We start from the raw sequence: 56,741 nt of genomic DNA on the forward strand, positions 1-56,741 counted from the left end.
AAGGACGGCACACCCCCCGTCATCGACTACGCGGGAATCCGGCTGGACCCGTTCCGGCGTGAGGTCTTCCGCGACGGGAGGTACGTGGCGCTCACCAGGAAGCAGTTCGCCGTCCTGGAAGTCCTCATGACCGCGCGAGGCGGCGTCGTCAGCGCGGAGACGCTGCTGGAGCGGGCCTGGGACGAGAACGCCGACCCGTTCACCAACGCGGTCCGCATCACCATGTCCACGCTCCGCAAACGGCTCGGTGATCCGTCGGCCATCCACACCGTGCCCGGCGTCGGATACCGTCTCGACGAGCCGGCGGGGCAGGACGAGCGGACGGGGCACGCGCAGTGAACCGCCGGACGGCACCCCACCGGGACGGCGACGCGGACACGGCCGGGGCCCCGGCACGGTCCGGGCGGCCGCGGCGGCTGACCGCCCGCATGAAGCTCACCCTCACCTACGCCCTGTTCGTCGTCGTCGCCGGGGCGTTCAGCCTGGTCGTGGTGTACCTGGCCATGCGCTTCGTGCCCAATTACCCGCTGGGCGACGTGAACCCGCAGGCCGCGGCCGTCGCCACCCGGCCGGACATCCTCCAGGCCCTGGCCAAGGCCTCCGGCGTCACCCTGCTGCTCCTCGCGCTGATCGGGCTCAGCGGCGGCTGGCTCATCGCGGGCCGCGTCCTGCGCCCCCTGCAGGACATCACCTCGGCGGCCCGCCGGGCCGCCGACGGCTCCCTGGACCACCGCATCGGACTCACCGGCCCGCGGGACGAGTTCACCGACCTCTCCGACACCTTCGACGACATGCTCGCCCGCCTGCAGCGGTCCTTCGACGCCCAGCAGCGCTTCGCCGCCAACGCCTCGCACGAACTGCGCACACCGCTCGCCGTCAGCCGCACCATGCTCGACGTGGCCGTCGCCGATCCGGACGGCCAGAACTACCGCCGGCTCGTCTCCCGGCTCCGCGAGACCAACCAGCGCGGCATCGACATCACCGATGCCCTGCTGCAACTCTCCGCCCTCGATCACACCCCACCCACCACGGAGCACCTCGACCTCGCCGACACCGCCCGAGCAGCCGTCGACGCCGTCCGCGAGGAAGTCAGGACACGGGACATCTCCGTCTCCGCCGACACCCGCCCGGCCCCGGCCACCGGCAACGACGTACTGCTGCGCCAGCTCGTCCTGAACCTGCTCCACAACGCCGTACGACACAACCTGCCCACGGGCGGTTCGCTCTCCCTGACCACCGGCCCCGACCCGGCCCGTCCCGGCCGCGCCCTCCTGACCGTCACCAACACCGGACCGCCCCTGTCCGGCACGGTCGACCGCCTCACCGAACCGTTCCTGCGCGGCAGCGGGCGTCTGGCCGAGCAGGACCCCACGCGCCGCGGCCACGGCCTCGGTCTGGCGATCGTCTCCAGCATCGTCCGCGCCCACCACGCGGACCTGAACCTGACCCCCAACCCCGGCGGGGGACTCACCGTGCGGGTATCACTGCCCGGCGCACCGCAGGGCGGTGCACCTCCGTCACGCTGAGCGCGGGAACTAAACCGCACAGTGGTGACGTCATGGGTGTTCGGTGCCGATTCGTAAGAGCGGTCGGGCGGATGTGGAGGCAAAGCTGCAGTACAAGGTCCCCGGCGGCAAGCTCGTCGTGGTGGATCTCGATGTCGAGGGCGGGGCGCTGCGCAACGTACGGGTCGCCGGGGACTTCTTCCCCGAACCGGACGAGGCGGTCCTCGCGATCGACGCGGCGCTGGAGGGCGCACCGGCCAACACCGACACCGCCGGTCTCGCCGCCCGGATCGACGCGGCCCTGCCCGCCTCGACGGTGACGCTCGGCCTCGGCTCCCAGGGCGTCGCCGTCGCCGTACGCCGAGCCCTCGCGCACGCCACCGAGTGGAGCGACTACGACTGGCAGCTCATCCACGAGGCTCCGCAGTCGCCCGCGCTCCACATGGCCCTCGACGAGGCCATCACCGCCGAGGTCGCCGCGGGGCGCCGCCCGCCCACGCTCCGGGTCTGGGAGTGGGACTCCCCCGCCGTGATCATCGGCAGCTTCCAGTCCCTGCGCAACGAGGTCGACCCCCAGGGCACCGAACGCCATGGCGTCACGGTCGTGCGCCGGGTGTCCGGCGGCGGGGCCATGTTCATCGCAACGCTCAGACACTACAAACTCGCCCTTAGCCATCCCGCGGCACCTAATAACCGCAAAGTGCGGCAATCGTGACAAAGGTCGACCGAAGAACGACCTACTCTGCGCGATTGTGAGCACCGTCGTGACAACCGCACCACTCCGGCTATGCCCCGTCGAAGAGCAGTCCGCCACCGTCGGCCGCCGCAAGCGCGGCCTGATCCATGTCCGGGTCTCCAGGGCCCGGGACGACATGATCAGTCCCGAACTGCAGGTCGGTCACGCCTTGACCCTCGCCAGGTCCGAGACCATCGATGTCATCGCCGACCCCATCATGGATCTCGGCGAATCGGAGCGCGGGTTCGAGGAGCGCCGGATCGAAGAAGTCAAACAGATGGCGCACGACAAGCAGTTCGATGTGCTCATCCTGTGGATCCGGTCGAGGTTCGGCCGCAACCTCCGCGAGTCTCTCCAGCACCTCGACGCGCTCATGGACTACGGGGTCGAAGTCCGAACCGCCAAGGAGGACTTCGACGGCAAGGCGACCATCGGCCGCTTCGCCATCGCCCAGATGCTCAGCGTCGCCGAGCTGGAGTCGAAACCAGAAGTCTGATTCCTGGCGTGACACCTTCGAGCGCCGGCGGAACAAGGGACTCCCCCCACTCCAACCGCGGCCGGTTCGGGTACTACCGCTGCGAGAGCTGCCCCAAGTGGAGTTCGGCAAGAAGCTGGATACCTGCCCCAAGTGCCGCAACGGGATCCTGGAGATCGACCCGGTGACCGGTCCCGATCTGGCCCAGCTGTACCGCGACCACGCCGCCGGCATATCGGTCCGCAGGCTGCTGGTCGGCCTCAACCGGCGGGGGATCAAGACCTTCACGGGCAAGCCCTTCACTTCCGGCGACCTCCACGCCGTCCTCGACAGCGGCTTCGGCCTGGACTACGTCCGCTACCTCACACCCGAGCTGTCCCACCAGGTCGTCACGAACGACGACGGCAGCACAAAGAAGAAGCGGGTGAACCGGCAGCGCAACGTCACGGCGTTCCTGTACTACGGCAACGCCCACGACGCGGTCATCGACGACCCGGCCGAATGCGAGCGCATCTGGGACGCGTACACCAAGCGCCGCATGGCACAGAACGGCCAGAGCTTCTTCTCTGACCGCCCTCGCTACTCCCTCTCCCGACACCTCCGCTGCTCGGGCTGCGGAGGCCGGATGCAGACCGCCCTGCCTAAGCCTCGATCCACCGACCCGTGCCTTGTGGATAACGTCTCGGAAAACGAAGAAGTGCCTTGTGACCTGCGATGATGGGAGTTCTTCAGGCTCCATCACGCACAATCAGCAAGGCACTTCCGAGATGCAAGTTTCCCACACGCGGGCGGCGGTCTCCGCTGCCTTCGATGACGCGAACCTGATCGCGCATGCCGGGCTGGTTCCGGTGATGCGGCTGGCCGAGCGGTGCGGTCTGCCCCGGCTGGTGAGGGAGAAGGTGAGGCTGACCGGGACGAAGAACGGCGCGGGTGCCTCGGCGGACGCCAAGGTCACCGGCATCGTGGGCGGCATGGCCGCAGGGGCGGACAGCATCGACGACCTCGACGTTCTGCGCCACGGTGCGATGTCGGCCGTGTTCGAAGGGGTCCGTGCCCCGTCCACCCTGGGCACCTTCCTCCGCTCCTTCACCCACGGTCACGCCCTCCAACTGCACGCGGTACACCGCAGGTTCCTCGGCGAACTGGCCGCGCACACCCCGTTGCTGCCCGGCTCCGGCGAGAAGGCGTTCATCGACGTCGACTCCACCCACAAACGCGTCTACGGCCGCACCAAGCAGGGTGGCGAGTACGGCCGGTTCAAGGGCATCCGCACCCTGCACCCTCTGCTCGCCACGATCTGCACCCCCACCTCCCGCCCGGTGATCGCCACCGTGCGGATGCGCCGCGGCAAAGCAGCCGACTCCCGGGGCGCCCCGAAATTCGTCAGCGAGGCGCTGGCCACCGCCGTCGAGGCCGGCTGCACCGGCATGCGCATCTTGCGCGCGGACTCGCAGTTCTACAACGCCGGTGTCATCGCCGCCTGCCGCCGGTCCGGCGCCCGCTTCTCCCTCACCACCGGGATGAACCCCTCCATCGAACGAGCCATCCACAGCATCCCCGACACCGCGTGGCAGCAGATCACCTACCCGACCGCGGTGCCCGACCCTGAGACCGGCGAGCTCATCTCGGACGCCGAGGTCGCCGAGATGCCCGCCTACACCGCCTTCGCCAGCCGCAAGAAAGGCGAGCGGGTCACGGCCCGGCTGATCGTGCGCCGAGTCCGTGACCTGGCCAAACCCGCCGTCGTCGGCGAGCAGGGCGAGTTGTTCCCGGTCTGGCGCTACCACCCGTTCTTCACCGACACCCCCGCGCCGACGCTCGAGGCCGAGCGGGAGCACCGCCACCACGCCGTCGTCGAGCAGGTCATCGCCGACAGCAAAGCCTCCGCCCTGGCCCACCTGCCGTCGGGACACTTCCACGCCAATGCCGCCTGGCTGATCCAGTGGGCGATGGCCTACAACCTGCTGCGGGCCGCCGGGGCACTGACCTCCGCCTTCCACGCCAAGGCCACCACCGCCACCCTCCGCGCCCACCTGGTCCAGGTCCCGGCCCGGATCGCCCGCTCCGCACGGCGCGTCACCCTGCACCTACCGCACAACTGGCCCTGGCAAAAAGCCTGGACGCACCTGTTCGACACCGTCCACCGCCCACCCGAACCCGCCTGACAGTCTCTGCCCACCCCGCCCGCCAGGGCCCCACCGACTCTGCTGCGCAATTCCTGGGTCAGGCTGTGAGTCGGTAGGCGAGGCGTTCGAGCCGGCTGCTGCGGGTGTGATGCTGGTCGTGTCCGGTCCAGTGGGCGTCGAGTCTGATCACGTTGAGTGCGGTGGCGGAGAAGGCGTGTTGGAGGCGGACTTTCGGTAGCCCGCGGTAGCGGGCCCGGCGTATGCCGGTGATGTCGAGGGCTTGATTGATAGTGCCTTCCACACCCGCTCGCAGGGCGTACTTGGCCTTCCACGTCTCGGTCTTCTGCTCGGCGCGGGCCTGGGTGAGGGCTTCTTCTGGCTCTCTGGGGCGCAGGGTGAGCATGCGGCGGCCTTTCGCGGAGCTGGTGCATTGGTCGCGGAAGGGGCAGGGGCGGCAGGTGCGGACGCCGAAGGTGATGACGATCGCGTCCGTTCCGTGCTGTTTCACGGGGTTCCAGTGCGCGCTGGTCTTGCCGGCGGGGCAGCGGACCTGGCGGGCCCTCCAGTCGATGATGAAGGCGCTCTTGTCGAAGCCGGCGTGGGCCTTGGCCTGGGCGGAATGATCCAGCAGAACCGGGGTGACCATACGGGTGCCCTGTTTCAGCGCGGCGGCGATGAGGTCGGCGGATGGATAGCCGGAGTCGAGGTAGTGCTCGGCGGGCCTGATGCCGTGCTCGGCCAGGCGCTGTTGGACCGGGGCGGTCGCTTTCACATCGGGCACGGTGGCATCGGTGGTGCACACGTCCGTGATCAGATTCGGTGCCGCCCGGACACCGGCTTCGGCTTCGGCTTCGGCTTCGGCTTCGGCTTCGGTGGGAGTGTCGCAGGTCTCGGTGAGATGGACCTTGTAGCCCATCCAGAACAGGCCCTCGCCCTTGGCCGCCCAGCGTGCGTCCGCGTCGTAGGGGAGGCGAGGCGGCGATGACCGGGCGGGACACCCTCGTCGTCGGCGGCCCGCTTCTTGATCACCTCCCGTCCCCTGGTGTCGGTGCTCAGGTAGTACGTCTGGACGAGGATCTGCCGCAGGATCTGTACGGACTCGATCTCACGGATCCATGGGGGTGTGCCGGGTGACCAGGCCGCCCGGCACAACGCCAGCGCGTCCTGGCCGAAGACCTGCGCGAGCCGGTCGCGTTTCGTCTGCGAGGCGGGCATGCGCCAGCCGTCCACCCGCGGCCCGTACCGGTGAGCGAACTCGGCGACATCGACCTGCCCGGCCAGCCACGACGGCGCCGCGACAGCCAGGGCCTCCAGCGCCGCCCGCACACTCTCCCCGGCCAGCTCGAGGCGGTTCAAGTCCCGCACCGCACTGATCACATGGGTGGAATCGGTCCGCTGCCTGCCCCCGGCCGCGACCAGCCCCTCCTCCACGCAGTACTCAAGGAGACGGTCGAAGACCACCCGTTCCATGCCGTTGTCGGACAGGCGGGAACGGAACCGGCTCAGCACACTGGCATCGAAGCCGGTGTCCGTCAGCTCCGCCCCGAGCGCGTACTTCCAGTCGATCGCCCGCACCGCCATCGCCGCGGCCTGCCGATCGGTCAGATCCTCGGCGAACTGCAACACCGTGACCAGGCACAACACCCCCGGAGACAAACCCGGAGCCCCACGCACCCCGAACGCCGACGCGAACGGCTCGTCCGCGAAAACCTCCGCGAGCCGGTCTCGCACCCGTATCGCCAGGCTCCCCTGCGGGAACGCCGCCCGCGCCACCATCACGGTCTGCTCCGGGACTTCCGGCAGCCCCTCCGGCCGCATCGACATCCACACCACCCCCACGGCCGCACGACAGGACAACGACCGTACAGACGATCATCCCGTGCCCACCTTCACCCCCGCACGGAATTGCGCAGCAGAGTCCCCACCGGAACCAAAACCGTGGAAAAGCTGGGCAGACCAGCGGATGCAGCACGCCCATGCCCATCGGTCGACCCAAAACCGGCTCAGAAGCCCGTCAGAAGATCACTTCCAGACCACGTCGGCGGATCGAGGCTAAGGGCTGTCCCGTAATCCCTGGCGGGCGTGCGACGACAGCTACGGCACCTCGCCGCGTTGTCGGAACGCCCGAATACATCCAGTATTCGGGCGTCCCTCCGCCTTGCGATGCACCGCATCTGGCGCCGCACGCTGATCCACCAGGGATTACGGGACAGCCCTTAACAAGAAGTACCGACGCCCTCTGATCGACAGCCTCCCCAACCCTCTATGTGGCCCCCTTGGAACCTACGCCAGGCCATATGTCAAGCAGCGACTTGCCGACACTTCCCGGCGACCCACCGCCACAGCGGGTGAGTAGACGTCAGAAGATCACCTGCAAGGGCTAATTGTCTTTCAATCTCCCAAGCTCAAAGCAATTTTGACGGTCAGTCAGTTCTTCTTCGGGGCGCCGAAAAGGGGCTCTGCATACCCGATCAGCCCATGAAAACGGGGATCCCGATTTGCTCGATATGACAGGAATGGGGGGTGTTAGTACGTTCGATCACGCACCGGCTGTCACAGCGGGACTGTCTCTGAGTCCGAGAAGGAGAACAAGCGACATGATCATGACCCGTTCCCACGCGATCGCCACGGCCGTCGCGGCCGCCGCAGCACTGACCGCGATCGGCATCACCTACGCCTCCGCCGTCCCCGCCCCCCAGGTGGCCCCGGCCGCCGTCCTCGCCCAGGCCCCCATGGGCGGGGAGGGCGGCAACACGGGCAAGGGCAACGAAGGCAACGAGCGCCGGGGCAACGAGCGCGAGGGCAAGCGCCATCACGAGGAGGGCCGGATCCACATCAACGAGCGCGAATACTCCGGCCGCCCCGACGGCTGCATGACCGTCGTCAGCGGCCTGGGCGCCAAGAGCTTCAACATCCGCAACGACAGCCGCAACGAGGTCGAGGTCTTCCGCGGAGCCGTGTGCGACAACGGCGCCCCCATCGCCACCGTCGGCCCCCGCAGCTCCGCCAACAACGTCCGTCCGGGCAAGGACGAGGACGAGAACTGCGAGGAGGGCGAGCACCACGAGAAGATGGATGGCGGCGTGAAGGTCAAGCACGGAGTCGTCGCCAGCTTCCGCGTCATCAAGCGCCACCACGGCGAGAGGGGCGAGGGCGGCGAATTCGGCGATTACTAAAACCAGCGACCGCCTGATGCGCATGCCAAAGAATCCCGGCCCGCCGTAATCGGGCCGGGGCCCTCCGGCCAGGCGCACAACACAGAATCCCGGCCCGCCGTAATCGGGCCGGGATTCTAGTCTGGCCCCGGCCCGAGGATATCCCTTCTCGGAACATCCAGCTCGGAACCCCGGAGGTGCGTGGAAGCGCCGACAAGGGCGGTGTACAGCCGTACGGGCATGGAACCGATCCACGCTCAGCACCTCAGCGAGCCCGAGTTTGGGCCACATCAGGGATCGGGCCCGTACGGAAAGTGCCCGGTGAACAAGGAGTCAAAGCACGCATGTACGCGGACACCCGGCGACTCCATGCCGAGTAGACCGACCACCTTCACCGGGCACCAAGCCGGAGCCCGGACCAGTCAGCCGCCGGGTGCGTGGCGGGTGAGGTGGGAGCAGGCGCAGCTCCGCTCTCTCATTGCCCTCATGGATGCCTCCCTCCCCGGCTCGCGGAAGCTCTACGGAGACCGGGCGCGCGAGATCCGCAACTCCGAAGGCTGGCACTACGCGGACGAGCTGTCCTTCCAAGGCCCCGCCCTCGTCCGGGCTGCCGACTATCTGGCCAGCCGGCTCGATACCGATCGGCCTTCGCAGACCGAACGCGTGCACGTGGCTCTCGCCCGCTCAACGTCCGACAACCGCCGGACACCACCCGCTTCACCTCCCGCACCGCAGGTGTCGAACCCGGCACCCCCGCACCGTTCCCGATGACCGGTAGCCGAACCCTCATGGAACACCTCAACGGCTACCAGCCCCACGTGCCACCGCCGGTCGCTGACGCACCCGGCCACGGAGAAGGTCCATGCGGACAGGAGTACGGGTACGGCCATCTCACCGGCCCCCTCCGGCAGCGCGGCCTGGAGTGCACTGTCGAGTACGGCCTCAGCGACTACACCGTCCGCGCCGTACCGGCGTGTCCCGGACGGGCTGACTCGCGAAGGTTCAAGCCGCGCCGAGCGACGTGGGTGCCCGGTGAGTCCTGCGCAACCAGTCGTCGAGGGTGACGAAGTCCGATTCGGTGAGGCCCAGGCAGGGGTCGACCCGATGGAGCAGAGCATGTCCTGGATGGTGAGTGGATACCCAGGCGCGATCGGTGTCGGTGATCTCGTCGTCGACCCATGTGAATGAGCGTCCGGCAGCCCAGTCGACGAGGGCGCGGGTTTTCCAGTGCAGTCCGTCTCGCTCGTCCTGCTCTTCTTGGTCGAACGACTCCGGCCAAAGCACAACTGCCAACTGCGGCAGGCCGATCCGCGGGGCTATGTGTTCGTTCGCATCCGCCATCCATGTCGTGGCCCAGATCAGATCGCACGGCAGCGCCGCCAACCGGGGACCGTGCGCCGGATTGATCCTGGCCAGCAACGGATTCGCATTGGCCCCCTGCGGTTCGGGGGCCGGGTAGGTCGGATAGCCGTTTGGGTACTGCTGCGGCGTCGCTCCGAAGGGAATGAGGGGTCCGTCGACATCGAGGAAGAGCAGTGGAGGCTGTGCAGAACCGGTCACCTCCGCACGATAGCGGCTTGACCTGATAGTCCCGAGTCGATGAGCAGGTTCGCCAAGCGGCAGTGGACCCGACCTTCGCGTGCCGAAGATCGGGCTCCTATCGGCGATCATTCCGCGGTTCCGCCGCCGGCAGGCTCCTGAGCAGCAGGACCACCCTGCTTACGGAGGACTCACAGCTACCACTCCACCTGGCCGCTCAATTCTGCCCAGGTATAGCTGTCCATACTGTCGTGAGGGCCGATCCTGGAGAGTTCCGAGCCCGTCACCCCCCACAGCCACGAGGAGCGGTCGTATCCCCCCGTGGCCCGTGGACGGGGACTTCCAGACCACGATGAGCCATCCCTGCCCAGGCACCTCGATCCGTCGGTCACCGAGGAGGAGGTGATTCACCTCGGCCGCCACCCGGAGTTCGCTGGACCCGACCCACGAGCCCATCCCGATGAAGTCCGGATGACGATGCCGCAGGCGACAGGCATAACTCAGGCAACCTGCGCCTCCGCCGAGCTCGATCATGCCGACCTGCCCCGGCTGGCCCACCGCCAGCCTCTCGGCTGGCAGGTCACCGCCCGACGCACTCCCACGAGCTGTGCACTGCCACTTCTCGCCGCAACGCTCAATCAGTGCGGTATGCGTCTCTGCTCTCGCGGATCCGGGACGCCAGACGAGCCAGACTGCGCCGACGCCTGCATCCAGGTCGACGTCACCCGACACCAGGGTCACCCAGCGGCGAGGCAACCAACCGGGCTGCGACGCCTCACCGTTGACCACCCGCCGGACCTCCCTCGGCAGAATGATCTCCATCCAGCGGTCGATACGGCGTATCCGACGCAACTCCGCGCGAGTGGACATGTACACACGGTACCCAGAGGCGAAGCCCGCGACGACTGTCGGTGGCCGGTTGGATCTCCCCGCCCACGGCCGCCTGACGGGGAATCAAGTGGCCGTGGCTAGACGCACTGTCAGTGACGAACGGGGTCCCCTCATCTGGGTGAGCCACCGATGTCCACGGTTCTTGTGGTGGCGTCGTCGGCCAAGAGGCCAACTTGGGTTTGGGTGCTCTGCCATGCGGCGGACGGACGCTCGGACGTACTTCAGCGGCCGTCGCACGGGTCGTGGCCCTCAGTGGGCGGTTCGTGACTCTATGAGTGGTTCTGCTGTCGCCCGATGGTGTGGGCGAAGCCGGAACGTTCCGGTCCGGTGCCGGTGGCCTGCTGGGATCGGTGGGATGAGTGAACGCAAGCCATACCAGAGTGACTTGTCCGACGAGCAGTGGGCGTTGATCGAGCCGGTGCTCACGGCCTGGAAGAACCGGCACCGTTCCGTGAGCGGCCACCAGGGCCGCTATCCGATGCGGGAGATCGTGAACTCGATCCTCTACCAGTCCCGGACCGGCTGTCAGTGGGCCCTGTTGCCGAACGACCTGCCGCCGAAGAGCGCGACGTACTACTACTTCGCCGCCTGGCGGGACGACGGCACCGACCAGCAGATCCATGAACTCCTGTGCTGCCAGGTGCGGGAGAGAAACCGGCGATTAGAGGACCCGACCCTGGTGATCCTGGACACCCAGAGTGTCCGGGCGGCCACCGGGGTCCCCGCGGTCACGACGGGCAAAGACGCCGCGAAACGGGTGCCTGGCCGCAAACGGGGACTGGCCGTGGACGTCCTCGGCCTGGTCATCGCCGTCACCGTGGTGGCCGCCAGTGTCCACGACAACGCCGCCGGCATCGCTCTGCTCGACCAGGTCGCCGTCGCGGCCGGCGGCTCGGTCAGCAAGGCCCTGGTCGACCAGGGCTTCAAGAACCAGGTCGTCATGCATGGGACCGCCCTCGGCATCGACGTCGAGATCGTCCGGCGCAACCCTGAGGAGCGGGGATTCGTTCCGCAGCCGAAACGGTGGCGGGTGGAGCAGACGTTCGGGACCCTGATACTGCACCGGCGCCTGGTCCGCGACTACGAACACCGCCCAGCCTCCTCCACCTCACGCGTCTACTGGGCCATGACCCACGTCATGGCCCGTCGGCTCACCGACGCGAGCACGCCCACCTGGCGCGATCCGCAGGTGATCGGCGCGTGAACCTCAACCCCCTCCTCCAGGCGCTCGACCTTCAGGAAGACGCAGTCCGGGCCCTGACCAACGATCTCCGTACCCAGATCGACACCCTTCAGACCCAGCTCTGCGAGGCCGAACTGCGTCTGGAACACCTCGCCATCACCCGCACGACCATCACCGGCCTCGCCGACCGAATCCCGGTCCAGAGTGCCGACCCATCAGGGAGTCTGGAGCTGCCCGAGCACCCGGACTACCCGCGCATCCTCACCGTCTTCAACGACACCACCGGCCCACTGAGGGCCCGCGACATCTGCCAGGCCCTCGACTTCGAACTCCTGCCGAAACACATAGAACGCACCCGCGCCAAAATGAAACGCCTGGTCACACTAGGAATCCTCACCGAGGTCGAGCCAGGAACCTTCAGCAAGAAGCAGTAACCAAGTCCGGAACGGACATCAACTCACGAACCGCCCACTCAGACACCGGCTTGGTGTCTGCCGCCAGGCAGGATGAGTACACCCGCGGCGGCCTGGGCCGCGGCTTCGGTTCCGACGTGGCGCCCACGGCAATGATTGCCCCGGCACAGACGAAGGTTAGCCCTGCCATCGCGGCGAGCCAGGTAGCGCGGCTCACTGATCGCCACGGAAGTGGTTACGGAGATCGTCACGGCAGTCGTCCTCGGTGCCGACCTGTACTCGCGAGAAGACCAGCATTCCGTCTCCCTTGCCTTCCTGCTTGGCCTTGGCCAGCTGCGTCTCGATGTCCGCGATGCGCTCGGCGCACTCGGCGCTGACGGACTTCTCGGGCTGCGGGGCCGGTGCCGAGGAGGCGTTCAGTTTGGCGGTGGCGGCGAGGCCAGCCGCGCACAGCACCGCCCACGCGGCAACCCACGAGCGGCGGCTCATCCGTATCGGCTTAGGCATCCAGGCATCCTACGAGCGCCACGGCGGGCTGTCGCCGAATCGGGACTTCCTCGTCGACGAGACCAACGGCGGAGCCAGCTGGCGTCGCCGACGAGGGCGGCGGTGTCTGACCGATCGCGCGTCAACTTTGGCCGGCTGTTGTTCAGCCTCGACTGCTCGCCGAAGTCGGCGCGGGCAGTCTCGCCTTTCACGTTCCGGCCGCAGCTCGGGGCGTCTCCTGCAGGCCGCCGTCGCCTACCGCCCGACACGGCCGCTGGCCTCGCCGCGGCTCGGTCACGCACCGTATCAGGCGGCGCGAAACCGGGGAGCGGAACCTGGCCACCAGCGGGGACCGCCTGTGGGGAGTTACTGGCCGTACGCGGGGAAAAGATCGGCTCTGAGAGCCAAAAGATCTTGGCCGCCGTCAGACGACGGATCACAACCTTGGATTGCCGTGGGGAACGTCGTCGAGCAGCTTGCGGGCCCGGAATGCCTTGGCCATGTCCTCGGCAACTGGCCCGGCTGGTCCCGAGCGTGGATGTGGTGTGGTGGTGTCACGGAGGCCCCCTGCGAGCGAGACGGACGTGGCTGGGGGCGCCCGAGTTCATGAGGTCGGTGACTGGCACGGATATCAGCAGGTGCTCCGCCACGTCACCGCCCAGGGCGAGGACCGGCCCGCCGTCGCAGTAGCGGTGGAGGCTGTGGGACCTCACACAGCGCCAAACGCAGCCATCGCCCCGCGCCTGCTCCAGGGACTTTTCAGGGACTTTCAACGCTGTGAGAGGGACATAGGAAAGACTTTCAGCCGCCTGAAGCAACAGGCTGTTGAAAGATCAGAAAGGGCCTCCGACGCAGGTCAGAGGTCCTTCTTGGTGCAAAACTGCAGGTTGCGGCAGACGAGTCGGGCTGTACGCCGGGTCCTGTTCGGCCCGCAGGCGTATGACAGGCCTGACGGTTGCACTTCCGATGCCGCTCCAGCGGCATCGAGGCTGTGCAGCCGCTCGTCATGAACAAGCATTAAAGTGCGATGCGAGGTATGTGCGCGTCTATGCCATGTCGGAGCAACAGGCTCAGGGTCCATGCCGCGCACTGGAAGGGAACGAAGCCGTGCATGGCGAATACAAGGTGCCCGGCGGCAAGCTTGTCGTCGTAGACCTGGACGTCGAGGAAGGCGTACTACGCAACGTGCGCGTCGCCGGGGACTTCTTCCTGGAGCCCGACGAGGCAATCCTCTCGATCAACAGGGCCCTGGAGGGTGCCCCGTCCTCAACGGACGCCGCAGGCCTGGCGGCCCGGATCACGGCGGGGCTGCCGGAGTCGGCCGTCATGCTCGGGCTGACCGCGGAGGGCGTCGGCATCGCTGTTCGGCGAGCGCTGGCCCATGCAACCGAGTGGAGCGACTACGACTGGCAGTTGGTGCACACGGAAGCGCAGGCCCCGGCCCTGCACATGGCACTGGACGAGGTCCTCACCGCCGAGGTGGCCGCCGGGCGGCGGGCTCCCACGCTGCGGGTCTGGGAATGGGCCTCGCCTGCTGTGGTCATCGGCAGCTTCCAGTCGTTGCGCAATGAGGTGGACCCCGAGGGGGCGGCAAAGCACGGAATGACCGTGGTGCGCCGCATTTCTGGTGGTGGGGCCATGTTCGTAGAGCCCATGAGTACCATCACGTACTCCCTGTCCGTGCCGGAGTCGCTGGTCTCCGGCCTCTCCTTCGCCGACAGCTACGCCTACCTCGACGACTGGGTGCTGGGCGCCCTCGGCGACATGGGTATCAAGGCCTGGTACCAGCCGCTCAACGACATCGCCACCGATGCCGGAAAGATCGCCGGCGCCGCTCAGAAGCGGATCGTCGGTTCTGATGGTGGCCCTGGAGCCGTCCTGCATCACGTGACGATGTCGTATGACATCGACGCGGACAAGATGCTGGAAGTCCTGCGTATCGGCAAGGAGAAGATGTCCGACAAGGGCACCAAGAGCGCCAAGAAGCGCGTCGACCCGCTCCGCCGCCAGACGGGCCTCGCCCGGGAACAGGTGATCGAGAACATGATCGCCTCCTTCCGCAACCGCTACGGGCTGACCACCGGCGAAGTCACAGCGGAAGAGATGACCCAGGCGGAGGAGCTGGTGCGGACGAAGTTCGCCACCGAGGAGTGGATCGCCCGGGTGCCGTGAGGGAGTCGTGGGGAGAGGAGTGGTGAGGGGCGGCCCGGCCCGAAATCTCAGGTTCCCGTCGCCGGGAGCTCCTGCTCGGTCCAGATGATCTTGCCTTCGGCCGTGTAGCGGGTGCCCCAGCGGCGGGTGAGCTGGGCGACGAGGAAGAGACCGCGGCCGCCCTCGTCCGTGGTGCGGGCGTGCCTGAGCCGCGGCGAGGTGCTGCTGGTGTCGGAGACCTCGCAGATCAGTACGGACTGGCGCAGCAGCCGGAGCCGGATCGGCCCGGTGGCGTAGCGCACCGCGTTGGTGACCAGCTCGCTGACGATCAGCTCGGTCGTCATCTCCAACTCCTCCAGGCCCCAGGTCCGCAGCAGCTGGGCGGTCCGGGCCCGGACCCCGGCGACGGCGGCCGGGTCGTCGGGGACTTCCCACGAGGCGACGTGGTCGGCGCTCAGCTCGTGGGTGCGGGCGAGCAGCAGGGCGACGTCATCGGGCTGGGGCACCGAAACCAGCTGCTCCACGACCGACGCGCACAGGGCGTCGAGCGGTAGTCCGCGCTGGGCCAGGGCGCCGCCGAGCCGGGACATGCCGAGATCGGGGTCCCAGTCCCTTCCCTCGATGAGTCCGTCGGTGTAGAGGCCGATCAGGCTCCCTTCCGGCAGGATGATCTCCGCCGTCTCGAACGGCATTCCGCCCAGGCCCAGCGGGGGTCCCGCGGGCAGTTCGGGAAAGCTGACGCGCCCGTCCGGGGCGACGACGACGGGCGGCGGGTGGCCGGCGCGTGCCATGGTGCACTGCTGGGTGACCGGGTCGTACACGGCGTACAGGCAGGTGGCGCCGAGCACGGGGGTGCCGCCGCCCTCCTCACCCTCGGGTTCCGCGTCGCTCAGGCGGAGCACGAGGTCGTCGAGGTGGGCGAGGAGCTCGTCGGGCGGCAGGTCCATGTCGGCGAGGGTGTGGACCGCGGTGCGGAGCCGACCCATGGTGGCCGCGGCGCCGATGCCGTGGCCGACGACGTCGCCTACGACCAGGGCGACCCGGGCGCCGGACAGCGGGATCACGTCGAACCAGTCGCCGCCGACACCGTCCTTGGCATCCGCCGGGAGGTAGGAGGAGGCCACGTCCAGGGCCATTCCGCCGGGCAGTGAGTGCGGGAGCAGACTGCGCTGCAGGGTCAGCGCCGCGATGTGCTCGTGGGTGTAGCGGCGGGCGTTGTCCACGCACACGGCCGCCCGTGCCACCATCTCGCGGGCCGGAAGTACGTCGTCCGGTTCGAAGGGGGCGGGATTCACCGACCGGATGAAGGTGGTCAGGCCGAGCACTGTGTCCCGGGCCCGCATCGGTACGGAGATGAGCGAATGGAGTCCGTATTCGCGGATGCGCGCCGCCCTGTCGGGCTGTTCGGCCGACCACGCGTGGTTGTCGGCGTCGAGGACCGGGATGAGGACGGGTTCGCCGTCGATCAGGAACCGCATGTCGTGGGGCGGGGGCACGAAGTCCACGGGTTCCCCTACCCGGTTGACCGCCTCCGGGCAGCCCTCGTGCACCGAACTCATCCCTGCGCGGCGCATCCTCGGCCGGGAGGAGCCGGTGAGGGCACCGGAACGGGCGAGCTCCGGCCCGGACAGCCCCGTGCCCGGCGGGGGCCACGGGCCGGGCTCATCGGGCCTGGCGACCGTCTCCAGCAGGTCGACGACGACGAAGTCGGCGAACCGCGGCACCGCGAAGTCGGCCAGCTCCTGAGCCGTACGCATCACGTCCAGGGTGGAGCCGATACTGGCTCCGGCATCGTTGACCATGGCCAGGCGCTGCTGGGCATTCCACCGGTCGGTGACGTCCATCACCATGTAGCAGACGCCGGTGACACTGCCATCGCTGTCGGTCAGCGGGAGGTACGACGTGGAGTAGGCGCGCTTGCGGCGCGGATCGGCCCAGGTCCAGCCCAGGTACTCGTAGTCGATGACGGGGACCCCGGTGTCCAGCACACCGCGCATCAGCGTCTCGATGGCCTCGGCCTCCAGCCCCGGGAGCACTTCGCTCAGCCGGCGGCCCATGCGGTCCTCGCGCGGAACGCCGCCGAGGCGTTCCAGGGTGTCGTTCATCCAGGTGTAGCGAAGGGCCGGGCTCAACACCGCCATGCCGATCGGCGAGCCGGTCAGGAAGGCGTCCAGCACGGACTGCCCGACCGTCCACTCCGGCCGCCGTTCGCGTCCGGAGACCAGGAAGCACTCCCGGCCGTCCAGGTGAAAGGAGGCCGAGACCCGGAGGTCCAGCTCGACCTGGCCGCCGTCGCGCCGCCGCACGTCGGCGACGCCCCGCCACCCCACACCCGCGCGGCAGCGCTCGGCGATCCCGGCCACCCGGACCGGGTCCTCGGGCATGGCGAGCAGGAAACCGGCGGACCGCCCGACCACCTCAGCGGCGCGGTACCCCAGCAGGTCCTGCGCGCTGTGCGTCCAGCCCACGACCGCTCCGGTGTCGGCGACCACCGCGGTCGCGTCGGTCGCCGTGTCGTAGGAGTGCCGGGATGTGCTGGGCGGCGAGGGCTCGGCGCCGGGCGCCGACTGCGGACCTGCACACGCCATACTGGCCACCACCCATCCACTCCTTGTCCATGATCCCGCCTCCCGCGCTCAGGTGCGAGCGACCGCGGGCGGGCACGGGGTGGTCAGTCCCCGGCCCCACCCGGCGCCGGCCCGACCGGCGGCGGGGCCGGGGGCCGGTGCTCGTACCAGCGCCGGTCGGCCTCCAGCTGGGCGGCGAGCGAGATCAGCCGCTCCTCGCTGCGGGACGGGCCGAGCAGCTGCGCCCCGACGGGCAGCCCGTCGGCGGTGAACCCTGCCGGTACGTTGATGCCGGGCCAGCCCAGTACGTTCCAGGGCCAGGCGTACGGGCAGGCCTCGGTCATCGCCAGATCGGTGCGCCAGGCGCTCAGCCCGTCGAACCGGCCGATCGGGGGCGGCGGCAGGGCGGTCGTCGGGGTCAGCAGTACGTCGTACCCGGCGCGGCCCCGGGACGGACGGAAGAACGCGCCGATCCTGCGGTGCTGACGCACCTCCCGCTCCCTGGCCGCCCGCACCACCCGGCCGCCGAGCCGGGTGCCGGTGCGCAGCGCGCTGCGGGTACGCGGGTCGAGGAGGGCGGGGTCGGGGTGGCGGGCGGCGAGTTCGGCGATCCCGGCGGTGGCGCGGGGGACGAAACCGAGGCCGATCAGCCCGTACTGGGGTCTCGCCTCCTCGACGTCGTGGCCCAGTCGGGTGAGGGTCTCGGCCAGGGCGAGGACGGCCCGCCGCACCTCGGGGTGGGGCGCGGAGCCGGTGAGGGTGAGCGGGGGCCGCCAGGCGAGGGCGATGCGCAGTCGGCCGGGGTCGCGGCGGGCGGCGGTCGCGGCGGCGACGGGGGGCGGCCGGTGCGGGTCGTCGGGATGGGACCCGGCGACCACGTCGAGCAGCAGTGCGGCGTCGGCGACGGTCCTGGCGAGCGGCCCGTTGACGGTCAGGCCCTGGAAGGCATCGATGTGCGGGTGGCCGGAGATCCGGCCGCGCTGGGGCTTGATGCCGACGAGATGGGTCCAGGCCGCCGGGATACGGACGGACCCGGCGCCGTCCGAGCCGAGCGCGGCGGGTACGAGACCGGCCGCGACGGCCGCCGCGGAGCCGCCGGACGAGCCGCCGGGAGTGTGGCCGGTGTGCCACGGGTTGCGGGTGGCGCCGAAGGCGGGGCCCTCGGTGAACGGCCACTGGCCGAGTTCGCAGGAGTTGGTCTTCCCGACGATCACGGCCCCGGCCGCCCGCAGCCGGCGTACGGCCTCGCTGTCCGCGGTCGCGGCGGGCAGATCGCCGTCGCAGCCGAAGTAGGTCGGCATCCCGAGGACGTCCGTGTCGTCCTTGACGGCCACCGGAACGCCGAGCAGGGGCAGCCGCTCCCCCGCCGCGAGCCGCCGGTCGGCCTCGGCGGCCTCGGCGAGCGCGGCCTCGGCGCGCAGATGCCTGAAGGCGTTGAGGGTGCCCTGGCTCGCTTCGATACGGCGCAGCGCGGCGGACACCTGCCCGACCGAGGTGGTGCGGCCCTCGGCCAGCTCCCGTGCGCTGTCGGCCAGCCCCGTCGGGCCGGCCGGTCCGGTGGTTTCCACGGCTTCCGTTGAGGACATGGGCGGACTGCCTTCCTCGTATCGGCAGAGGCGCGCAATGCGTCTGTGGGCCCGAAGCACCTGTGTGCCTGAAGCATCTGTATGCCCGAACGAACTTACCGGAGGGTAACGAGTAGCGAGCGGTCCACTCAACCGTTCGGTGGAATGTGGCCGGGCATCGCTCCGGAGAGTGTCAGTGCCGCTTGCTACGTTCCCCGGTGGGAACGGGCGGCGAAAGCACTGCTGGAGGGGTACGTGGAAGCGCAGTTCGAGGGCGAATTCGAGACTCACCTGACGGTGCGGTTCGATCCCCGGGCCGACGGGGCGGCGGAGGGCGAGCGGCTGGCGCGCTGGGCGGAGCGGCACGGCCTGAAGCTCACCCGCATCGTCCTGGACCGCGGTGCCGTGCCCGACCAGCCCATGCTGACCGAGCAGGGGCGGGGTTCGCTCTCCCGGCAGCGGGCCGCCGCGGGGCTCCGGGCGGAGGCGCTGCGCGCGGCGGGGTTCCCCGTCGTGCGCGTGAAGATCGAGGCCGCGCCGTGGAACGAGGACATACCCCGGACGGCCGACGAGGCCGCCGCACTGTCCCCCGACTGCCACTTCGAGCACCACGTCAAGCTGCTGCTCTCCGGCGACCCCGACCTCGCCGCCGCACGGGCCGCGGCCGAGCGGCACAGCGCGCACCTGTCGCACAACGCCCGCCGCACCGACGGGCAGGGGCGCCACGAACGGTTCGTCACGCAGCGCTGCCGCGCGACCGGCCGGTCCGGGGCGCGGGCCCGGCTCGACGCGCTCCTGCGCGCGCTGGACGACGCGGGGCTCGAAGTCCTGGAGACCGAGGAGGAGTTCGTGGTCCACGACGACCATCCGGCGGTGGACGCGGGCTGGATCGACGAGCGGGCCGGGGCGGCGCTGTGAGCACGGGCGACCGCCCCGTTCCCGGGGAGCCGGTCTTCGACGACCCGGCGCTCGCGCCGCGCTGGCGGGCCGCCCGGCGCGCCGTCCAGGACCATCTGCTGCGCGTGATCGCCGGGTCGTCGTGGGGCGACCAGCTGGTCCTGCGCGGCAGCCTCCCCCTCCAGGCGTGGGTGGGCGCGGCGGCACGGGAGCCGGGCGATCTGGACTGGGTCGTGTTCGGGCCGTCGGCGGAGGAGTTCGTGGACCGCCTCGCCCCCTACCCGCACGTCGACGGGATCGAGACGGTCCAGCACTGGCCGGAAGCCGCGCACGGCGCGGCCGCTCCCGAGCTGTGGACGGACGAGGAGAGCCACGAGACCGCCGGCGCCCGGCCCGTGCTCGCCCCCGAGGGGCTGCGCTGGGTCGAGATCGACGGCCCCGACGACATCGATCCGCCCTCCTCCGCCACCGAGGAGGTCGTCGCCGCCCTGACGGCCGGGCCGCTGCCGCCCGAGGGGATACGCATCGAGCCGAGCCGGGTGACGTCGGACGGGGTGTGGATGTACCGGGAGTACGAGACGCCCGGCGTGCGGGTCGTCGTGCCCTGGCAGGCCGACGGCCTGCCGCCGGGCGAGCTGCGGATGGACTTCGCCCAGGACGAGCGGCTGCCCCGGGCCCCGGTGTGGACGGCCTGTCCGCGTGGTGACGGCGGGCCGCCGACGCCGGTCCGCACCGCGGACCCGGGGCTCTCGCTCGCCTGGAAGCTGTTGTGGCTCGCCGAGGACCAGGAGGCGGAGGGCCGGTCGGCGGCCAAGGACCTGTACGACGCGGTGCTGCTCGCGGAGTACCGCAGGGCGCGGCTCTCGCCCCGCCTGCTGCACACCGTGCTCGGCCCGCACGCGGAGGGCTTCACGCCCCGGACGGTGCTGGACTGGCCGGTGGACTGGGCCCGGTTCCACGCCGCGCACCCGTGGGTGGACGGCGGCCCGGACCGGCTGCGGGAGCGGCTGGCCGCCGCGCTGCCACGGCTGCTGGAGCGGAACGCCCCGCAGCCATGACGGCCGGACCGGACCGGCCACCGGGCACGGCGGCCGGTCCGGCGGAGGTGCGGACGCGGCCTACGGCTGGACGGTGATCTCGCCGATGCCGGTGCCGAGGCCGGCACAGTGCGCGGTGGACTGACCGGACTGCCCGGGGGCGAGTGTGACGTGCTCACCGTCCACGTCCGGGGACCAGCCGCAGACCAGGTGCACCCAGAAGGTCTGCGTCGTACTGCCGTCGTTGCGGCACAACGCGTAGCCCGTGTAGTCGTCGATCTCGTGCTTTCCGGTGTCGCAGGACAGACCGGGCGGCGTCGCCGCGGCTGTCACGGCGGTGGCGACGGTGGCGGGAACGGCGAGCGCGGCTGCCGTCCCCGCCACGACGGCGCCCCGGAGCACGGCCCTGGACACACTCCCCATCGACAGCTTCATGTCTCCCTGTTCCTCCTCGCTGGTGATGAACTCGGTGCGCCGACAACCGTCCCCCACCGCCCATAACACAAAACGAGGCAAAACATCACACTGTGTATGCGCCGTGGTGGTGTTCTCCGCCGCGCGACCGAACCGCCCCCGGCGTACGCTCGGAGCAATCGGATGCACCTGAACAGGCCCGAGGGGTTCCGCACCCCGCGGGTTCTACGAGGGAGGCGACGTGACCGGTCGACACAGCGGCACACGCCCTGCCGTCTGGGCGGCGGTCGTCGTGCTGGGACTCACCGGCGGCAGCGCCCTGGGCGGCGGTGCGGCACGGGCGGACGGCGGCATCGACAACCTTTCCGCGCAGCAGATCGCGGACCGTTCGCGCGACGCCCTCCTGAGCGCCCGTTCCCTGCACCTCAGCATGCGCGGCGACCTCGGCGACAGCGCCCCGCCGATGACTCTGGAGCTCACCCTGGACCGGGACGGGAACTGCAACGGGTCGGTGGATCTCGGCCACAGCCAGGGTTCGGTCCGGATCGTGAAGCGTGGCGACCAAATCTGGGTCAAACCTGACGCGAACTTCTGGAAGAACCAGGTTCCGGGCGGTGGTTCGGCCTTCGCCGCGATCCTCAACGGGCGTTACATGAAGGGTTCGGCCACCGACCCGCGACTGCGCAGCCTGGCGGACGGCTGCGATCTGGACACCTTCCAGAAGCTCGTCGGCGACAACGCCGACAACGACCGGGGAACGCTGAACAAGGGCAGGAAGACCACGCTCGGCGGGGCTCCGGTGGTGCCGCTGACCAGGATGCGGGACGGCCGGACGCTGACGATGTACGTGGCGGCCACGGGCAAGCCGTATCCCCTGAGGATCACGATTCGGGGCGGCGGGGCGGACGCGGTCGTGGGCTTCTCGGCCTTCGACAAGCCGGTGCCCACGACCACGCCGCCGCCGGACCAGACGTACGACATCAGTGCTCTGCTGGGCCGTACGTCCGCGCCGGTGTGACGCCGGACCGGCCGCTGAGCACCACGTACAGCAGCAGCGACGAGGCCAGCCCGACCGCCCAGCCGTAGTCCGCGAGCGGCTTGAGGAACGGGATGAGGCCGCCGGCCGGGAAGGGCCCCGTCCCGGGGGCGGAGTGCGAGCCCCCGATCGCGAGGACGCCGCCGACGGCGAACGCGACGACGGCACGCCAGTTCCAGCCGTTCGTGTACCAGTAACGGCCACCGGGGCGGTAGAGGTCCGCGAGGTCTAGCACGGTGCGGCGGACGATCCAGTAGTCGGCGATCAGGATGCCCGCGACCGTTCCCAGCAGCCCGCCGACCAGCCCGAGCCAGGTGAAGATGTACAGCTCCGGGGTCTCGGTGAGCTTCCACGGCATGATGAGGACGCCGACGACGCCCGTGATCAGGGCGCCCGTACGGAAGTTGATGAACCGGGGCGCGAGGTTCGCCAGGTCGTACGCGGGTGACACGACGTTCGCCGCGATGTTCACGGAGACCGTGGCGACCAGCACCGTCACCAGGGCGTAGAGCAGCCCGAAGACGTTGTCGGTCCTGGCGACGAGCTGGACCGGGTCCCAGATCGCCTCGCCGTACACGGCCTGCGAGCCGGAGGTGACCAGGACGGAGAGGAGTGCGAAGACCGTCATCGTGGTCGGCAGGCCGAGCGCCTGGCCCCGGATCTGGGCGCGTTGGCCGGCCCCGAAGCGGGTGAAGTCGGGGATGTTCAGCGAGAGCGTGGCCCAGAACGCGATCATGCCCATCAGCGAGGGGAAGAAGACCGGCCAGAACTCCTTGCCCCAGCCGAGCTTCGAGTGCTGGTCGAGCAGCGGGCCGAAGCCGCCGGCCTTGACGGCGACCCAGACCAGCAGCACGACGGCGCCGACGATGACGAACGGTGCCGCCCAGTTCTCGAACCGCCGCAGGGCGTCCATCCCCCGGTGGATGATGGCGAGTTCGAGCGCCCAGAAGAGGACGAAGCAGAGCCAGAGCGTCCACGGCTGCCCGCCGATCTCGGACGCCTTCGCCCAGCCGCCGAAGATCTTCCCCAGCAGGGTGAAGATGCCGACGCCACCGATCCAGGTCTGGATGCCGAACCAGGCGCAGGCCACCGTGGCCCGGATCAGTGCGGGCAGGTTGGCGCCGCGCAGCCCGAAGGAGGCGCGGGCCAGCACCGGGAAGGGGATGCCGTACTTGGGTCCGGCGTGCCCGGTGAGCAGCATGGGTCCGAGCACGATCAGGTTGGCCAGCGCGATGGTGAAGACGGCCTGCTTCCAGTCCATGCCGAGGGCCACGAGACCGGAGGCCAGCAGCCAGGACGGGATGTTGTGGGCCATGCCCACCCAGAGCGCGGCGAAGTTGTACGTCGTCCAGCGGCGCCGTTCCAGCGGGACGGGCAACAGGTCCTCGTTGACGAACCGGTTGTCGGTGGGGACGGTGCCGGGGGCGAGCTCGATGCGCCCCGAGGGGCCGGATATGGGGTCCTGCGATGGAATCGGTGGGACGGTCGAGGTCATGGCGGCTGGACCCTTCGCTCGGGAACGGTGCCGTGCGGGGCGGGGGCGGCGGTACGGCGGTGCGGGGACGGGGGTGCGGACAGCCGTGGGGCGCGGCCGAGGGAGGGAAGGGTCAGTCGGACAGGGCGGGGATGATCTGCGCGCCGTAGGCGTCGATCGTCGCCTCCCGCGCGTCGTGCATGTTGTATACGGCGAACTGGTCGACGCCCAGATCGCGCAGGACCCGCAGCTTCTCGATGTGCGCCTCGGCGGGGCCCAGCAGACAGAACCGGTCGACGATCTCGTCCGGCACGAAGGTGGTGTCGGGGTTCCCGGCCCGGCCGTGGTGGCTGTAGTCGTAGCCGTGCCGGTCCTTGATGTAGGCGGTCAGGGCCTCGGGGACGAGCCCGGAGTGTGCGCCGTACCGGGAGACGAGGTCCGCGACGTGGTTGCCGACCATGCCGCCGAACCAGCGGCACTGCTCGCGGGCGTGGTCGAGGTCGTCGCCCACATAGGCGGGGGCGGCTACGCAGATGGTCACGGAGTCCGGGTTGCGGCCCGCCTCTGCCGCCGCGTCCCGTACCGCCTTGATCATCCACTCGGTGAGGAACGGGTCGGCGAGCTGGAGGATGAAACCGTCGGCCTTCTGCCCGGCGAGGGCGAGCGCCTTCGGACCGTACGCGCCCATCCAGACGGGGAGTCTGCCGTCCTTCACCCAGGGGATCTGGACCGGCTGCCCGTCGACGGTCGCCTCGCGTCCCTCGGCGAGGTCGCGGATGACGTCGATGGCCTCGCCGAGCCGGGCCAGCGTGTTGGGTCTGCGTCCGGCGACGCGCATCGCCGAGTCGCCCCGTCCGATGCCGCAGACGGTGCGGTTGCCGTACATGTCGTTGAGGGTGGCGAAGGTGGAGGCGGTCACCTCCCAGGTGCGGGTGCCCGGGTTGGTGACCATGGGGCCGACGACGAGGTGTTCGGTGTGTTCGAGGATCTGGCTGTAGATGACGAACGGTTCCTGCCAGAGCACCGTCGAGTCGAAGGTCCAGCCGTAGCGGAAGCCGTTGCGTTCGGCGCGGCGCATCAGACCGACAACGGCCGAGGCGGGCGGGTCGGTCTGGAGGACGAGTCCGAAGTCCATGACGGGTGCTCCTAGTCCAGGTACTGACAGGTGGCGCGCGGGGTGTAGCTGCCGTGTCCGGCCCGGCCGGTGAACTTCCGTGCGTCGATGACGACTTCACCGCGCGAGAGGACCGTTTCGACCTGGCCGGTGATCCGTTTTCCCTCGTACGCCGAGTAGTCGACGTTCATGTGATGGGTCTCGGCGGAGATGGTCTGTTCGGCGGTCGGGTCGTAGATCACGACGTCGGCGTCGGCGCCCGGGGCGATGGTGCCCTTCTTCGGGTAGAGGCCGAACATCCGGGCCGGGGAGGCGCAGGCGATCTCGATCCAGCGGCGGCGCGAGATGTGACCGTCCACGACCGCCTGATGGAGGAGGTCCATCCGGTTCTCCACGCCGGGCATCCCGTTGGGGATCTTGGAGAAGTCGCCGCGGCCCATCTCCTTCTGGCCGGAGAAGCAGAAGGGGCAGTGGTCGGTGGAGACGACCTGGAGTTCATTGTTCCTGAGCCCCCGCCAGAGCGCTTCCTGGTGCTCCTTGGGCCGCAGCGGGGTGGAGCAGACGTACTTGGCGCCCTCGAAGTCCGGCTCGGCCAGATTGTCGGTGGAGAGGAAGAGGTACTGCGGGCAGGTCTCGCCGAAGACCGGAAGTCCCTTGTGGCGGGCGGCGGCCACCTCGGCGACGGCCTCGTCCGCGGAGACGTGCACGACGTAGAGCGGGGAGCCGGCGACGCGGGCCAGCTGGATGGCGCGGTGGGTGGCCTCGGCCTCCAGTGCCACCTTGCGTACGTCGCCGTGGTGGCGCGGGTCGGTGCGGCCTTCGGCCAGGGCCTGTTCGACGAGTACGTCGATGGCGATGCCGTTCTCCGCGTGCATCATGATCAGGCCGCCGTTGTGGGAGGCCCGTTGCATGGCGCGCAGGATCTGGCCGTCGTCGCTGTAGAAGACGCCGGGATAGGCCATGAACAGCTTGAAGGAGGTGACGCCCTCCGACACCAGCAGGTCCATCTCCTTGAGCGTGGACTCGTTCACATCGGAGAGGATCATGTGGAAGGCGTAGTCGATGGCGCATGTGCCGTCGGCCTTCGCGTACCAGGCGTCGAGACCTTCGCGGACCGCGTGGCCCACGGACTGGATGGCGAAGTCGACGATCGTGGTGGTGCCGCCCCAGGCGGCCGCCCGGGTGCCGGTCTCGAAGGTGTCGGCGGCGTAGGTGCCGCCGAACGGCATCTCCATGTGCGTATGCGCGTCGACACCGCCCGGGATGACGTATTTGCCGGTGGCGTCGATCCTCCGGTCGGCGCTCCAGCTCTCGGCCGCGTCGGTGCCGTGCGCCGCGAGGGCCACGATGCGGCCGCCCTCGATGAGTACGTCGGCATGGATTTCGTCGGACGCGGTGATGACGAGACCACCGTGGATGACGGTGCGGCTCATGTACCCCTCCTCACTGTGGCGGAATGGGTCTACGCACGTAGACAAGGTGCGTGATGAAGAACGTAGAAGTGGGTTACCCACTGTGGCAATACCGCTGCCACTAACCGCTGAAGACGTTTCTGTTTCATCCACCCGGCACTCCACCGGCCCACAGCCGCGACGACGCCCACGACCGCCGCAAGATAACGAAATGATGACGGGTCTGGTCCACATGTTGAGTACGGTTCATGCGCCCGTCCTTTACGCGGGGTGGTTCGATCACCACCGACGGCGAGCCTCGGACACATCACCGGACGCCCCCGATGTCCGGTGACCACCGACCGATCCCGGAGGATCACGTGTCCCTGTCGCGCTCCGCGCGTACGGTGCTGGCCGCCGCCACCGTCGCCGCCGTCGCACTGCCGCTCGCCACCACCGCCGCCCACGCCCAGGGTTCCAAGGCCCCGGCCGCCGGCCCGTACGCCGACCTGCCATCGGGCACCAAGCAGGCGAAGACGCTGGTCATCGGCATCGACGGCGCCACCTTCGACTCCTTCTCGCGCGCCGACGTACCGAACCTCAAGCAGCTGATGGTCAAGGGCCTGACCGCCCGGAGCAACCTCTACGCCGACCCGATGGCCCCGACCGTCTCCGGCGCCGGCTGGTCGTCCATCGCCACCGGCGTCTGGCCCGACAAGCACAACGTGAAGGACAACAACTTCACGGCGCCGAACTACGGCCGGTACCCGGACTACGCGACCCGTCTGGAGACCGCCGACCCGGCCACGTCCACCCTGGTCGTCGGCACCTGGAGCCCGATCCCCCAGATCGTCTTCGGCGCGAAGACCGATCTGCGGATCGCGGGCGGCAACGACGAGGGCACCACGGCCAAGGCCGCCGACTACCTCGCGCACGGCAACCCCGACTCCACCTTCGTCCACCTCGACGAGGTCGACGGCGCCGGCCACAGCACCGGCTCCGCGAGCGACGCCTACCTCAAGGCCCTGAACACCGCCGACGCCCAGGTCGGCCGGCTGCTCGACGCCGTGACCTCGCGGCCGACGTACGCGAAGGAGGACTGGCTCGTCGTCATCACCGCCGACCACGGCCACACCCCCACCGGCGGGCACGGCGGCAACACCCCGCTGGAGCGCGGCACGTTCGTGATCGCCCAGGGCAAGGGCATCCGGCCCGGTTCGGTGCGCGACGACGTCAAGATCACCGACATCGCGCCCACGGTCCTGCGCCACGAGGGCGTCGCCACCGACCCCGCCTGGAACCTCGACGGCACCTCGCTCGCCGAGCTGAAGCCGGACGCCTTCGACGCGCTGCGCCCCTCGCTCCGCGCGCCCGTCGACGAGACCAAGCTCCCGGCCGACGCCAAGGGGTGGACCAGCACCGCGCCCGAGGGCTGGTCCATCGACAACTCGAAGATGCCGGCCGGCGGCGTCACCGAGTGGCGTGGCTGGTCCTTCGCCACGGACGAGTTCTGGACCAACGCCGAGCGCGGCCAGGGCCGCGAGACGAACGTCCGCGCCCGCAATGTGTTCGCGGTCGCCGACTCCGACGAGTGGGACGACAAGGCGCACGGCGCCGGACAGTTCGACTCCACCCTGGTCGGCCCCGCGTACCGGCTGAACGGCGCGGCGAGGGCGACCGTGTCGTACGCGACGAACTACCGGGTCGACGGTCCGCAGACCGGCGATGTGTACGTCTCGTACGACGGCGGCACCCCGCAGCTCGTGAAGTCCTACCGGGCCGACAGCAACACCGTCGAGCGTCTTGAGCTCGCCGTCCCGGCAGGCGCGCGGACGACCCGGCTGAGCTTCCGCTACACCGGCACGAACAGCGCCTTCTGGACCATCGACCAGGTCGCCTTCGGCCAGCCCGCCCCGCCCTCCCAGCTCGCCGTCGCCTCGCTGGAGGCCGACACGAAGCTCCTCGGCAGGCCCGGCTCCGACGCGGCCTGGAAGGTCACCGCGAACGGTGTGGTGAAGACCGCGCAGGGCAGGCCGGTGAAGGGCGCGAAGGTCACGGCCGAGCTGACGGCCGGCGGCAAGGTGCGGAAGCTGACCGGCACGACAGGGAAGGACGGCTCCGTCCGCTTCGGGGCGACGGTGCGCCGGGGTGTCGCCGAGGCCACGCTGAAGGTCACCGATGTGCGCTACCAGCACCTCGCGTACTACGGCGAGCTCGACCCGGTCCACAGCCTGGACCTCACCCGCCCCACCGGCCACCGGGGCTGACCGACCGGCCGGGCCCCGGAACCATGGACCGGGGCCCGGCCGCGACGTACCCACCGGCCCCGGCCCCGGCGCGCCCGCGCCGGGTTACCGTGGCAGTTCCCGCCGGTACGGCCCCCTCCACAGGCCGCCGGGGCACACAGCACAGCGGCCCTCCACTCTCCTGGGTGAGCGCGACAACTGCACGTTCCGGTGCAACCGGAGAACCTCTGGAGACGAGGCCGGGCGGAGCCGCCGACCTGCGGCCCATCGGTTCCTTCTTCGAGGTCATGCCGTTCGGACGCGCCCATGTCCTGGCGGCGCTGGCCCTGTTCATGGCCTTCGTCATCGATTCGGGGGAGCAGCTCGCCCTCGTCCATGTCTCCGGCGATCTCGGCGACGCGTTCTCCATCGACACCGGCCGGATCGACTGGGTGCTGTCCGCCGTCGCACTCGGCATGATCCCCGGTGCGCTGGTCTGGGGTCCGGTCTCGGACCGGATCGGCCGGCGCGCGGTGTGTCTGTGGAGCCTGTCCGCCTACGGAGTCGTCGCGCTGGCCTCCGCCTTCTCCCCGAATTTCACGGTCCTGCTGGTCACCCGGGTGTTGTCGGGTCCGGCGCCGGCCGGGATCTACACGGTCACCTTCCCTTACTTCCTGGAGCTGCTGCCGTCCCGGATGCGTGGCCGGGCCGCGGTCCATCTGTCGATCGGCCGGCCGATCGGGGTGCTGGCCGCGGTCGGCGTGAGCGTATCCGCGCGCTGGGCTTCGATCCCGACGACACGTCACAGCGGCTGGCACTGCATCTGGCGTGCCAGGTCCTGCTGCGCGACAGGGGCGCGGCGCCCTGAGGACCGTCCTTTCGCGGCTCCGTCCGCCGTCGGCCTGAGCGCGGGGAGCCGGGACACGGCAGTGGCGGAAGAACCCACCGGGGTTCTTCCGCCACCGTCCCGGCCGGCCCGTCAGGCGCCGTACACGGCCTCCGCGTGTCCGGCCGTCAGCAGACCCTGCCGGACGTCCTCGGCCACTGCCTCGGCCGCCCGCTCCCCCGCCGGGCCGAAGCCGCCGCCACTCTCGCAGCGCCGCACACCGCCCTCGCGCACACTCAGCGCGTTGGCCTTCAGCAGTGAACGCCGGTCGTCGCGACCCGGGTTGAGCGTCACCCGCGGTGCGGCCCCCGCGGTACCCCCGAAGTCTTCGGCGGCGGGCTCGGCGGGACCTGCGAGCGGCACGGTCAGGGTGTAGTCCTGGCCCTCGTACCGCATGTCGACGGCGTGCTCGATACGGTGCCGCTCGGCCGGTACGCCCTGCTCGGCCAGGGCCGGTGTACGCCTCCAGGACGGCGGAAGAGGTGCGTTCGTACTCGCGCCATTCGCGGGCCACCTGGTGGGAGAGCACGATCATCACATCGTCGCCGAGCTCCTCGGCGAGGATCTCGCCGGCCCGCAGTTCATGGGCGGGGTTCACGTAGGAGAACAGCAGCGCGACGGCGCCGAAGCCCTCGTCGCGGGCGCGGCGGGCCGCGGCCCGTACGGCGGCCTCGTCGAGCGGGGCCAGCTCGGTGCCGCGCGAGTCGAAGCGGCCGCCCGCCTCGGCGGTGGCGTACCGGTCCACGAGCGGCACGGGCTTGCGGTAGTGCAGGTCGAACATGCGGTCCCGTTTGCCACGGGCGATCTGGTAGACGTCGCGCAGCCCGGCCGAGGCGAGCAGCAGGACGCGGGCGCCCTTGCGTTCCAGCAGGGCGTTGAGGCCCTGGGTGGTGCCGTGGACGAAGAAGGAGATGTCGGCGGGGTCGTCGACCGCCCGGCCCAGCGAGGAGAAGACGCCCTCGGCGAGGTCTCCCGGTGTGGTGGGGGTCCTCGCCGCTTCGAAGGTGCCGCGCGTCTCGTCGTACGCGACGACAACGGTGAATGTGCCACCGATGTCCATGGCCACCCGGTAAGTCATGTCGCCTCCGGGCTCTCTCAGGGGACTGACGTGACGCTATCGGCGGGGCGCGGCGGCCGGCTGCGCACGGTGCACGGGGTCCGGCCGTGCGCAGCGCCCGGGGTCAGCCGACTGGGCCCGGCTGCCGCACGTCCTCGTGGAGGTGGACGATCCGCCAGGACGCCGCGGCCCGGTGCAGGATCACGGTGTTCCGGATGAGCTCGGGACGGTGCGGGACGCCGTCCGGGGCGGGGGCGAAGTCCACCCGGAGCCAGAAGCGCAGGACCGCGATGTCGCCGAAGACGTCGATGGTGCGGTCGTACGCGGTGAGGCCGGTCTCCTGCGGCCCCTCACCCGCCGCCGGACGGGCGTCGCGGATCCTGAGCGGATCCGGGGGTGCGACGGCGGCCAAGCTGCACAGCCGCCGGCCGGGCCGCCGCCCGCACCCCCGTCGCTCATTCCACCGAGCGGAGGGCCTCGGCCAGGATCTTCGCGCCCTCTTCCGCCTCCGGGATGGTCAGGGTGAGCGGTGGTGCGATCCGCAGCACGCTGGTGTTGTGGCCGCCGCCCTTGCCGATGAGCAGACCGCCCTCGCGGGCCGCTTCGAGTACCGCCGCGGCCGCCTCCGGGTTCGCCTCGTCGGTGCCGGGCTTCACCAGCTCGATGCCGATCATCAGGCCCCGGCCGCGCACTTCGCGTACGCACTCGAAACCCGCGCCGATCGCGCGCAGCCGCTCGATCAGCAGACCGCCGACGCGCCGGGCGTTGCCTTGGAGGTCGTGTTCGAGGAGGTAGGAGAGGTTGGCGAGACCGGCCGCCATGGTGACCGGGGAGCCGCCGAACGTCGAAATGGAGTTGGCATCGAGGCAGTTCATGACGTCGGCGCGGGCCACGACACCGCCGATCGACATACCGTTCCCGATGCCCTTGGCGAAGGTGAGGATGTCCGGCGGCCCGTTCTCGCCGTGTGCCTGCCAGCCCCAGAAGTGTTCGCCGGAGCGCCCCCAGCCGGTCTGCACCTCGTCGGAGATCCACAGGACGCCGTGCCGGTCCAGGACCCGGCGGAACGCCGCGTAGAGGCCGTCGGGCGGTGAGGTGAATCCGCCGACACCCTGGATGGGTTCGGCGATCAGGGCGGCCGGTGCCCGGGTGTGCCCGAGCAGGTCCTCCAGATCGGCGACACACGCCTGGATGAACTCCGCGTCACCGAGATGCGCGTACGGCCCCCGGGTACGGACGCCGCCGTGCACGTACAGCGTCTGCAACGGCGACAGGCTGGTCGGTGACCAGGCGTTGTTGCCGGTGATGGAGACCGCGGAGAACGATCTGCCGTGGTAGCTGTTGCGCATCGCGAGGATCTGGTTCGACCTGCGGTACGCGGTGGCGAGCAGCAGTGCCGTGTCGTTGGCCTCGGTACCGGAGGTGGTGAAGAAGACCCGGGCGTCCGGGATGCCGGAGAGCGTGGCGACGCGTTCGGCCAGCTCGATCATCGGCCGGTTGAGGTAGAGCGTGGAGGTGTGGATGATCCGGCCGGCCTGCTCGCCGACCGCCTTGGTCACCTCGGGCAGGGCGTGGGCGGTCATGGTGGTGAGGATGCCGCCGAAGAAGTCGAGATAGCGCCTGCCGTCGGCGTCCCAGACGTGCCGGCCCTCGCCGTGGGTGATCTCCAGTGGGTGCTTGTAGTAGAGCGACAGCCAGTCGGGGCTGACGGCGAGATGGCGATGGTGCAGGCTGCTCACGGCTCGACCAGTCCTTCGTACGCGTCGGGGCGGCGGTCCCGGTAGAACGCCCACTGCTGCCTGACCTCGTCGATGAGGCCGAAGTCGAGGTCGCGGACGACGAGTTCCTCCTCCTTGTCGCTGGCGACCTCACCGACGAACTGGCCACGCGGGTCGACGAAGTAGCTGGTTCCGTAGAAGTCGTTGTCGCCGTACTCCTCCTGGCCGACGCGGTTGATCGCGGCGACGAAGTACTCGTTGGCGACGGCGGACGCGGGCTGTTCCAGCTGCCAGAGGTAGCTGGAGAGGCCGCGCGAGGTGGCGGACGGGTTGTACACCAACTGGGCGCCGTTGAGCCCGAGTTGACGCCACCCCTCGGGGAAGTGCCGGTCGTAGCAGATATAGACGCCGACCTTGCCGACGGCGGTGTCGAAGACCGGCCAGCCGACGTTTCCGGGCTTGAAGTAGTACTTCTCCCAGAACCCCTTGACCTGCGGGATGTGGTGCTTGCGGTACTTGCCCAGATAGGAGCCGTCGGCGTCGATCACGGCGGCGGTGTTGTAGTAGAAGCCGGACTGCTCGACCTCGAAGACCGGCACGACGATCACCATGCCGGTCTCGCGGGCGAGTTCCTGCATCCTGCGGACGGTCGGCCCGTCCGGAACGGCCTCGGCCCAGCGGTAGTGCTCGGGTTCCTGCACCTGGCAGAAGTAGGGGGCGTTGAACACCTCCTGGAAGCCGATGATCTTCGCGCCCTGCCGGGCGGCCTCGCGCGCATGCTCCTCATGCTTGGCGATCATGGATTCGGTGTCGCCGGTCCAGGTCGCCTGGACGAGTGCGGCGCGAACGACTTGGGACATGAGCTGCTCCTTCGACGCGGCGTCAGAGAGCCTCAACGCTTTTCTACGCCCGTAGACACGTGCGTAGAGGAGAACGTAAGCCCCGTCACACAGCGGGGCAAGACCATCGCCGTGAACCGGCGGAGTCGATCATGTTTCGCACCCGTGCGGTCCACACGTCCATCGTCTTTCCACCCCGGAGAGGACGGCTCACGCCTCCCGGGCCATGGGCCCCGCGCGCCGGTTTGTATTCTCGGCAGGCGCCCCCGTCCGAGCGGCACCTGCGAGAGGAAACACCATGACCACCGAGCTGAGCCCCGACGCCCTGTCCGGACTCCTCGACCGGGCCCGTCAGGACTACCAGGACCTGGCGGGACTCGGACTCTCGCTCGACCTCACCCGGGGCAAGCCGGCCCCCGAGCAGCTCGACCTCTCCGAGGACCTGCTGAGCCTGCCGGGCGGACGGCACACCTCCGCCGACGGCACGGACGTACGCAACTACGGAGGACTGCAGGGGCTGCCGGAGCTCCGGGAGATATTCGCCGGGGTGCTCCAGGTGCCGGCCGACCAGCTGCTCGCGGCCGGGAACTCCAGCCTTGAGCTGATGCACGACTGCCTGGTGCACGCCCTGCTGAGCGTGCTGCCGGGCGCCGAGTCGCGCTGGGTGGATCAGGAACGCATCGCGTTCCTGTGTCCGGTGCCCGGCTACGACCGGCACTTCGCGCTCTGCGAGCGCTTCGGGATCGACATGATCCCGGTGCCGATGACGGCCGAGGGCCCGGACATGGAGGCCGTGGAACGGCTCGTCGCCGAGGACCCGGCGGTCAAGGGCATCTGGTGCGTGCCGAAGTACAGCAACCCGGACGGCGCCTGCTACAGCGACGCGACCGTGGCCCGCCTCGCCTCGATGAGCACCGCCGCTCCCGACTTCCGGATCTTCTGGGACAACGCCTACGCCGCCCACCACCTCACCGACGAGCCCGTCGAGATCGCCGATCTGCTCGCCGCCTGCGCCGGGGCCGGTAACCCGGACCGGGCGTTCGTGTTCGGCTCCACCTCGAAGATCACCACGGCGGGCGCGGGCGTCGCGTTCTTCGGCTCGTCGCCCGCGAACCTCCAGTGGCTGCTCGGCAACAACGCCATGCGTTCGATCGGCCCGGACAAGGTGAACCAGCTGCGGCATGTCCTGTTCCTGCGCGACGCCGACGGGGTGCGGGGCCACATGGAGCGCCAGCGCGCCCTGCTCCAGCCCAAGTTCGAGGTGGTGGCCCGGATCCTGGACGCCGAGCTCGACGGCACCGGGCTCGCGACCTGGACCTCGCCCAAGGGCGGGTACTTCGTCACCCTGGAGGTGCCGGACGGCTGTGCCAAGGAGGTCGTACGCCGTGCCGCCGAGGCGGGCATCGTGCTGACCCCGGCCGGTGCCACGCACCCGTACGGCGACGACCCGCGCGACGCGGTCATCCGGATCGCGCCCAGCTACCCGGGGCTCGCGGAGCTGGAGCAGGCCATCGCGGGGCTCGCCGTCTGCGTCAGGCTGGTGGGGTACGAGCAGCGGGCACACTGACCACTCCGTCAACTCCCTCCCCAGTGTTTCCCGTTCGAGTGATGTGCGGCATTTAGGGAGGATTCCGGAACGGTCTGGGCAGTCTCCAGGCGATCGAATCCGGAAGGGGCAGTGGTGGGACAGTCACGCGAGTACGGGCGCGCCATCAGCGAGGGGCCGACACCGGCCGATGCTGCGGGCGCGCCCGCCCTTCCCTATCCGAGCGGCTGGTCCGCACTGGCGTTCTCCGAAGAGCTGCGGCCGGGGACCGTGCTCACCCGGCCGCTCGCGGGTCAGGACGTGGTGCTGTACCGGCTCGGCACGGGAGCGGTCCGCGCCATCCGTCCGTACTGCCCGCATCTGGGCGCCCATCTCGGTCTGGCGAAGGTCGACGGGGACGATCTCGTCTGCCCCTTCCACTTCTTCGCGTTCGGCCCGGACGGCACGTGCGTGCGTACGGGATATGACACGCCGCCCCCGAGGTCGCCGTTGTCGCAGCTGCCGGTGCACGAGGTCAATGGCGCCGTGTTCGTCTGGCGGCACCACGACGGCCGGGCTCCGGACTGGTTCGTTCCCGACTGGCACGAGATCGGTCACCGGCCTGCGCGGCACGCGGCCTGGGAGTTGGCCGGCAATGTCCAGGAGGTCATCGAGAACTCGGTGGACCTCGGGCACTTCGCCACCCTGCACGGCTGGGACAGGGCCGAGATCGGCGGCCCCGTGGTCTATGACGACGCCGCGTTCCACGTGTCCATGCGGGCCCACGAGTCGGCGCCGCTCCTGGGCAGCTTCGTCGTCGACGTGGAGGTGGACGGCTACGGACTCGGCTGTCTACACGCCGACGTGCACACGCCCCGGCTGGGGCTGCGGATGTGCACGATGGTGATGCCGACGGCCATCGCTCCCAACCGGATGCAGTTCCGGCAGCTCAACCGCATCGCCTTCACCGAGCCCGCCCGGCTGCCGGCCCCGCTCGCCCGTGCGGTGAGCCGGACCGCGGCCAGGCTGCTGGACCGCGCCGTCTTCCGGTCCAGTTGCGAGTTCACCGCCGCGGACTTCCCGATCTGGCATCACAAGCAGTACCAGCAACCGCCCCGGCTCGCTCCCGGCGACGGCCCGATCGGCCCGTTCCGGCGCTGGGCCCGGCGGTTCTACCCCCCGCCGCCGGGAAAGGGCCGGGTGATGCGGCCCGATCACGTCGAGCAGGCCGACGGGGCCGAAGTGCCTTGAGAGCGGCCCCTGTCGAATGCCCCGTCCGATCAGGGATTTGAGGATCCCGGACCGGATCGACGTACGCGGCCCGTCCCGGACCTGTGCCGAACAGAGCAGTGTGCCTCAGTCATACTGGGTGCCGGAGCACAGGGGGAGGCATACAGCGCATGGGGTACGGGGCGGACGGTGTCGGCCTGCCGGAGCGCATCGGCGGGTACGCCGTGGAGCGCGAGTTGGGGGCCGGCGGGATGGGCACCGTCTATCTGGCGCGTTCGCGCGGCGGGCGCGCGGTGGCCGTGAAGGTGGCGCGCTCGGAGCTCGCGTCCGACCCGCACTTCCGGGAGCGGTTCCGCGCCGAGGTCGCGGCCGCGCGCAGCGTGGGCGGCTTCCACACGGCCCCGGTGGTGGACGCGGACCCGGCCGCCGCGGCGCCCTGGCTGGCCACGGCGTACGTTCCCGGGCCCACGCTCGCCGCGCTACTGGAGGCCGAGGGGCCGATGGACGAGGCGCGGCTGCGGCAGCTGGGCGCGGCGCTCGCCGAGGCACTGGCGGCGATCCACGGCTGCGGCCTGGTGCACCGTGACCTGAAGCCCGGGAACATCATCATGGCCTCGGACGGCCCGCGGGTGCTGGACTTCGGTATCGCGCGGGCGCTGGAGTCGACCCGTCTGACGGCCACCGGTGTGGCCTTCGGAACGCCGGGGTTCCTGGCGCCCGAGCAGGCTCAGGGGCAGGAAGTGAGCGGCGCCGCGGACGTGTTCGCCCTGGGTGCCGTGCTCGTCGCGGCGGCGGGCGGCAGCGCGTTCGGGGCGGGCACGCCGATGGGCCTGATGTACCGGTCGGTGCACGAGCCGCCGGATCTGACCGCGGTGCCGGACAGCCTGCGGCCGGTCCTGGAGTCGTGCCTGGCCAAGGACCCGGACCAACGGCCCGCGCCGGAGGCCCTGTTGGACCTCTTCGTGCCGGACACCGTGACGTACTCGCCCACGGTCGCGGTACCCCCGCCGCCTTCCTACGCACCGTCCGACGCCGTCCCGTGGCACCAGGCCCCGACCGAACACACCCCCGTGGCCAACACATCGGACGACGGCGACCTCGCCTTCGTGGCGGTGGCTCCGGAGAGTTCGCTCCTTATCGACGCCTCGGGCGTCGCGCTCCACTCGGCGGCCGGGGACATGGAGTTCGCCTGGGCCGGGATCAGCGCCGTCGAGTACGCGGCCGAGGGCCCCAAGCACCTCCAGGTCACCGTCCGCCTCCACGACGGCACCACCCACCGGTGCCTGCTCGCCGCGCGCAGGCGGGCCCGTCTGCGGGAGTGGCTGGAGGACCTGCCGCTGATCCTGGAGTGCTTCACGTAGCCGCCGCGAGTGGCGCAGTGCGGCCGGGGTCCTTCGTTCCGGATCAGGCCGGGTTCGCGATGCCCGCCACCCGCAGTGCGTGGACGACATCCCGCTCCCTGGCCGGCGACACCGCTCGGGCCGCGGCCGGCAGTCGCGGTACGAGACGGTGCGGATCACCCGCCGCGACCCGAGCCGCGTCCTGCGGAGTCCGTACCCGGATGAAGGCGCCCAGCAACGCCTGCGCCCCGTGCCCCGCCCGCTCCAGGGCCGCCACCGCATCGGCGATCTCCCCGGCCGGCCTCGCCACACCCTGGCGCAGCAGCTGCGCGCAGTCGTCGGGGCGTCCCGTGGCACCCAACGCGGCGGCAGCCGCGGCCAGTTCGGCGGGCGGCAGCGAGGACACCTCCCACAGCAGGGTCGCCCAGTCGGCGTCGAGGCCCGCACGGTGCAGCTCGACGGCGAGTGCCGGCAGCCGATCGGCGGGCCGGCCGCCTCGCACAGCACGACATGCGCCTCGCCGCTGCGGCCCCCGACCCGCAGCCGGATCGGCCGCTCGACGACCGCCGCTGCGGCCCGGCGGGTCTCGGGGTCCGGGGCGACGGCGCGGGCGGGGGCCGCGGATGCGTCGTCGGCCGGGGCGGCGGCGAAGCGGGCTCCGCGTGGCACGGCGGCCGTGGCCGGTGGGACGGGCAGGACGGGAGCGGTCACGGCCGGGACGTCGTCCGCGTCATCCGCATCGAGCCCCGCGAACCGGGCACCGCGTGGCTTCCCGCGCCTGGCTGCGGGTGGCCGGGGAACCGGGAGCGTGACTTCCGGGCCGCGCTCGGGTGCGGCCGCCTCCACCCGCGCCGCCCTCTCCGCATCGGACGAGTCCCCGTGCACCGGTTCGGCTCCCCGGCCCGGTCCGGCTCCTCCGTGCGGAACCGGCCCGCAGGCATTCGACATCAGCCGTGTCACGACGCGGCTACGCACACTTTTCGGGCGCGATGCGGCCGAAGCGCGAAGGCCGCACCGCACCACCGTCCGAGCGCCCCGCCCGGACCGCCAGGGACCTACCCGGCCAGCGGCACCACGTCCGGCTCCGGGGCGCAGCGGGCGAGGATCTCGTCCATCGAGAGCCCGAGCGCCCCGGCCAGCGCCGCGACCGTGAAGAAGGCAGGGGTGGGAGCGCGTCCCGTCTCGATCTTGCGCAGCGTCTCGGCGGAGATTCCGGCGCTCGCCGCGATCGCGACCATGCTGCGTCCGCCGCGCGCCTCGCGCAGCAGCACGCCGAGGCGTTCGCCGCGACGGCGCTCTTCCGGGGTCAGGGGCGTTCGTACCATCCCGTCATTCTAATACCGCTCCGACCGGTATAGTAATTGGCATGGTGCAACTCAAGACAGACACATCCATCGAAGCGATGCGCGAGACCGGCCGGGTCGTGGCGCAGCTCCTGACCGCCGTACGGGAAGCGGCGGCGGTCGGCGTCTCCTTGCGCGAACTGGACGAGGTGGCCCGCGGGGTCCTGCGTGACGCGGGCGCCGGGTCACCGTTCCTGAACTACCGGCCGCATTTCGCGCCCACCCCCTTCCCCGCCGTCATCTGCGCGTCGGTCAACGACGCGATCGTGCACGGCGTCCCCACCGACCAACGACTGCGCGACGGCGATCTGGTGAGCATCGACGCGGGCGCGACGCTGGGCGGCTGGGCCGGCGACTCGGCGATCAGTTTCACCGTCGGGCGCGCCAGGCCCGCCGACACCCGGCTCGTCGAGACGGCCTTCGAAGCACTGGAGGCGGGCATCGCGGCGGCGGTCGTCGGCAATCGGATCGGCGACATCGCGCATGCGATCGGCACAGTCTGCCGCAGCGCGGGATACGGCATTCCGGAGGGGTTCGGGGGCCACGGCGTGGGCCGCTCGATGCACGAGGACCCGGCCGTCCCCAACGAGGGACGACCGGGTCGCGGCATGCCGTTGCGGCACGGAATGGTGCTGGCGATCGAGCCGATGCTGATCGGCAGCGGCAAGGATGCCTTCCATCCGGACCGGGACGGCTGGACACTGCGCACGTCGGACGGCAGCCGCGCCGCACACGCCGAGCACACCGTGGCGATCACCGACGACGGCCCGCGCATCCTGACCGCACTGTGACGCCCCGGGCCCTGGAGCCCGTCCGGCCCTAGTTGTTCTGGATGAACTGCTTGGCGAGGGCGTCACCGGCGGTGACGGCGGCGCTGTGGCTCTCGATCGGCGACACCTTGGAGTTCTTGAACAGGATGTAGGTGACGCCGGACTCCGCGCCGCCGGTCTCCGGGTCCGGGTCGATGCCGAGGGCCTTGGCGGTGGCGTACGAGGCCTCACCGATGATCTTGTTGGGGCCGGTGTCACCGACGACCGCGTACTCGACCTGGTTGTTGTAGATGACGGCGACGACGCCACCGCCCTTGATGCCGGCATCGCCGTAGTTCCAGATGCTGCTGACACTCGGCACGACAACGTACGGCAGCTTCTCGGCGTTCAGTGGCTTTCCGGCGGAGGTGGGGAACGCCGTGTCGTTCTGGAACCACGGGTCGGTGTCCTTGTTGCAGGCGGTGGTGATCTCGCCGTCGCAGTCGATGTCCATGTCGGCCTTCCAGAACACGGCACCGTTCTTGCCGCAGACCGGTATGGTCGCCGAAGTCTCCTCGTCCGTACGGTACTTGCCGTTGGATATCTGAGAACACGAGGTGACCTTGGCCAGCAGATCGGCCGCGCTGACAGACCCCTCCTTGAGGTCCGCCCCGGACCGGCCCGCAGGGGCGGGGTCCGCGCCCCGGGCCGGGTCGGCGTGGGCCGCCGGGGTCAGGGTGACGGCCGCGAGCAGGGCGGCGCCGGAGGCGGCAGCGAGGGCGAGCGTTCGGGTACGCACAGTGGGGGTGCCCTTCCATTAGGAAACTTTCCTTACCGACGCGCTCAACATGGCCCCGGGCGGATACCTCCGTCAAGACCACGGGGCTGGTTCCTCATGAATGAACACAAGGAACCAGCCCCGCATGGAACGTTATTGACGCATCGTCATTCGCGGCTCAGCCAACGGCCGTCGGCCGTCACGGGCGTCCGCTCGGCTTCACGACCATCGCCGATCCCCCGCCCCGGCGCACCGTCTCCGCGGCGGCCAGCCACCGCCCGTCCGGCAGTCGCTGCACACCCGTCGCCGCCCCGATCTCGGGGTTGAGCTTGAAGTCATGTCCCAGCGACTCCAGTTCCGCCCGGACCGGACTGTTCCACAGCTCGGGTTCGAGCTCTGTCATCGCCGAGTTGCGCTGGCTGGCGCGCGGTGCCGCGATGGCGTCGACCAGCGGGAGCCCCCGGTCGACCGTGCCGATGAGCGACTGGAGGACAGTCGTGATGATCGTGGCACCACCGGGCGACCCCAAGGCCAGCACCGGCTCGCCGTGCTTCAGCACGATCGTCGGCGAGATGGACGAACGCGGGCGCTTGCCCGGACCGGGCAGATTCGGGTCGTGGACCGCGGGGTCGGCGGGCGCGAACGAGAAATCCGTCAGCTCGTTGTTGAGCAGAAAGCCCCGCCCCGGCACGGTGATACCGCTGCCACCGGTCTGCTCGATCGTCAGGGTGTACGCGACGACGTTGCCCCACTTGTCGGCCGCGGTCAGATGGGTGGTGTTCTCCCCCTCGTACGTCGTCGGGGCGGCCCTTCCACCGGTCTTGCAGTCCGCCGGGTGCCTCGGGTCGCCCGGTGCGAGCGGGCTGGACAGCACCGCGTCGTCCTTGATCAGGCATTCCCGCGCATCGGCGAACCGCTGACTGAGCAGTTCCCGCGTCGGCACGTCCTCGAACGCAGGGTCGCCCACCCACCGCCCGCGGTCCGCGAACGCGATCCGGCTCGCCTCGATGTAGCGGTGCAGATACCGCGCCTCGCTCGCCCGCGAAAGGTCCGTGGACTCAAGGATGTTGAGCGCCTCGCCGACGCTGGTGCCGCCGGACGAGGAGGGTGCCATGCCGTACACGTCAAGGCCCCGGTAGCCGGTCTTCGTCGGGGCCTGCCGCAGCGCCCGGTAGGACCGCAGGTCCTTCGCGGTGAGATCCCCGGGCCGCACCACCCGGGTGGACTTCGGGTCGACGGGCGGGTTGCGCACGGTCCGTACTATGTCGTCGGCCAGCTCGCCCCGGTACAGCTCGTCGACGCCCTCGCGGCCCACCTGTTCGTAGGTGCGCGCCAGGTCGGGATTCTTGAACACGGAGCCGACCACCGGCAGTTGGCCGCCGGGCAGGAAGAGCTTCCTGGTCGCCGGGAAGTCGGCGAACCTGGCCTGGTTGCCCTCGGTCTGCGAGCGGAAGGTGCTGTCGACGACGAAGCCGTCCCTGGCCAGCCGCTCGGCCGGTTTCAGCACCTGCCGCAGCGACTTGCTTCCCCAGGTGTCGAGCGCGGTGTCCCAGGTCGCCGGGGTACCCGGGGTGCCCACGGCGAGTCCGCTGGTCACGGCCGCGTCAAAGGCGAGCGGCTTGCCGTTCTCCAGGAACAGCGAGGAGTCCGCGCTGCGCGGCGCGGTCTCCCGGCCGTCGATCGTCTCCACGGTGTGCCTCTTGGCGTCGTAGTAGACGAAGTAGCCGCCTCCGCCGAGGCCTGCCGAGTAGGGCTCGGTCACACCGAGCGCCGCCGCGGTCGCCACCGCTGCGTCCACCGCGTTGCCGCCCTTGCGGAGCACCTCGATACCGGCGGCCGAGGCATCTGCGTCGACACTGGCCACCGCCCCTCCGTAGCCCACCGCGACAGGTGACTTGGGCGGTGCCGCCGACGGTGGCGCGGACGAGGACGGGGCAGCGGCCCCGATCGTGACGACAGCGGCGAGAACGGCTGACAACGACACATTCCGCGCAACGGAACGTCGCATGCGCACCTCCAGTGCAGGATCGTCCGCGCAGGGTAACGCCGTCCCGCCCACTCCGTCAGGACCGCCGTAATGCCGAGACCGAACGCCCCCGGACCGGGCCCGGTCCACCGGCGAAGATCCGGGGTGCTCCCCCTTCGAGGGCCCTGACGTGCGAGCCGTCGATCGCCGTTCGGGGACAAACGGAGACACTAGGAGCTTGGCGTACTCGATTGTTGTCCGCGCCTGAAATCGTGACTGAACGGGATCTTGTCGGCGGTCGCCGGGCGGACCATCGCCTGGGCCGTCGCCACCTTCGTCGCGAAACCGACCAGATCATCGATGCCGGCCATTCGTCCGCTCCAGCGGCGCCATCAGTCCCCGCAGATAGCCAAGCGCGGACTCACGCGGCTCCGACCTGCCGAACCGGTGCAGGGACCGCCCTTGCAGCGCGCTCAACTCACCTGCCCAAGAAAGGACCTCAGCGAGATCCCCACCCATGACAACACCAGCGATCGGCCTGCCCACCCGTCACGGCCACCACCGTTGCAGCACTAGCGGTGGTGCTGCTGGTTCCGGGACCCATGCCTGTGCCCGGAAATGTTGACGTTGTTGGTGATGTCGCCGACGGAGAAGTTGATCAGTCCACCGCAGGCGAGGAGACAGAAGCCGGGGGGCGGACCGGGCGGATTCGAGGCGGGCGTGGCCTGGGCGGTCGTGGTGTTGTTGGAGGCGCCGCAGTCCGCGTTGCCGTTGTAGGCGGCGGTGATGGTGTGCGCGCCGACGGTAGTGAATGTGGTGGTGTAGCTGGCCTGGCCGTTGGCGTTCACAGGCACGGTGTCGAGCTCGTCGCCGCCGTCGAAGAAGGTCACGCCGAGCCCGCCGGTGGGGTCGGCAGTGCAGTCGACCGTGGCCTGCAGTTGCACCGCGGTGCCCACCTCGGCGGACTGCGGAGTGGCCGTCACCGTGGTGCCCGACGATACGGCCCAGGCGGGCGAGGCCAGCCCCAGTACTGCGGCCAGGGCCGTGGCGACGACCAACTTCCCTCTGTGTTGTGTGATGCTCACCGGTTCGGCTCCTTGTTCTGTCGCCGGGCCCGCAGGGCGCGGGCGCCGTGCGGCTTCACGCTATGGCGATCTCCTTTGCCTTCCAGGGAAGCGGAGCCCACAAGTAACCTGGTTGGATCAGCAGCCTGGACCAGCTGTCGGGCAGCTGAGTGGGGGATGAGACAACGGGCTGTATGAGTTGTCTACGGCGCTTTTTCCCCGACATCCGAGTGTCAGATGCCCGGCGCGACGACCCGGGTGTAGGTCAGTCCGGGGCTGGTGCCGCCCGCCGTGGTGACGGTCACAGTGACCGGGCCTGCGGGGCCCGCGGGTGCGACTGCTGTGATCTGTGTGCCGGACGCGACGGTGAATGAGACGGCCGTACCCCCGAAGGTGACGGCCGAGGCGGTGGCCAGGTTCGTGCCGGTGAGGGTGACCACGGTACCTGCGGAGGTCGGACCGCTGCTGGGCACCAGCGCCGTCAGGGTGGGCGTGGCGACATAGGTGAAGGCAACAGGGTTGCTCGTGCCGCCCGGGGTGATCACCGTGATCGGTGAATTACCCGTTCCAGGCGGGGAGGTGGCCGTGATCTGTGTCGCCGACACCACGACGAAGGAGGCGGCGTCGGTGGCGCCGAAGCGGACGGCACCGGCGTTGAGCAGATTGCTCCCGGTCAGTGTGACCACCACGCCACCGGCTGTCGGCCCCTGGGCGGGGACGGCACTGTTGAGGACGGGAGGCGCGGCGTAGAAGAAGAATGCGTCCGGGGCACTGACGCCCCCTGGCGTCGTGACGGTCACCACGGCGGCCCCCGCACTTCCGGCGGGCGTCACGGCGGTGATCTGGGTGGCCGAGTTCACTATGAACGACGTCGCCGGGATCCCGCCGAAGGTGACCGCCGTGGCCCCGGTGAACCCGGTGCCCGTCAGAGTGACACTGGTGCCGCCCGACGTCGGACCGCTGCTGGGCGCCGCCCCGGTGACCACCGGCACCTGCGCCACGACATAGGTGAACGTCACCGAGTTGCTGTTGCCGGTCGGATGGACGACGGTCACCGCCGCCGCACCCGCGGCGTGGGCCGGGCTCACAGCCGTGATCTGGGTGGCCGAGTTGACGGTGAAGGAGGTGGCGTTGGTGCTGCCGAACCGCACGGCGGTGGACCCTGTCATCCCGGTACCGGTGAGGGTGACGGTGGTACCCCCGGCGGTGGGCCCTTGAGAGGGATTGATGGTACTGATCGTGGGCGGCATGAGGATGCTCCTATGGCAGCCTGGGCGAAGCCCGGGGTGACGCGGATACCGGTCCGGGCTGGGGGGAACCGCCGTAACTGGGGCGTCGGCGGAAGTGGCGGTCAAGGCACGCTGCCGCCCGGTGAAGACCGGGCGGCAGCGTGGGTGAGGGTCAGATGCCGGGAGCCGCGACGTAGGTGAACGCGCCGGCGGCCGTGTCGGATCCGGCCAGGTTGGTCACCACCACGTCGACCGCACCGGCAGTGCCGGGCGGGGTCACCGCCGAGACCGTGGTGGAGCTCACCACGGAGAACGGTGCCGGGTTGCCGCCGAAGGTGACCGAATCAGTGGTGCCGAGGTTGGTGCCGGTGATGGTCACACCCGTACCGCCGGACGTCGCCCCGGAGGCCGGCGTGACGGTGGTCACAGTGGGGACGTCCACGTAGGTGTAGGACAGACCGTTGTTCGTCCCGCCCGCGGTGGTCACGCTCACTCCGACGGGGCCCGCCGCTGCACCCGCCGGCACGGCGACGGTGAGCTGGGTGTCGGAGACGACCGTCGGAGTGGCGGCGTTGGCACCGAAAGACACACTGGTGGCTGTCGCCAGCCCAACACCGTTGATCGTGACTGTGTTGCCGCCCGCCAGGGGGCCGGAGGTCGGCCCGAGCGAGGACTTGAACGGGGCTCCGACGTAGAAGAACTGGACCGGGTTGCTCGTGCCGCCCGCGGTGGTCACGGTCACCCCGACAGGGCCGGTGCCCGAGGGCGATATGGCCGTGACCTGGGTCGGTGAGACGTTGGTGACGTTGGTGGCCGGCTTGGCGCCGAAGGTGACGGCGGTGGTGCCGGACAGATTCGTACCGGTGATGGTCACCAGCGTGCCACCGCCGGTGGATCCCTGGTTCGGAGAGATGGGCATGGAGCGACTCCTTGCTGACAGGACGGGACAGAGGACACAGCGGAACCGGGGGCCGCCGGGTCGACCTTCGCGAAGACCCTTGCGGGAAAGCGGGCGGCTGAACCGTGCCGTCGGGTCGACGGAGTTCCCTCGTAGGTGCACAAAGGAAGAACCGGCAGACACCGCCCTTTATCGTGTTCCCCGGTCATGGGATGGGCGGCCCACCGGTTCGCTGCCTCAAGTACTCCACAGGGAGCCACCTCTGACAAGGCGTCAATCACAGTGCTTGGATGGCAAAGCGAGCCACTGCGAGCGCCTGCGTACCACCGGCGTACGCTATCGACCTCCGCCTGGCACACAAAAAAGCCAGCCGGCACCGCGGAAGCGGCACCGACTGGCGATCCAACCCCCCGGGGTGCCCAGCGTGATCCCGGCGGACCTGCACCCTCCCCACGTGTGAAGGGCGACGATCCACCCCGGCACCACGCGCCCCGAGCGGTACTGCTGCCCATTGGTTGGATACCTTCAGTAACCCAACATCCCGGCATATGCCACAACCCCCGGGTCACCGTGTCACCCGTTTGGAGCAATCCTGCGGGGGCGAAGCTCACACCCCATCAGAAATTGACCAACCGGCGTGGCAAACACCTACGTGACCGGATGCCGCTATGACAGGCGGTCGTCGGGTGCCGTAGCGGCGCTCCGCGCAGGTCACGACGGTGGCGAGACCGGCAGGAAGCGAGAAGGTCATCCGCGGCGCCCTTGTCCCCTGGGAGGGCTTCGAGAGAGACGGTCAACCTGCCGATCCACATCGCTGCGAAGCCCCTGGCCACCTCGATCCCCACACCACTCAGGCTTGTGTCGCGCTCTCTCCCGATGAGGTCATTCGCCACGGTCGGCAGTTCGTCGACCGGCGCAGGACCACCGGCCGCCTCGTCATCCGGCGCGGTCGAGGCAGGTGGCGTTGTCGTACGACTCCCGGGCGTCGAGTAGTTCGTCCCAGTGCTTCTCCGCCCAGGCGCAAGCAACCGCCAGCGGTTCGAGCATGCTGCGGCCCAGCGGCGTCAGTTCGTACTCGACATGCGGGGTGGCCTCGGCGTACACGGTGCGCTTGACCAGACCATCTCGTTCGAGGGACCGCAGCGACTGGGTCAGGACCTTGGGGGTGACACGGCTCAGCGGCACGCGCAGCTCGGAGAACCGGCGCGGCCCGTGCTCGAGACAGCGGATGATGAGCGCCGCCCACTTGTCGCCGAATCGGATCGGATTGAGTGAGGACGGGCACAGTTCGTCGAACATGTCGGCGGGCAGCGGTTCCCTCATGGCCTCACCCTAGCCGGTATCCCAGTGGTAACCGAGGCCCTCGATAGCCTCCGAGAACTGGCCGGGGTGCACGGGCTCCGGCCCTCGTGAGAGGCGGTTCGTCATGAACATCGTGGTCTTCGGCGCCGGCGGCCGGGCCGGGCGGCAGGCTGTCGCGGAGGCGCACCGACGCGGACACCAGGTCACCGCGGTGGTGCGCGACCCTGCGAACCACAACGATCTGACCGACGTGCGGGTGGTGGCGGGCGACGTCACGGACACGGCGAGCATCGAGCATGTGGCCGCCGCGCATGACGCCGCCATCAGCGCCGCCGCGGACCTGTCCGTGCCACCACACGAGTTCTTCACCGCGTCGTCCCGCGCCCTGACCACCGGCCTGGCCGAAGCGGGCGTGCACCGCCTCGTGGTGGTCGGGCTCTCATCGGTCATGCCCGGTGCGTCCGGCGCTCCCCTGATGGACGAGCCGGGCTACCCGGACGAGTACCGCTCCTTCTCCCTCGGCCACGCGGCGGGCCTCGACGAGCTGCGGAGGTGCGACCTGGACTGGGCGTACATGGCCCCGGCGGGCGACTTCGACCATGAGGGCACGCGCACCGGCCGTTACCGGATCGCCGAGCATGGCGACCCGGCCAGCCGGATTACGTACGCGGACCTGGCAATCGCACTGATCGACGAGATCGAGGCGCCCCGCCATCACCGGGCCGCCGTCAGCGTGCGGGAGGCGTGACACCCGAGGTCCAGGACAGCCAGGGGCGCGGGGTGCTGCTCCGGCGGAGCAGCACCCGAGCACGCCGGCGGCGCCGACGGTCGGCAGGGACCATGGTCGCGTACTCGATGTCGCGGATGTGGTCGAGGAAGGAGTCCTGGATCTCGGAGAACTCGCTGACGGTGTCAGCCACGATTCTGTCCTTTTCGAGGATCAGCGGGAGACGGGGATGTCGGCTCGCTCAGCGGCGGCGTCCAGCGCGCCGTCCACCACGGCGGACGGCGCAGCGCCCCGCCGGGAGCGCAGACCGAGGGCGCTGATGACAGCGGCGACCACCGCCGCCGCGAACGGCACGAGCAGACCGGCCCGGTATCCATCCAGCAGCGCGGCAGGGGTGCCGCTCGCCGATCTGTACGGAATGCTGCGGAGAGGCGACTTCGACCTCCGGCTGACGGATTTCCCGGTGCACGAGGACGACTTGACCCGCCGGACCGACGCTCCTCGCCGAGGACAGGGTGCCGGCAGTCGCCACCGGGCATCCCCTGGCCGGACGGTCCACGGTGACGCCTGAGGACCTGGCCGGTGTGCCGTTGCTGACCATCGCGGGAGACGTTCCGGAGTACTGGCTGGAGCATCAGTTGCCGACGCGCACCCCCAGCGGCAGGCCGATCGAGCAGGGCCAGTCCGTCACCAACTTCCAGGAGGCACTGGCGCTCGTCGCGGGCGGCAGTGGGGCTCTGCCGGCAGGGGCCCACGTCGCCCTGTACCACGGCCGACCCGGGATCTGCTACGTCCCGGTGGAGGGGGACAAGCTCCTCGGATACGGCCTGATGTGGCGGTCCGGCGGCGGCAACCGGGCGATAGAGCTCTTCGGTCGCACAGCACGCGAGATCGCACGGGACATGGCTCCGGCCGATCCGAGGCGAGCGATACCCGGCTGATCGCCCCTGGGCGCCGGCCCGGGAGCAGACACCACCTCATCGTCGTCCACTGACGGATGGGTGGGTCCTGGGCGGAGTCGGTCTTCGGTTGGGTGCGGGCGTTGCGCCGACGGACGCAGGCCGCGACCGCGGCGCGGTCCGGCTGATCCGCTGCAGGCGGCGGCCCGCCTCCATACTGACCGGACGGACGAACACACTCGGCCGACGTCCCACGACCACCTCCGAGATCAGGTCCTGGAGACAGTCTGCTGCCCATCGGACGGGACATCGAATACCCACCCAACGATGCGGGACGAGCCACTGGTTGCGGACACGGCAGAGGTCGTCGTACCGGCCGAAGACGCCGCATCCCCTCGCCGAACTGCGGAGGTCGGTTCGTCAGGCCACGGCCGGTCCGGGGCCTCGGCCGTGGCCGGCGGGTGTGCAAGGGCCGCATATCACTTGCGGGCGACGAACCCCCACTGATCGACGGGCTCAGCACCATCTTCGCTCAAGCTCGCACGCCACAGGGAGATGGACCCGAATCCCGGTTCGACCAGTTCCATCCCGTCGGCACTCGCGAGGATCTCCTCGGGCCGGCGCACCAGGTAGGGCGGAGTGTCTCCGGCCGCATAGGCTTCCTGGGCTGCCAGCGTCTGGGGGGTGGCGACCGTGTCGCAGAGGACCAGGTAGCTGCCTGTCACCGTGCCCGCCATGTATCGGCGCATGAGGTCGATACCGGCCCGGGGTTCGACGTGTCCCAGCGTGGACAGCACCAGGACGGCCACGGGCTGTGTCATATCCAGGGTTCGGGACGCTTCCTGGAGTACTCGCTCGGCCTCCAGCATGTCCGCATGCACGTAGTCCGTCACCCCGTCCGGCGCGCTTGTCAACAGGGCGCGGGCGTGCGTCAGGACCAGCGGGTCGTTGTCGACGTAGACGATGCGTGCCTTCGGCTGGATGCTCTGGGCGACCTCATGGGTGCTGTTCTGGACGGGGAGCCCGGTTCCGATGTCGAGAAACTGGGTGATTCCCGCTTCGTCGGCCAGGTACCGCACCGCACGCGCCTGGAAGGCCCGTGACGCACGGGCGAGGTCCCGGGTCTGGGGGTAGCTCGCGATGACCTGGTCTCCCAGTTCCTGGTCGACCGGGTAGTGGTCCTTGCCTCCGATCCAGTAGTTCCACACGCGGGCCGAGTGCGGTACGCCGCTGCGGATCTGGGCCTCGAGCTCTGTCTGCTCAGTCATTTCGGTTCTCGTCTCGTAGTGTCCGAAGGGCAGCCGTGGCGGCCGGCGCCCCGTACTTGCCCCCAGGGACGAGGTCTCGGAAGGCCCCGTCACATCTGCGGCCAGACCAGGCCCCGCGGCCTTCCCAGGCCCGCTGCTGCTGAGCGAACGCCTCGGGTCGGCGCTCTACGAACAACAGCTGATCACGCAGGATCCGAAGGGCCGTCTCGCCCCCGTACATCCCAGGCCGACAGAGCGCCGGGTTCAGCTGATCGACAAGGTACCCGAACCGTTGCCTGCGTGGTCAGGCAGACCCAGCTCCGGTTGTGGACGACCGAGTTGACCTCCGCACGTGGCACCGGCAGCTATGGCCGCCGGCCCTGTGCGACCTTCAACTCGAGCCGGGCCGGATCGGCCTGAGCCGCCCCAGGCACGTACCGGCAACCGTCCGCGCCACGGCAGCGGTCACGGCCGTACGCATACGTCCGGACAACACGGTGCTTCCCCCTCGCCGCCGCACCACTCAGAGTCGCGGCGGGGCGTCCTGCTCTTCCCCCCGCGGCGAGTCGGACGCGGACGCGATCGTCCGGTGCTCCGGCGGTTCACCGGGGTTCCCGGTTGGTGTCGCCCGGTGGGGTCAGGTGCCGCAGGTGCCGCAGGCGTCGAGCAGCTGGGAGCTACCAGGTCGCGGGCAGGTGCCGGGGGCTTCGGGTGAGAGCACTCGTGTGCCACTCGACGGAGTCGACCGGCACGGTCAGGCGGAGGTTGGGGAGCCGAGTGGCCAGTCGGTGCAGGGCAAGGCGGAGTTCCGTGCGGGCCAGGGCGACACCCAGGCAGTAGTGCTGTCCTCCGCCGAAGGCGAGGGTGGGGTGTTCCAGTGGGGCGAACAGGTCGGCGAAGGGGTCGCCGGGGAAGGCCGCAGGATCGCGGTTGGCGGCGCCGCGGTCGAGGGTGACGAGGTCTCCGGCCCGGATGGTTGCCCCACCGATCTCCAGGTCTTCGGTGGCGCGCAGCGGGTTGAATCGCTTCGCGGGATCGTTGAGCGGGATCAGGTGTGTCAGGCGGTCGGCCAGTGCCCCGGCGGCTTCTTCGTCTCCGTCGGAGGCCAGGCGGGTCCAGTCCTGCGGGCGTTCGTCCAGGAGGTAGAGGAGGGCGTTGCCCAGCATGGTCACGGTGGTGTCGTAGCCGGCGACCGCGAGGGTGGTGACGAAGTTGACGAGTTGGGGTTCGGGGATGCCGCCTTCGCGGTCGGCGGTCTGTACAAGGGTGGTGATCAGGTCCGGGCCGGGGGTGCGTCGGCGTTCGGCCATGAGGCGGGTGGCGAATTCGGTGAATTCGCGTGCGGCCTCGGCGGTTTCGTCTTCGGGAACCGAGGGTTCGGGGAAGGCGAGTTCGGTCCAGCGCAGCAGCCGGGCGTCGTCCAGGTCGTGGATGCCCAGCAACTTGTTCATGACGGCGATGGGCAGGGGGCGGGTGTAGTGGTCGACGAGGTCTGCGGGTGGGCCGTGGTCGGCGAGGTCGGCGATGAACCGGTCGACCGTCTCGGCGACCATGGGCATCACGCGGCCGATCGCGCGAGGGGTGAAGGCGCCTTTGGCGGTGTGGCGCAGTCGCAGATGTCCGGTGCCGTCCTGCTTGGCCATGGCGTCGGGGGTGTCGGTGAGGGGCGAGGCGGCTTTCGTGGGCAGCAGGGCTCGGGTGAACCGGTCGTCGGCCAGCACCTGGCGGACGTCGTCGTAACGGGTGAAGTGCCAGGCGGGGCTGCCGTCGGGCAGTGTTGTGTGCTGGGGCGGGCCGGGGGCGGCGAACGTCAGCCGGTGCAGGGGAAGAGCGTCCTCGTTGGCGGTCATGGTCCTCCTGCCGTGCGGCGGCCGGTGACGCCGCGTCGGCGATGTTGGGTTCCCGTCCGTGCCTGCCCGTCACGTGACGATTACGCCGAGCGTGGAGTGGTGGCCATCGGCGGAGGAGCGGCGGAGTGGTCCCCGCGGCTTCTCACCTCGGCGTCTTCCGGCTCCTGGCACCCCGGGGCTGTACGGCTTCACACCGACACCTGACACAGCTTGAACACACAACGTAACATGTGACTACTTTCAGTGCTGTGCATGTTGTTGTCGTCCGCGGCCCTCACCCTCGCGGACACAGCGCAACTCACGGGACAGCCCTCAGGTCATGGTCTCCTCCATAGGGGCCGACCCCGCCGGTCGTCACCCGAAAGACCCACTCGTCGAGACATATCTCAGGGCCATGGACGAGGCCGATGAGAACCTGCTGCCCAGGCCCTCCCTGAATTGCACCGTGCTGTGACCCGCCTGGTTCCGTGACGGCCCCGGCACCGGTCTGGCCCTTCTCGCCGACACCACCGATATCGGCGAAGCGGACCGGGCGGACATGGCCGCCGTCCTCAGCCTGACCCCGCTGATCCGCCAAGCCGCAATCACCGCCGTCCTCAACGGCACCGAACGCATCACCAGAACCCTCCTCGACGGGATTCGCCTGGACCACCTCGCCGAGCAACACCACCGCCCCACCCCGGCACCCACCCGTCCCCGGGCCCGGGTCCGTACACGACAGCCCTAGGGTCTTTCGTCTGGATCACTCCCGCCGGCCGGGATTGTCGTTGATGATGTCCGTGTGACCAACCGCATCAGCGCTCTGATCTCGGCCTTCGGCTTCCTTGCCAGCATGTTGCTGCTCGTCCTTGCCGTTCGTGACTACCGCTCCGGGGCACCGGCCCTCTGGATCGGGGCTGGAGCCGTGATCTTCCTCAGCGCTCTGTACACGCTCGTGCGGGACGTGCGGCGGCTCCGCCTGGGGCCGACGGCCTGACGAGCGGCGCCGATTCCGACTGACGCCTCCGGTCGTTGTCCATGTGTGCCGTTTTGACTGACGCGCAGTGGGCGTGGATCGGGCCGTTGCTCCCGCCGGCGATTCCCGGCGCAGGTGACAGGACCTCGCCGATCACGGAAGTCATCAACAACCGTCGCCAACCTTGCGGCGCATTGCAATCGTCTCACGCGGGCTTATACCGGGCCTTGGCGCGCCGCGAACTGCGTGCCGGTCAATGGAAATACGATTCGAGCGTGCCGCGACGTCGGATATCGAGCGTTGCGCAGTGGAATGAGCCGCCGAACGGCGCGTAGTGCAGCAGGTCGCACGGGATCGGCTCGAATCCCCATTTCTCAAGCGCACGCAGCATGTTGACGTGGTGGCGCTCTGCGATCACTCGCTTGTTGTCGATCATGAGAATGTTCATACTGAGCCACTTGCCACACATCGAGGTGATCTTCAGCAGGCGCTCATCAATCGAGTTGGGCTCGGGTGCGATCAGGATGTCCCACGAGCTCAGAACATCAGGCAGGCAGTCGATATCGATGTATTCAGGATTGACCAGCACCTTGCCCGGAGAGAGCAAGAGAAACGACGTGTCGATGTGCATCGGCGTGCGACAGCGGCTCTCGATTTCGTGGATGCGATAGCCGGATCCGAGATGGCGACGCAGCCATTCGATGCCCATCCGGTTGGTGACGTTGCTCCGCATAGCGAACAGGTCGCGTCCAGCTCGCACGAAATCCGCCGCATCGAATACTGGTTCGAATTCAGTGAGGATGTACCGCATGGGCTCGTCGGGCTCAGGGATGCGGAAATCCTTCTCGAAGAGCGCGTCAGTGAGCTGCGGCTTTGGCGCCGCCGTCCAGCGCGCGCCGCGCCGGAAGTAGTCCTTGAGAATCTTGCGGTAGGAGTGGGTCTCGAAATAGCGGCAAGGCCATGCCATCGGCGTCTCGATGATCTCATCGCCGATCACGAGCATGCTGTCACGCGGGCAGGAGTTGCCAAAACCGCGCGACGACCAGTCCGGGGTACTGAAGCGTCGACTGTGGTCGACCACGTCCGGGCGCGTGACTGTGACACCGAGGGATTGCAGGAGAGCAATGAACTGATCGAGTTCATGCTGCGCGGACTCGATCAGCATGCGCGGATACCTGCAGCCGGCGGCCAGCCCCTGCAATCGCGCAGCCCATGGCGGGATGTTGCAGGCTACAACCGGATGATTGGAAGGGATCGTGGCGCCTTCGAGACGCCCGACGATGACCTCCTCCAGCGGGTCCCACTCATTGTGTGAATTCACCGGCGAAACGAGAGATTCCGCAGCATTTTCGGTCGTAGCCGATGGCGTCGACATCATAGGAAGTTCCCATCGCTGCCTACCGTTGCCGTCAGGATGCTGGGCCTCTGCACTGCTTCCATGTCCGGCAAACTGGACGCGCCCCCGAAAGGTACGGTGCGTTGGACGCGCTCGCCCGATCGGCGGCATTCGGTCGTACGACCGCGCAGGGGCCGGCCCTGCGGGCGAGGATTGTGCCTGCGTGGCGGAGCTGCACTTCACCCCCTCGCACTCGTCGTGGATCAACCAGGTCGAACGGTGGTTCGCGGAGCTGGAAAGGCGCTGCCTCGGGCATGGGGTGTTACGCCAGTGCAGTCGCCGCTGGGCCGCGCGCTCCAGACCACGCCGAACCGCGCCCGGCTCCCCCTCGAACCCCGCCAACAGCCCATCCGGTCGGACAGGCGCGCCACCGGTTGCCGAACCCGACGATTCTGTCCCCGGGCGGGGCCCGACGTCTTTGCCGTGACGGGAGTTGGGGCCGGTAGGTTCCCTGGGCGAATGGAGGGGGCAGGCATGTCGAGGAAAGAGGATCAGCGGGACCGCAGCGCGGCGCGGTGTCGTCCGGCGAAGGAACGCCGGTGGACGTACACGGACTGGCATCCCGAACGCATGCGGTAGTGCGCGGGGCCGCTCGGCGTCGCTGCCGAGAAGGCGATGGCCCTGGACGCCGTGAGCGGCACCCTGGACAGCCATTGGTTCAGCGTCTTCGACTGTGTCACCGAGCGCCCGGACCGCCCTCTGTACGAGATCGGTGACCCGGCCTACGACGCCAACCACGTCGTGGCGAGCGTGGACCTGGAGACGGCGGCGCGGCTGCTCACCCCGGCCGTGCGCGAATTCGCCGTGCGGTGACGGGCGCGGCGCGTTGGTCCTTCGACGCGATCGGTGCCCTGAAGGAGACGCCGGCGGTCGCCGACGGGACGGTGTACGTCGTCGGCGAGTCCGGTGTGCTGCACGCGGTCGGTGCCGTGGACGGGCAGGAGCACTGGCGGCAGCGGGTGGGCCACTCGGGTGCGCCGGTGGTCGCCGACGGCCTGCTCTACGTCGTCCGCCGCCCGGCCAACCCGCTGCGCGACACCTCCCGGATCCGCGCGCTGGACGCGGCGACCGGCGAGGAACGCTGGGATCGACGGTTGCCCGACGAGTCGGCCGCCGCGGCGGCGGTCTCCGACGGCCGGGTCCATGTGCAGGGGTTGGGATCACACGGCGCATCGGGCCGGCCCGATGACGCCATCGGTGCCGACCACCTTCACCGCCTCGCCCCGGTCCGCGGTGCGGGCCTGCGCGGCGGTGCAGATCAGCTGCTGGCGGGCCACCTCGGAGAGTGTGGTGACGGCCGTGTTCAACCGGACCAGGACGCCGTCCGGGCCCAGATCGACGCTCGGAGCGATGCGGGCGTAGGGAAGTTCGGTGCGCAGGCCGGTCGCGACCTCGCTCTTGTTCGGCCCGTCGAAGAGCAGGGCGACCGCCCGGTCGGCCCCTCCCCACGTCGCTTCCGCACCGCCCGGGAAGGTGCCTTCCGCCGGTATCGCGATGGGCCGTACGACGGGCATCAGCCGGTTCGCGGACGACGAGGACACGAAGTAGAGCAGTGTGCTCTGCTCGCGTCCCGGCGCCACGTCGACGATCGCCGGGTCGCCGACCTCGACGACGTCCGTGGCCCGTATCCCGCACCCGGTCGCCAGCAGGAGGAGGGGCAGCAGTGCGCCGAGGGCGCGTACGCCCCTCACGGCCCCTCCAGCGGCAGTTCCACGGTGAGGACCGCGCCGCCCCCGGGCCCGTCGGCGGCGCGCACGGTGCCGCCGTGCAGCCGTACGTTCTCCTGGGTGATCGCCAGTCCGAGTCCGCTGCCGGCCGACCGGGTGCGGGCCGCGTCGGCCTTGTAGAAGCGGTCGAAGATATGGGGCAGCACGGCGGGGTCGATGCCCGGACCGCTGTCCGCGACCTCGGCCACCAGCCGGTCCACCGCGCCCTTCCGCTCGGTCCGCAGCCGTACCGTGACGGGCTCCGCACCGTGCCGCAGGGCGTTGCCGACGAGGTTGGCGACGATGACGTCGAAGCGGCGTGGATCGAGCATCGCCCGTATTCCGTCGGGGAGTTCGGTGCGGACCCGGTCCTCCCAGTGCCTGTTCTCCAGGGTCTTGCGGATCGCTTCGGCGACATCGACCTCGTCGAGGTGGAGGTCCGCGGCCCTCGCGTCGAAGCGGGAGATCTCCATCAGGTCCTCGACGAGGGTGGCGAGCTTGCCCGTCTCGGCGCTGATCAGCCGGACGGCCGCCGCGGTGTCGGGGTTCAGCTGGGCCGCGTCCTCGTCGAGCACCTCGGTGACGGCGAGCATTCCGGCGAGCGGGGTGCGCAGCTCGTGCGAGACGTCGGAGGCGAAGCGCCGGGCCCGCGCCTCCGCCTGCCGGAGCTCCGCCACCGACTCCTGGAGCTTCGTCGACGAGTCGTTGAACGTCCGGGCGAGTCCGGCGAGTTCGTCGGAGCCCCGGACCTCGATCCGGGTGTCGAGTTCGCCCCGGCCGATGCCCGCGGCGGCCCGCCGCAGGTCGCGCACCGGGCGCAGCACGCTGCGGGCCGCGAGCAGTGCGGGCACCAGCGCGATCAGGAGGGCGGGCAGGGCGCCGTCGCGGGCCGCGGTCACCATGGCTTCGACATTGGCCGCCTCGGTGGAGAGCCGCATCACGGCGTAGAGGACGAGTCCGGTGGGCTGGCCCCCGTCGCCGCGGTCGATGAGGGCGGGCATTCCGACGGTCAGCCAGGGCACGCCGTCCTTGACGACCCGTTGGAAGGAGCCGTGCGCGCTGCCTCGGGCGGCGGCCTGCAGTTCGGGGGTGATCACCTCGGAGGTGGGACGGTTCGAGGAGGAGACCCGGATCGTCCCGTACTCGGCGAAGACGACCCAGGGGTGCGGCTTGCCTTCATTGGCGAGGCTCTGGCAGGCCCGCCGCAGCTGTTCCTCGTCCACCGGCAGGGTCACGGCCTGTGCGCCGATCCGGTCGCGGAACTGGTCGACGGCCGTGTCCTGGGCCTGTTGCAGGATGGCTGAACGGGCCTCGCGGTAGGTGAGGGTGGCGGTGGTGGCGGCGCTGATCGCCGCGACCAGGAGGAAGGCTCCGACGAGGCGGGTACGCAGTCCGAACCGGGCGGCGAAGAGTCTCATCCGAGCGGACCGAAGCGGTATCCGAAGCCGCGGACGGTCTGGATGTAGCGCGGGCTGCCCGCCACGTCCTCGATCTTCTGCCGCAGCCGCCGCACACACGCGTCGACCAGGCGCGCGTCGCCGTGGTAGCTGTGCTCCCAGACGTATTCGAGGAGTTGCTGTCTGCTGAAGACCTGCTCGGGCGAGGCCGACAGATGGAGCAGCAGTTTCAGTTCGGAGGGTGCGAGCAGGAGGCGCTG

General features: G+C 69.9%; 54 protein-coding genes and 4 pseudogenes (2 of these 58 running past the window's edge). 26 read left to right on the plus strand and 32 right to left on the minus strand.

The genetic code is table 11. From position 1 onward, the window contains the following. The 6 genes and pseudogenes from OG520_RS07160 to OG520_RS07185 all read left to right on the plus strand — a co-directional run. Positions 1–339, plus strand: the 3' portion of a protein-coding gene (locus tag OG520_RS07160; protein WP_406012599.1) for a response regulator transcription factor. The gene continues 357 nt to the left of window position 1, outside the view; only the last 339 of its 696 coding nucleotides appear in the window; its start codon lies beyond the left edge, outside the window; the stop codon is at positions 337–339. Beyond that, complete coding sequence (locus OG520_RS07165; RefSeq protein WP_399332899.1) at positions 336–1,526, plus strand: sensor histidine kinase; 1,191 nt, start codon at positions 336–338, stop codon at positions 1,524–1,526. Before OG520_RS07160 ends, OG520_RS07165 begins: the two co-directional genes overlap by 4 nt. Positions 1,527–1,611: 85 nt before the next feature. Next, positions 1,612–2,184 (plus strand): annotated as a pseudogene (locus OG520_RS07170) (biotin/lipoate A/B protein ligase family protein); the annotation flags it as partial. A 73-nt stretch (positions 2,185–2,257) separates the two neighbouring features. Then, positions 2,258–2,737 carry a recombinase family protein gene (locus tag OG520_RS07175; RefSeq protein WP_406012600.1) on the plus strand — a complete coding sequence of 160 codons (480 nt, stop codon included), beginning with the start codon at positions 2,258–2,260 and terminating at the stop codon, positions 2,735–2,737. 97 nt (positions 2,738–2,834) lie between these two features. After that, entirely contained in the window at positions 2,835–3,434 is a 600-nt protein-coding gene (locus OG520_RS07180; RefSeq protein WP_406012601.1) for a hypothetical protein, read from the plus strand. A gap of 49 nt (positions 3,435–3,483) precedes the next feature. After that, positions 3,484–4,881 (plus strand): IS1380 family transposase, encoded by a 1,398-nt coding sequence (locus tag OG520_RS07185; protein ID WP_331749384.1) that lies wholly within the window; start codon positions 3,484–3,486, stop codon positions 4,879–4,881. Positions 4,882–4,939: 58 nt separating this feature from the next. Here the strand turns inward: OG520_RS07185 and OG520_RS07190 are convergent, their stop codons facing one another. Continuing rightward, positions 4,940–5,758: a transposase gene (locus OG520_RS07190; protein WP_406012602.1), complete on the minus strand. Its 819-nt coding sequence runs from the start codon at positions 5,756–5,758 to the stop codon at positions 4,940–4,942. Then, on the minus strand, positions 5,653–6,666 hold the full coding sequence (locus OG520_RS07195) for a transposase (protein WP_406011693.1): 1,014 nt from the start codon (positions 6,664–6,666) through the stop codon (positions 5,653–5,655). Before OG520_RS07195 ends, OG520_RS07190 begins: the two co-directional genes overlap by 106 nt. 773 nt (positions 6,667–7,439) lie before the next feature. Between OG520_RS07195 and OG520_RS07200 the strand changes: the two genes are divergently transcribed. Next, positions 7,440–8,018 carry a hypothetical protein gene (locus OG520_RS07200; protein ID WP_406012603.1) on the plus strand — a complete coding sequence of 193 codons (579 nt, stop codon included), beginning with the start codon at positions 7,440–7,442 and terminating at the stop codon, positions 8,016–8,018. Positions 8,019–8,483: 465 nt separating this feature from the next. Next, positions 8,484–8,768 carry a hypothetical protein gene (locus OG520_RS07205; protein WP_406012604.1) on the plus strand — a complete coding sequence of 95 codons (285 nt, stop codon included), beginning with the start codon at positions 8,484–8,486 and terminating at the stop codon, positions 8,766–8,768. Between the two features lie 231 nt (positions 8,769–8,999). Here OG520_RS07205 and OG520_RS07210 read toward each other — a convergent pair whose 3' ends face one another. Then, on the minus strand, positions 9,000–9,557 hold the full coding sequence (locus tag OG520_RS07210; RefSeq protein WP_399332906.1) for a hypothetical protein: 558 nt from the start codon (positions 9,555–9,557) through the stop codon (positions 9,000–9,002). Between the two features lie 1,225 nt (positions 9,558–10,782). Between OG520_RS07210 and OG520_RS07215 the strand changes: the two genes are divergently transcribed. Continuing rightward, positions 10,783–11,631, plus strand: coding sequence for an IS5 family transposase (locus OG520_RS07215; protein ID WP_331748887.1), 849 nt, complete (start codon positions 10,783–10,785; stop codon positions 11,629–11,631). Next, positions 11,628–12,044 (plus strand): hypothetical protein, encoded by a 417-nt coding sequence (locus OG520_RS07220; protein WP_331737104.1) that lies wholly within the window; start codon positions 11,628–11,630, stop codon positions 12,042–12,044. Before OG520_RS07215 ends, OG520_RS07220 begins: the two co-directional genes overlap by 4 nt. Positions 12,045–12,236: 192 nt before the next feature. Here the strand turns inward: OG520_RS07220 and OG520_RS07225 are convergent, their stop codons facing one another. Further along, entirely contained in the window at positions 12,237–12,530 is a 294-nt protein-coding gene (locus tag OG520_RS07225) for a hypothetical protein (RefSeq protein ID WP_399332910.1), read from the minus strand. Positions 12,531–13,616: 1,086 nt separating this feature from the next. Here OG520_RS07225 and OG520_RS07230 point away from each other — a divergent pair. Continuing rightward, complete coding sequence (locus OG520_RS07230; RefSeq protein WP_406012605.1) at positions 13,617–14,681, plus strand: biotin/lipoate A/B protein ligase family protein; 1,065 nt, start codon at positions 13,617–13,619, stop codon at positions 14,679–14,681. A 47-nt stretch (positions 14,682–14,728) separates the two neighbouring features. Here the strand turns inward: OG520_RS07230 and OG520_RS07235 are convergent, their stop codons facing one another. Both OG520_RS07235 and OG520_RS07240 read right to left on the minus strand, forming a co-directional pair. Then, the gene (locus tag OG520_RS07235) at positions 14,729–17,248 is read right to left on the minus strand and encodes a SpoIIE family protein phosphatase (RefSeq protein WP_406016434.1); all 2,520 of its coding nucleotides are present in this window, start codon (positions 17,246–17,248) and stop codon (positions 14,729–14,731) included. Positions 17,249–17,331: 83 nt separating this feature from the next. After that, the gene (locus OG520_RS07240) at positions 17,332–18,813 is read right to left on the minus strand and encodes an amidase (protein WP_406012606.1); all 1,482 of its coding nucleotides are present in this window, start codon (positions 18,811–18,813) and stop codon (positions 17,332–17,334) included. A gap of 234 nt (positions 18,814–19,047) precedes the next feature. Here OG520_RS07240 and OG520_RS07245 point away from each other — a divergent pair, with 234 nt between their 5' ends. Both OG520_RS07245 and OG520_RS07250 read left to right on the plus strand, forming a co-directional pair. Beyond that, on the plus strand, positions 19,048–19,710 hold the full coding sequence (locus tag OG520_RS07245; RefSeq protein ID WP_406012607.1) for a hypothetical protein: 663 nt from the start codon (positions 19,048–19,050) through the stop codon (positions 19,708–19,710). Beyond that, on the plus strand, positions 19,707–20,747 hold the full coding sequence (locus OG520_RS07250; protein WP_406012608.1) for a nucleotidyl transferase AbiEii/AbiGii toxin family protein: 1,041 nt from the start codon (positions 19,707–19,709) through the stop codon (positions 20,745–20,747). Before OG520_RS07245 ends, OG520_RS07250 begins: the two co-directional genes overlap by 4 nt. A gap of 60 nt (positions 20,748–20,807) precedes the next feature. On the opposite strand, the gene OG520_RS07255 is transcribed toward OG520_RS07250, so the two are convergent. Then, positions 20,808–21,161, minus strand: a complete 354-nt coding sequence (locus tag OG520_RS07255) for a hypothetical protein (protein WP_266429075.1) — start codon at positions 21,159–21,161, stop codon at positions 20,808–20,810. A 220-nt stretch (positions 21,162–21,381) separates the two neighbouring features. Here OG520_RS07255 and OG520_RS07260 point away from each other — a divergent pair, with 220 nt between their 5' ends. Then, positions 21,382–22,158 carry a hypothetical protein gene (locus OG520_RS07260; protein WP_406012609.1) on the plus strand — a complete coding sequence of 259 codons (777 nt, stop codon included), beginning with the start codon at positions 21,382–21,384 and terminating at the stop codon, positions 22,156–22,158. On the opposite strand, the gene OG520_RS07265 is transcribed toward OG520_RS07260, so the two are convergent. The 3 genes from OG520_RS07265 to hydA form a co-directional block, all read right to left on the minus strand. After that, positions 22,121–23,671: an NCS1 family nucleobase:cation symporter-1 gene (locus OG520_RS07265; protein WP_406012610.1), complete on the minus strand. Its 1,551-nt coding sequence runs from the start codon at positions 23,669–23,671 to the stop codon at positions 22,121–22,123. The two genes, OG520_RS07260 and OG520_RS07265, sit on opposite strands and share 38 nt — an antisense overlap. A 112-nt stretch (positions 23,672–23,783) precedes the next feature. After that, positions 23,784–24,785 carry a TIGR03842 family LLM class F420-dependent oxidoreductase gene (locus OG520_RS07270; RefSeq protein WP_406012611.1) on the minus strand — a complete coding sequence of 334 codons (1,002 nt, stop codon included), beginning with the start codon at positions 24,783–24,785 and terminating at the stop codon, positions 23,784–23,786. Positions 24,786–24,796: 11 nt separating this feature from the next. Next, entirely contained in the window at positions 24,797–26,197 is a 1,401-nt protein-coding gene (gene hydA / locus OG520_RS07275) for a dihydropyrimidinase (RefSeq protein ID WP_406012612.1), read from the minus strand. Positions 26,198–26,535: 338 nt separating this feature from the next. Here hydA and OG520_RS07280 point away from each other — a divergent pair, with 338 nt between their 5' ends. Together OG520_RS07280 and OG520_RS07285 are read left to right on the plus strand one after the other, a co-directional pair. Next, entirely contained in the window at positions 26,536–28,422 is a 1,887-nt protein-coding gene (locus OG520_RS07280; RefSeq protein WP_406012613.1) for an alkaline phosphatase family protein, read from the plus strand. Positions 28,423–28,586: 164 nt separating this feature from the next. Then, positions 28,587–29,642: an MFS transporter gene (locus OG520_RS07285; protein ID WP_406012614.1), complete on the plus strand. Its 1,056-nt coding sequence runs from the start codon at positions 28,587–28,589 to the stop codon at positions 29,640–29,642. 234 nt (positions 29,643–29,876) lie between these two features. Here the strand turns inward: OG520_RS07285 and OG520_RS07290 are convergent. From OG520_RS07290 to OG520_RS07305, 4 genes and pseudogenes are all read right to left on the minus strand, one after another. Continuing rightward, positions 29,877–30,344: pseudogene (locus OG520_RS07290) on the minus strand (hydantoinase/oxoprolinase N-terminal domain-containing protein); the annotation flags it as partial. Between the two features lie 103 nt (positions 30,345–30,447). Beyond that, positions 30,448–30,735, minus strand: coding sequence for a nuclear transport factor 2 family protein (locus tag OG520_RS07295; RefSeq protein ID WP_406012615.1), 288 nt, complete (start codon positions 30,733–30,735; stop codon positions 30,448–30,450). Between the two features lie 43 nt (positions 30,736–30,778). Further along, complete coding sequence (locus OG520_RS07300; RefSeq protein ID WP_406012616.1) at positions 30,779–32,062, minus strand: aspartate aminotransferase family protein; 1,284 nt, start codon at positions 32,060–32,062, stop codon at positions 30,779–30,781. Then, on the minus strand, positions 32,059–32,901 hold the full coding sequence (locus OG520_RS07305; RefSeq protein ID WP_385328394.1) for a nitrilase-related carbon-nitrogen hydrolase: 843 nt from the start codon (positions 32,899–32,901) through the stop codon (positions 32,059–32,061). The genes OG520_RS07300 and OG520_RS07305 overlap by 4 nt, the downstream gene beginning before the upstream one ends. A gap of 277 nt (positions 32,902–33,178) precedes the next feature. On the opposite strand from OG520_RS07305, the gene OG520_RS07310 reads away from it, so the two are divergent. The 3 genes from OG520_RS07310 (at position 33,179) to OG520_RS07320 (ending at position 36,996) form a co-directional block, all read left to right on the plus strand. Then, complete coding sequence (locus tag OG520_RS07310; RefSeq protein WP_406012617.1) at positions 33,179–34,447, plus strand: aminotransferase class I/II-fold pyridoxal phosphate-dependent enzyme; 1,269 nt, start codon at positions 33,179–33,181, stop codon at positions 34,445–34,447. Positions 34,448–34,561: 114 nt separating this feature from the next. After that, complete coding sequence (locus OG520_RS07315; protein ID WP_406012618.1) at positions 34,562–35,656, plus strand: Rieske 2Fe-2S domain-containing protein; 1,095 nt, start codon at positions 34,562–34,564, stop codon at positions 35,654–35,656. Positions 35,657–35,805: 149 nt separating this feature from the next. After that, on the plus strand, positions 35,806–36,996 hold the full coding sequence (locus tag OG520_RS07320; RefSeq protein WP_406012619.1) for a serine/threonine-protein kinase: 1,191 nt from the start codon (positions 35,806–35,808) through the stop codon (positions 36,994–36,996). A 43-nt stretch (positions 36,997–37,039) separates the two neighbouring features. Here OG520_RS07320 and OG520_RS07325 read toward each other — a convergent pair whose 3' ends face one another. Next, positions 37,040–37,477: a hypothetical protein gene (locus tag OG520_RS07325; protein ID WP_406012620.1), complete on the minus strand. Its 438-nt coding sequence runs from the start codon at positions 37,475–37,477 to the stop codon at positions 37,040–37,042. A gap of 553 nt (positions 37,478–38,030) precedes the next feature. Beyond that, positions 38,031–38,300, minus strand: a complete 270-nt coding sequence (locus OG520_RS07330; RefSeq protein WP_406012621.1) for a helix-turn-helix domain-containing protein — start codon at positions 38,298–38,300, stop codon at positions 38,031–38,033. 41 nt (positions 38,301–38,341) lie between these two features. Here OG520_RS07330 and map point away from each other — a divergent pair, with 41 nt between their 5' ends. Further along, positions 38,342–39,109 carry a type I methionyl aminopeptidase gene (gene map, locus OG520_RS07335; RefSeq protein WP_406012622.1) on the plus strand — a complete coding sequence of 256 codons (768 nt, stop codon included), beginning with the start codon at positions 38,342–38,344 and terminating at the stop codon, positions 39,107–39,109. 28 nt (positions 39,110–39,137) lie between these two features. Here map and OG520_RS07340 read toward each other — a convergent pair whose 3' ends face one another. From OG520_RS07340 to OG520_RS07375, 8 genes and pseudogenes are all read right to left on the minus strand, one after another. After that, positions 39,138–39,866, minus strand: a complete 729-nt coding sequence (locus tag OG520_RS07340; RefSeq protein ID WP_266429036.1) for a glycoside hydrolase family 75 protein — start codon at positions 39,864–39,866, stop codon at positions 39,138–39,140. A 178-nt stretch (positions 39,867–40,044) separates the two neighbouring features. Then, complete coding sequence (ggt, locus tag OG520_RS07345) at positions 40,045–41,853, minus strand: gamma-glutamyltransferase (protein WP_406012623.1); 1,809 nt, start codon at positions 41,851–41,853, stop codon at positions 40,045–40,047. Between the two features lie 188 nt (positions 41,854–42,041). Next, on the minus strand, positions 42,042–42,182 hold the full coding sequence (locus OG520_RS07350) for a hypothetical protein (protein WP_399333070.1): 141 nt from the start codon (positions 42,180–42,182) through the stop codon (positions 42,042–42,044). Further along, positions 42,178–42,330 (minus strand): annotated as a pseudogene (locus OG520_RS07355) (IS701 family transposase); the annotation flags it as partial. The pseudogene OG520_RS07355 and the gene OG520_RS07350, both read right to left, overlap by 5 nt. A gap of 53 nt (positions 42,331–42,383) precedes the next feature. Further along, positions 42,384–42,896 carry an Ig-like domain-containing protein gene (locus OG520_RS07360; RefSeq protein ID WP_406012624.1) on the minus strand — a complete coding sequence of 171 codons (513 nt, stop codon included), beginning with the start codon at positions 42,894–42,896 and terminating at the stop codon, positions 42,384–42,386. A gap of 212 nt (positions 42,897–43,108) precedes the next feature. After that, a complete protein-coding gene (locus OG520_RS07365; RefSeq protein ID WP_406012625.1) occupies positions 43,109–44,125 on the minus strand; it encodes an IPT/TIG domain-containing protein in 1,017 nt (338 codons plus the stop codon). 151 nt (positions 44,126–44,276) lie between these two features. Beyond that, a complete protein-coding gene (locus tag OG520_RS07370) occupies positions 44,277–45,023 on the minus strand; it encodes an IPT/TIG domain-containing protein (RefSeq protein WP_399332954.1) in 747 nt (248 codons plus the stop codon). A 915-nt stretch (positions 45,024–45,938) separates the two neighbouring features. Continuing rightward, positions 45,939–46,325 carry a winged helix-turn-helix transcriptional regulator gene (locus tag OG520_RS07375; protein WP_399332956.1) on the minus strand — a complete coding sequence of 129 codons (387 nt, stop codon included), beginning with the start codon at positions 46,323–46,325 and terminating at the stop codon, positions 45,939–45,941. A 103-nt stretch (positions 46,326–46,428) separates the two neighbouring features. Between OG520_RS07375 and OG520_RS07380 the strand changes: the two genes are divergently transcribed. Next, positions 46,429–47,052 (plus strand): NAD(P)-dependent oxidoreductase, encoded by a 624-nt coding sequence (locus OG520_RS07380; RefSeq protein ID WP_399332958.1) that lies wholly within the window; start codon positions 46,429–46,431, stop codon positions 47,050–47,052. Here the strand turns inward: OG520_RS07380 and OG520_RS07385 are convergent. Together OG520_RS07385 and OG520_RS07390 are read right to left on the minus strand one after the other, a co-directional pair. Beyond that, a complete protein-coding gene (locus OG520_RS07385; RefSeq protein ID WP_406012626.1) occupies positions 47,033–47,224 on the minus strand; it encodes a hypothetical protein in 192 nt (63 codons plus the stop codon). The two genes, OG520_RS07380 and OG520_RS07385, sit on opposite strands and share 20 nt — an antisense overlap. 20 nt (positions 47,225–47,244) lie before the next feature. After that, the gene (locus OG520_RS07390) at positions 47,245–47,385 is read right to left on the minus strand and encodes a hypothetical protein (protein ID WP_406012627.1); all 141 of its coding nucleotides are present in this window, start codon (positions 47,383–47,385) and stop codon (positions 47,245–47,247) included. 161 nt (positions 47,386–47,546) lie between these two features. Between OG520_RS07390 and OG520_RS07395 the strand changes: the two genes are divergently transcribed. Next, positions 47,547–47,972 carry a LysR substrate-binding domain-containing protein gene (locus OG520_RS07395; protein ID WP_406012628.1) on the plus strand — a complete coding sequence of 142 codons (426 nt, stop codon included), beginning with the start codon at positions 47,547–47,549 and terminating at the stop codon, positions 47,970–47,972. A gap of 437 nt (positions 47,973–48,409) precedes the next feature. Here OG520_RS07395 and OG520_RS07400 read toward each other — a convergent pair whose 3' ends face one another. Together OG520_RS07400 and OG520_RS07405 are read right to left on the minus strand one after the other, a co-directional pair. Then, the gene (locus OG520_RS07400) at positions 48,410–49,198 is read right to left on the minus strand and encodes an SAM-dependent methyltransferase (protein WP_399332965.1); all 789 of its coding nucleotides are present in this window, start codon (positions 49,196–49,198) and stop codon (positions 48,410–48,412) included. A gap of 656 nt (positions 49,199–49,854) precedes the next feature. Beyond that, entirely contained in the window at positions 49,855–51,027 is a 1,173-nt protein-coding gene (locus OG520_RS07405) for a cytochrome P450 (protein WP_406012629.1), read from the minus strand. Between the two features lie 538 nt (positions 51,028–51,565). Here OG520_RS07405 and OG520_RS07410 point away from each other — a divergent pair. Together OG520_RS07410 and OG520_RS07415 are read left to right on the plus strand one after the other, a co-directional pair. Then, the gene (locus tag OG520_RS07410) at positions 51,566–51,754 is read left to right on the plus strand and encodes a hypothetical protein (RefSeq protein ID WP_406012630.1); all 189 of its coding nucleotides are present in this window, start codon (positions 51,566–51,568) and stop codon (positions 51,752–51,754) included. 54 nt (positions 51,755–51,808) lie between these two features. Further along, the gene (locus OG520_RS07415; RefSeq protein ID WP_399332973.1) at positions 51,809–52,003 is read left to right on the plus strand and encodes a hypothetical protein; all 195 of its coding nucleotides are present in this window, start codon (positions 51,809–51,811) and stop codon (positions 52,001–52,003) included. Between the two features lie 232 nt (positions 52,004–52,235). Here OG520_RS07415 and OG520_RS07420 read toward each other — a convergent pair whose 3' ends face one another. Further along, positions 52,236–53,360, minus strand: coding sequence for an amidinotransferase (locus OG520_RS07420; protein ID WP_406012631.1), 1,125 nt, complete (start codon positions 53,358–53,360; stop codon positions 52,236–52,238). A 633-nt stretch (positions 53,361–53,993) separates the two neighbouring features. Between OG520_RS07420 and OG520_RS07425 the strand changes: the two genes are divergently transcribed. Together OG520_RS07425 and OG520_RS07430 are read left to right on the plus strand one after the other, a co-directional pair. Next, on the plus strand, positions 53,994–54,191 hold the full coding sequence (locus OG520_RS07425) for a hypothetical protein (RefSeq protein ID WP_399332975.1): 198 nt from the start codon (positions 53,994–53,996) through the stop codon (positions 54,189–54,191). Further along, a pseudogene (locus OG520_RS07430) lies at positions 54,188–54,442 on the plus strand (PQQ-binding-like beta-propeller repeat protein); the annotation flags it as partial. The gene OG520_RS07425 and the pseudogene OG520_RS07430, both read left to right, overlap by 4 nt. A gap of 96 nt (positions 54,443–54,538) precedes the next feature. Here the strand turns inward: OG520_RS07430 and OG520_RS07435 are convergent. The 3 genes in view from OG520_RS07435 to OG520_RS07445 are tightly spaced (each overlapping or abutting the next) and all read right to left on the minus strand, a layout consistent with a single transcriptional unit that may run on beyond the window. Continuing rightward, positions 54,539–55,069, minus strand: coding sequence for a hypothetical protein (locus OG520_RS07435; RefSeq protein WP_406012632.1), 531 nt, complete (start codon positions 55,067–55,069; stop codon positions 54,539–54,541). Further along, a complete protein-coding gene (locus OG520_RS07440) occupies positions 55,066–56,502 on the minus strand; it encodes a sensor histidine kinase (RefSeq protein WP_399332978.1) in 1,437 nt (478 codons plus the stop codon). The genes OG520_RS07435 and OG520_RS07440 overlap by 4 nt, the downstream gene beginning before the upstream one ends. Continuing rightward, a protein-coding gene (locus OG520_RS07445; protein ID WP_406012633.1) for a response regulator crosses the window boundary here: on the minus strand, positions 56,499–56,741 show its 3' portion. 441 nt of this gene lie beyond the right edge of the window; 243 of the gene's 684 nt are visible here — the last part of the coding sequence; the start codon falls outside the window, past its right edge; it ends in the stop codon at positions 56,499–56,501. The genes OG520_RS07440 and OG520_RS07445 overlap by 4 nt, the downstream gene beginning before the upstream one ends.

The organism is Streptomyces sp. NBC_00984, assembly GCF_045162475.1.
Lineage (GTDB): Bacteria > Actinomycetota > Actinomycetes > Streptomycetales > Streptomycetaceae > Streptomyces.

Coding starts and splice junctions, on each gene's coding strand:
- OG520_RS07425 (WP_399332975.1), top strand. CDS start 53,994: ATGGCCCTGGACGCCGTGAGCGGCACCCTGGACAGCCATTGGTTCAGC.
- OG520_RS07195 (WP_406011693.1), bottom strand. CDS start 6,666: ATGTCGATGCGGCCGGAGGGGCTGCCGGAAGTCCCGGAGCAGACCGTG.
- OG520_RS07255 (WP_266429075.1), bottom strand. CDS start 21,161: ATGAAGCTGTCGATGGGGAGTGTGTCCAGGGCCGTGCTCCGGGGCGCC.
- OG520_RS07350 (WP_399333070.1), bottom strand. CDS start 42,182: ATGGCCGGCATCGATGATCTGGTCGGTTTCGCGACGAAGGTGGCGACG.
- OG520_RS07440 (WP_399332978.1), bottom strand. CDS start 56,502: ATGAGACTCTTCGCCGCCCGGTTCGGACTGCGTACCCGCCTCGTCGGA.
- OG520_RS07185 (WP_331749384.1), top strand. CDS start 3,484: ATGCAAGTTTCCCACACGCGGGCGGCGGTCTCCGCTGCCTTCGATGAC.
- hydA (WP_406012612.1), bottom strand. CDS start 26,197: ATGAGCCGCACCGTCATCCACGGTGGTCTCGTCATCACCGCGTCCGAC.
- map (WP_406012622.1), top strand. CDS start 38,342: ATGGTGCAACTCAAGACAGACACATCCATCGAAGCGATGCGCGAGACC.
- OG520_RS07380 (WP_399332958.1), top strand. CDS start 46,429: ATGAACATCGTGGTCTTCGGCGCCGGCGGCCGGGCCGGGCGGCAGGCT.
- OG520_RS07190 (WP_406012602.1), bottom strand. CDS start 5,758: ATGGGCTACAAGGTCCATCTCACCGAGACCTGCGACACTCCCACCGAA.
- OG520_RS07240 (WP_406012606.1), bottom strand. CDS start 18,813: ATGTCCTCAACGGAAGCCGTGGAAACCACCGGACCGGCCGGCCCGACG.
- OG520_RS07375 (WP_399332956.1), bottom strand. CDS start 46,325: ATGAGGGAACCGCTGCCCGCCGACATGTTCGACGAACTGTGCCCGTCC.
- OG520_RS07405 (WP_406012629.1), bottom strand. CDS start 51,027: ATGACCGCCAACGAGGACGCTCTTCCCCTGCACCGGCTGACGTTCGCC.
- OG520_RS07200 (WP_406012603.1), top strand. CDS start 7,440: ATGATCATGACCCGTTCCCACGCGATCGCCACGGCCGTCGCGGCCGCC.
- OG520_RS07370 (WP_399332954.1), bottom strand. CDS start 45,023: ATGCCCATCTCTCCGAACCAGGGATCCACCGGCGGTGGCACGCTGGTG.
- OG520_RS07330 (WP_406012621.1), bottom strand. CDS start 38,300: ATGGTACGAACGCCCCTGACCCCGGAAGAGCGCCGTCGCGGCGAACGC.
- OG520_RS07225 (WP_399332910.1), bottom strand. CDS start 12,530: ATGCCTAAGCCGATACGGATGAGCCGCCGCTCGTGGGTTGCCGCGTGG.
- OG520_RS07215 (WP_331748887.1), top strand. CDS start 10,783: ATGAGTGAACGCAAGCCATACCAGAGTGACTTGTCCGACGAGCAGTGG.
- OG520_RS07365 (WP_406012625.1), bottom strand. CDS start 44,125: ATGCCGCCCACGATCAGTACCATCAATCCCTCTCAAGGGCCCACCGCC.
- OG520_RS07270 (WP_406012611.1), bottom strand. CDS start 24,785: ATGGACTTCGGACTCGTCCTCCAGACCGACCCGCCCGCCTCGGCCGTT.
- OG520_RS07305 (WP_385328394.1), bottom strand. CDS start 32,901: ATGTCCCAAGTCGTTCGCGCCGCACTCGTCCAGGCGACCTGGACCGGC.
- OG520_RS07265 (WP_406012610.1), bottom strand. CDS start 23,671: ATGACCTCGACCGTCCCACCGATTCCATCGCAGGACCCCATATCCGGC.
- OG520_RS07310 (WP_406012617.1), top strand. CDS start 33,179: ATGACCACCGAGCTGAGCCCCGACGCCCTGTCCGGACTCCTCGACCGG.
- OG520_RS07410 (WP_406012630.1), top strand. CDS start 51,566: ATGGCCGCCGTCCTCAGCCTGACCCCGCTGATCCGCCAAGCCGCAATC.
- OG520_RS07320 (WP_406012619.1), top strand. CDS start 35,806: ATGGGGTACGGGGCGGACGGTGTCGGCCTGCCGGAGCGCATCGGCGGG.
- ggt (WP_406012623.1), bottom strand. CDS start 41,853: ATGCGACGTTCCGTTGCGCGGAATGTGTCGTTGTCAGCCGTTCTCGCC.
- OG520_RS07420 (WP_406012631.1), bottom strand. CDS start 53,360: ATGATGTCGACGCCATCGGCTACGACCGAAAATGCTGCGGAATCTCTC.
- OG520_RS07205 (WP_406012604.1), top strand. CDS start 8,484: ATGGATGCCTCCCTCCCCGGCTCGCGGAAGCTCTACGGAGACCGGGCG.
- OG520_RS07400 (WP_399332965.1), bottom strand. CDS start 49,198: ATGACTGAGCAGACAGAGCTCGAGGCCCAGATCCGCAGCGGCGTACCG.
- OG520_RS07235 (WP_406016434.1), bottom strand. CDS start 17,248: ATGGCGTGTGCAGGTCCGCAGTCGGCGCCCGGCGCCGAGCCCTCGCCG.